56 protein-coding genes and 1 riboswitch (2 of these 57 only partly in view) are annotated in these 54,883 nt (G+C 72.9%); of the genes, 22 read left to right on the top strand and 34 right to left on the bottom strand.

Features of this window, described 5'->3' with window-relative positions; all coding sequences use genetic code 11:
* The 8 genes from AC6EI4_RS15430 to AC6EI4_RS15395 all read left to right on the top strand — a co-directional run.
* A protein-coding gene (locus AC6EI4_RS15430) for a sirohydrochlorin chelatase family protein (protein ID WP_498423806.1) crosses the window boundary here: on the top strand, positions 1-499 show its 3' portion. 371 nt of this gene lie to the left of the window's left edge; only the last 499 of its 870 coding nucleotides appear in the window; the start codon falls outside the window, past its left edge; it ends in the stop codon at positions 497-499.
* 51 nt (positions 500-550) lie between these two features.
* Positions 551-973 carry an urease subunit beta gene (locus tag AC6EI4_RS15425; protein WP_498451996.1) on the top strand — a complete coding sequence of 141 codons (423 nt, stop codon included), beginning with the start codon at positions 551-553 and terminating at the stop codon, positions 971-973.
* Complete coding sequence (ureC, locus tag AC6EI4_RS15420) at positions 973-2,697, top strand: urease subunit alpha (RefSeq protein WP_498423804.1); 1,725 nt, start codon at positions 973-975, stop codon at positions 2,695-2,697. The genes AC6EI4_RS15425 and ureC overlap by 1 nt, the downstream gene beginning before the upstream one ends.
* A gap of 10 nt (positions 2,698-2,707) precedes the next feature.
* Complete coding sequence (locus AC6EI4_RS15415) at positions 2,708-3,403, top strand: urease accessory protein UreF (RefSeq protein ID WP_498423802.1); 696 nt, start codon at positions 2,708-2,710, stop codon at positions 3,401-3,403.
* A 46-nt stretch (positions 3,404-3,449) separates the two neighbouring features.
* Positions 3,450-4,085: an urease accessory protein UreG gene (gene ureG, locus AC6EI4_RS15410; RefSeq protein WP_498423801.1), complete on the top strand. Its 636-nt coding sequence runs from the start codon at positions 3,450-3,452 to the stop codon at positions 4,083-4,085.
* Positions 4,082-5,104 (top strand): urease accessory protein UreD, encoded by a 1,023-nt coding sequence (locus AC6EI4_RS15405; protein ID WP_498451995.1) that lies wholly within the window; start codon positions 4,082-4,084, stop codon positions 5,102-5,104. The genes ureG and AC6EI4_RS15405 overlap by 4 nt, the downstream gene beginning before the upstream one ends.
* A 9-nt stretch (positions 5,105-5,113) precedes the next feature.
* On the top strand, positions 5,114-6,040 hold the full coding sequence (locus AC6EI4_RS15400) for an urea transporter (protein ID WP_498423799.1): 927 nt from the start codon (positions 5,114-5,116) through the stop codon (positions 6,038-6,040).
* 183 nt (positions 6,041-6,223) lie between these two features.
* Positions 6,224-6,871 carry a GNAT family N-acetyltransferase gene (locus tag AC6EI4_RS15395; RefSeq protein WP_498451994.1) on the top strand — a complete coding sequence of 216 codons (648 nt, stop codon included), beginning with the start codon at positions 6,224-6,226 and terminating at the stop codon, positions 6,869-6,871.
* Between the two features lie 218 nt (positions 6,872-7,089).
* Here the strand turns inward: AC6EI4_RS15395 and AC6EI4_RS15390 are convergent, their stop codons facing one another.
* The 7 genes from AC6EI4_RS15390 to AC6EI4_RS15360 all read right to left on the bottom strand — a co-directional run bounded on the left by AC6EI4_RS15390 (position 7,090) and on the right by AC6EI4_RS15360 (position 16,594).
* The gene (locus tag AC6EI4_RS15390) at positions 7,090-9,300 is read right to left on the bottom strand and encodes a DUF5979 domain-containing protein (RefSeq protein ID WP_498451993.1); all 2,211 of its coding nucleotides are present in this window, start codon (positions 9,298-9,300) and stop codon (positions 7,090-7,092) included.
* A 181-nt stretch (positions 9,301-9,481) separates the two neighbouring features.
* A complete protein-coding gene (locus AC6EI4_RS15385; protein WP_498451992.1) occupies positions 9,482-11,668 on the bottom strand; it encodes a DUF5979 domain-containing protein in 2,187 nt (728 codons plus the stop codon).
* Between the two features lie 293 nt (positions 11,669-11,961).
* Complete coding sequence (locus AC6EI4_RS15380) at positions 11,962-12,606, bottom strand: fasciclin domain-containing protein (RefSeq protein ID WP_498424646.1); 645 nt, start codon at positions 12,604-12,606, stop codon at positions 11,962-11,964.
* 169 nt (positions 12,607-12,775) lie between these two features.
* Positions 12,776-13,090, bottom strand: coding sequence for a DMT family transporter (locus tag AC6EI4_RS15375; protein WP_498451991.1), 315 nt, complete (start codon positions 13,088-13,090; stop codon positions 12,776-12,778).
* Between the two features lie 10 nt (positions 13,091-13,100).
* Positions 13,101-13,165: riboswitch (guanidine-III (ykkC-III) riboswitch) on the bottom strand.
* 36 nt (positions 13,166-13,201) lie between these two features.
* Positions 13,202-13,804, bottom strand: a complete 603-nt coding sequence (locus AC6EI4_RS15370; RefSeq protein WP_498424643.1) for a sugar O-acetyltransferase — start codon at positions 13,802-13,804, stop codon at positions 13,202-13,204.
* A gap of 33 nt (positions 13,805-13,837) precedes the next feature.
* Complete coding sequence (locus AC6EI4_RS15365; protein ID WP_498424641.1) at positions 13,838-14,857, bottom strand: zinc-dependent alcohol dehydrogenase family protein; 1,020 nt, start codon at positions 14,855-14,857, stop codon at positions 13,838-13,840.
* 96 nt (positions 14,858-14,953) lie between these two features.
* Positions 14,954-16,594: a bifunctional 3'-5' exonuclease/DNA polymerase gene (locus tag AC6EI4_RS15360; RefSeq protein ID WP_498451990.1), complete on the bottom strand. Its 1,641-nt coding sequence runs from the start codon at positions 16,592-16,594 to the stop codon at positions 14,954-14,956.
* A 199-nt stretch (positions 16,595-16,793) separates the two neighbouring features.
* Between AC6EI4_RS15360 and AC6EI4_RS15355 the strand changes: the two genes are divergently transcribed.
* Positions 16,794-17,810 (top strand): magnesium and cobalt transport protein CorA, encoded by a 1,017-nt coding sequence (locus AC6EI4_RS15355; protein WP_498424639.1) that lies wholly within the window; start codon positions 16,794-16,796, stop codon positions 17,808-17,810.
* Positions 17,811-17,841: 31 nt separating this feature from the next.
* On the opposite strand, the gene AC6EI4_RS15350 is transcribed toward AC6EI4_RS15355, so the two are convergent.
* Positions 17,842-18,543 carry an NUDIX hydrolase gene (locus AC6EI4_RS15350; RefSeq protein WP_498424638.1) on the bottom strand — a complete coding sequence of 234 codons (702 nt, stop codon included), beginning with the start codon at positions 18,541-18,543 and terminating at the stop codon, positions 17,842-17,844.
* A gap of 97 nt (positions 18,544-18,640) precedes the next feature.
* Between AC6EI4_RS15350 and AC6EI4_RS15345 the strand changes: the two genes are divergently transcribed.
* On the top strand, positions 18,641-19,648 hold the full coding sequence (locus tag AC6EI4_RS15345) for an SPFH domain-containing protein (RefSeq protein ID WP_498424637.1): 1,008 nt from the start codon (positions 18,641-18,643) through the stop codon (positions 19,646-19,648).
* Positions 19,648-20,538 carry an NAD(+)/NADH kinase gene (locus AC6EI4_RS15340; protein WP_498451989.1) on the top strand — a complete coding sequence of 297 codons (891 nt, stop codon included), beginning with the start codon at positions 19,648-19,650 and terminating at the stop codon, positions 20,536-20,538. The genes AC6EI4_RS15345 and AC6EI4_RS15340 overlap by 1 nt, the downstream gene beginning before the upstream one ends.
* Here the strand turns inward: AC6EI4_RS15340 and AC6EI4_RS15335 are convergent.
* Complete coding sequence (locus AC6EI4_RS15335) at positions 20,522-21,391, bottom strand: LysR family transcriptional regulator ArgP (protein ID WP_498451988.1); 870 nt, start codon at positions 21,389-21,391, stop codon at positions 20,522-20,524. The two genes, AC6EI4_RS15340 and AC6EI4_RS15335, sit on opposite strands and share 17 nt — an antisense overlap.
* A gap of 79 nt (positions 21,392-21,470) precedes the next feature.
* Here AC6EI4_RS15335 and AC6EI4_RS15330 point away from each other — a divergent pair, with 79 nt between their 5' ends.
* From AC6EI4_RS15330 to AC6EI4_RS15320, 3 genes are all read left to right on the top strand, one after another.
* Positions 21,471-22,100 (top strand): LysE/ArgO family amino acid transporter, encoded by a 630-nt coding sequence (locus AC6EI4_RS15330; RefSeq protein WP_498451987.1) that lies wholly within the window; start codon positions 21,471-21,473, stop codon positions 22,098-22,100.
* Between the two features lie 206 nt (positions 22,101-22,306).
* Positions 22,307-22,600: a hypothetical protein gene (locus AC6EI4_RS15325; RefSeq protein ID WP_498424631.1), complete on the top strand. Its 294-nt coding sequence runs from the start codon at positions 22,307-22,309 to the stop codon at positions 22,598-22,600.
* A 150-nt stretch (positions 22,601-22,750) separates the two neighbouring features.
* Positions 22,751-23,218, top strand: a complete 468-nt coding sequence (locus AC6EI4_RS15320) for a VOC family protein (protein WP_498424629.1) — start codon at positions 22,751-22,753, stop codon at positions 23,216-23,218.
* 9 nt (positions 23,219-23,227) lie between these two features.
* Here the strand turns inward: AC6EI4_RS15320 and AC6EI4_RS15315 are convergent, their stop codons facing one another.
* Positions 23,228-23,761 carry a class E sortase gene (locus AC6EI4_RS15315; RefSeq protein ID WP_498451986.1) on the bottom strand — a complete coding sequence of 178 codons (534 nt, stop codon included), beginning with the start codon at positions 23,759-23,761 and terminating at the stop codon, positions 23,228-23,230.
* Positions 23,762-23,907: 146 nt separating this feature from the next.
* Positions 23,908-24,984, bottom strand: coding sequence for an alpha/beta hydrolase family protein (locus AC6EI4_RS15310; RefSeq protein ID WP_498451985.1), 1,077 nt, complete (start codon positions 24,982-24,984; stop codon positions 23,908-23,910).
* Positions 24,985-25,136: 152 nt separating this feature from the next.
* Here AC6EI4_RS15310 and AC6EI4_RS15305 point away from each other — a divergent pair, with 152 nt between their 5' ends.
* Positions 25,137-26,051: an alpha/beta fold hydrolase gene (locus tag AC6EI4_RS15305; protein WP_498451984.1), complete on the top strand. Its 915-nt coding sequence runs from the start codon at positions 25,137-25,139 to the stop codon at positions 26,049-26,051.
* A 28-nt stretch (positions 26,052-26,079) separates the two neighbouring features.
* Here AC6EI4_RS15305 and AC6EI4_RS15300 read toward each other — a convergent pair whose 3' ends face one another.
* The 6 genes from AC6EI4_RS15300 to AC6EI4_RS15275 all read right to left on the bottom strand — a co-directional run bounded on the left by AC6EI4_RS15300 (position 26,080) and on the right by AC6EI4_RS15275 (position 31,838).
* Positions 26,080-26,337, bottom strand: a complete 258-nt coding sequence (locus AC6EI4_RS15300) for a VOC family protein (RefSeq protein ID WP_498451983.1) — start codon at positions 26,335-26,337, stop codon at positions 26,080-26,082.
* 67 nt (positions 26,338-26,404) lie between these two features.
* A complete protein-coding gene (locus AC6EI4_RS15295; protein ID WP_498451982.1) occupies positions 26,405-28,264 on the bottom strand; it encodes an FUSC family protein in 1,860 nt (619 codons plus the stop codon).
* A gap of 70 nt (positions 28,265-28,334) precedes the next feature.
* The gene (locus tag AC6EI4_RS15290) at positions 28,335-28,985 is read right to left on the bottom strand and encodes a PepSY domain-containing protein (protein WP_498451981.1); all 651 of its coding nucleotides are present in this window, start codon (positions 28,983-28,985) and stop codon (positions 28,335-28,337) included.
* Positions 28,986-29,082: 97 nt separating this feature from the next.
* Positions 29,083-30,504: a sensor histidine kinase gene (locus AC6EI4_RS15285; protein ID WP_498451980.1), complete on the bottom strand. Its 1,422-nt coding sequence runs from the start codon at positions 30,502-30,504 to the stop codon at positions 29,083-29,085.
* Complete coding sequence (locus AC6EI4_RS15280) at positions 30,497-31,174, bottom strand: response regulator transcription factor (RefSeq protein WP_498424614.1); 678 nt, start codon at positions 31,172-31,174, stop codon at positions 30,497-30,499. The genes AC6EI4_RS15285 and AC6EI4_RS15280 overlap by 8 nt, the downstream gene beginning before the upstream one ends.
* 70 nt (positions 31,175-31,244) lie before the next feature.
* Complete coding sequence (locus tag AC6EI4_RS15275) at positions 31,245-31,838, bottom strand: dihydrofolate reductase family protein (RefSeq protein WP_498451979.1); 594 nt, start codon at positions 31,836-31,838, stop codon at positions 31,245-31,247.
* 82 nt (positions 31,839-31,920) lie between these two features.
* Here AC6EI4_RS15275 and AC6EI4_RS15270 point away from each other — a divergent pair, with 82 nt between their 5' ends.
* On the top strand, positions 31,921-32,106 hold the full coding sequence (locus AC6EI4_RS15270; protein WP_498424612.1) for a hypothetical protein: 186 nt from the start codon (positions 31,921-31,923) through the stop codon (positions 32,104-32,106).
* On the opposite strand, the gene AC6EI4_RS15265 is transcribed toward AC6EI4_RS15270, so the two are convergent.
* The 6 genes from AC6EI4_RS15265 to AC6EI4_RS15240 all read right to left on the bottom strand — a co-directional run bounded on the left by AC6EI4_RS15265 (position 32,091) and on the right by AC6EI4_RS15240 (position 38,320).
* On the bottom strand, positions 32,091-32,741 hold the full coding sequence (locus AC6EI4_RS15265; RefSeq protein ID WP_498451978.1) for an ABC transporter ATP-binding protein: 651 nt from the start codon (positions 32,739-32,741) through the stop codon (positions 32,091-32,093). The two genes, AC6EI4_RS15270 and AC6EI4_RS15265, sit on opposite strands and share 16 nt — an antisense overlap.
* Positions 32,728-33,546 carry an ATP-binding cassette domain-containing protein gene (locus tag AC6EI4_RS15260; protein ID WP_498451977.1) on the bottom strand — a complete coding sequence of 273 codons (819 nt, stop codon included), beginning with the start codon at positions 33,544-33,546 and terminating at the stop codon, positions 32,728-32,730. The genes AC6EI4_RS15265 and AC6EI4_RS15260 overlap by 14 nt, the downstream gene beginning before the upstream one ends.
* Before the next feature lie 13 nt (positions 33,547-33,559).
* Positions 33,560-34,405 carry an ABC transporter permease gene (locus AC6EI4_RS15255; RefSeq protein WP_498451976.1) on the bottom strand — a complete coding sequence of 282 codons (846 nt, stop codon included), beginning with the start codon at positions 34,403-34,405 and terminating at the stop codon, positions 33,560-33,562.
* A complete protein-coding gene (locus AC6EI4_RS15250; protein WP_498451975.1) occupies positions 34,402-35,427 on the bottom strand; it encodes an ABC transporter permease in 1,026 nt (341 codons plus the stop codon). Before AC6EI4_RS15250 ends, AC6EI4_RS15255 begins: the two co-directional genes overlap by 4 nt.
* Complete coding sequence (locus AC6EI4_RS15245) at positions 35,409-37,049, bottom strand: ABC transporter substrate-binding protein (protein WP_498451974.1); 1,641 nt, start codon at positions 37,047-37,049, stop codon at positions 35,409-35,411. The genes AC6EI4_RS15250 and AC6EI4_RS15245 overlap by 19 nt, the downstream gene beginning before the upstream one ends.
* Before the next feature lie 77 nt (positions 37,050-37,126).
* Positions 37,127-38,320, bottom strand: a complete 1,194-nt coding sequence (locus AC6EI4_RS15240; protein ID WP_498451973.1) for a lipase family protein — start codon at positions 38,318-38,320, stop codon at positions 37,127-37,129.
* 142 nt (positions 38,321-38,462) lie between these two features.
* Between AC6EI4_RS15240 and AC6EI4_RS15235 the strand changes: the two genes are divergently transcribed.
* On the top strand, positions 38,463-38,777 hold the full coding sequence (locus AC6EI4_RS15235; protein WP_498452101.1) for a hypothetical protein: 315 nt from the start codon (positions 38,463-38,465) through the stop codon (positions 38,775-38,777).
* Positions 38,756-39,763, top strand: coding sequence for a 5'-3' exonuclease (locus AC6EI4_RS15230; RefSeq protein ID WP_498424653.1), 1,008 nt, complete (start codon positions 38,756-38,758; stop codon positions 39,761-39,763). Before AC6EI4_RS15235 ends, AC6EI4_RS15230 begins: the two co-directional genes overlap by 22 nt.
* 3 nt (positions 39,764-39,766) lie before the next feature.
* On the opposite strand, the gene AC6EI4_RS15225 is transcribed toward AC6EI4_RS15230, so the two are convergent.
* Genes AC6EI4_RS15225 through AC6EI4_RS15215 form a run of 3 tightly spaced genes read right to left on the bottom strand, consistent with a single transcriptional unit; the run spans position 39,767 to position 42,521 of the window.
* A complete protein-coding gene (locus tag AC6EI4_RS15225) occupies positions 39,767-40,066 on the bottom strand; it encodes a chorismate mutase (RefSeq protein WP_498424601.1) in 300 nt (99 codons plus the stop codon).
* A gap of 33 nt (positions 40,067-40,099) precedes the next feature.
* Entirely contained in the window at positions 40,100-41,602 is a 1,503-nt protein-coding gene (locus tag AC6EI4_RS15220; protein ID WP_498451972.1) for an FAD-dependent oxidoreductase, read from the bottom strand.
* Positions 41,603-41,606: 4 nt separating this feature from the next.
* Positions 41,607-42,521, bottom strand: a complete 915-nt coding sequence (locus AC6EI4_RS15215) for an AurF N-oxygenase family protein (RefSeq protein WP_498451971.1) — start codon at positions 42,519-42,521, stop codon at positions 41,607-41,609.
* A gap of 106 nt (positions 42,522-42,627) precedes the next feature.
* Between AC6EI4_RS15215 and AC6EI4_RS15210 the strand changes: the two genes are divergently transcribed.
* Complete coding sequence (locus tag AC6EI4_RS15210) at positions 42,628-43,311, top strand: TetR/AcrR family transcriptional regulator (protein WP_498424597.1); 684 nt, start codon at positions 42,628-42,630, stop codon at positions 43,309-43,311.
* Positions 43,312-43,591: 280 nt separating this feature from the next.
* Here the strand turns inward: AC6EI4_RS15210 and AC6EI4_RS15205 are convergent, their stop codons facing one another.
* The 3 genes from AC6EI4_RS15205 to AC6EI4_RS15195 all read right to left on the bottom strand — a co-directional run bounded on the left by AC6EI4_RS15205 (position 43,592) and on the right by AC6EI4_RS15195 (position 46,435).
* The gene (locus tag AC6EI4_RS15205) at positions 43,592-44,872 is read right to left on the bottom strand and encodes an HNH endonuclease (RefSeq protein WP_498451970.1); all 1,281 of its coding nucleotides are present in this window, start codon (positions 44,870-44,872) and stop codon (positions 43,592-43,594) included.
* 167 nt (positions 44,873-45,039) lie between these two features.
* Complete coding sequence (locus tag AC6EI4_RS15200; protein ID WP_498451969.1) at positions 45,040-45,624, bottom strand: class I SAM-dependent methyltransferase; 585 nt, start codon at positions 45,622-45,624, stop codon at positions 45,040-45,042.
* A gap of 25 nt (positions 45,625-45,649) precedes the next feature.
* Positions 45,650-46,435, bottom strand: coding sequence for an isocitrate lyase/PEP mutase family protein (locus tag AC6EI4_RS15195; protein WP_498451968.1), 786 nt, complete (start codon positions 46,433-46,435; stop codon positions 45,650-45,652).
* A 200-nt stretch (positions 46,436-46,635) separates the two neighbouring features.
* Here AC6EI4_RS15195 and AC6EI4_RS15190 point away from each other — a divergent pair, with 200 nt between their 5' ends.
* Genes AC6EI4_RS15190 through AC6EI4_RS15180 form a run of 3 tightly spaced genes read left to right on the top strand, consistent with a single transcriptional unit; the run spans position 46,636 to position 48,006 of the window.
* Positions 46,636-47,133: a hypothetical protein gene (locus tag AC6EI4_RS15190; RefSeq protein ID WP_498451967.1), complete on the top strand. Its 498-nt coding sequence runs from the start codon at positions 46,636-46,638 to the stop codon at positions 47,131-47,133.
* Positions 47,134-47,142: 9 nt separating this feature from the next.
* Positions 47,143-47,595, top strand: a complete 453-nt coding sequence (locus tag AC6EI4_RS15185; RefSeq protein ID WP_498451966.1) for a hypothetical protein — start codon at positions 47,143-47,145, stop codon at positions 47,593-47,595.
* A gap of 27 nt (positions 47,596-47,622) precedes the next feature.
* Positions 47,623-48,006: a hypothetical protein gene (locus AC6EI4_RS15180; protein ID WP_498451965.1), complete on the top strand. Its 384-nt coding sequence runs from the start codon at positions 47,623-47,625 to the stop codon at positions 48,004-48,006.
* A 7-nt stretch (positions 48,007-48,013) separates the two neighbouring features.
* On the opposite strand, the gene AC6EI4_RS15175 is transcribed toward AC6EI4_RS15180, so the two are convergent.
* The 5 genes in view from AC6EI4_RS15175 to AC6EI4_RS15155 are tightly spaced (at most 27 nt apart) and all read right to left on the bottom strand, a layout consistent with a single transcriptional unit that may run on beyond the window.
* The gene (locus tag AC6EI4_RS15175; protein WP_498424587.1) at positions 48,014-48,340 is read right to left on the bottom strand and encodes a hypothetical protein; all 327 of its coding nucleotides are present in this window, start codon (positions 48,338-48,340) and stop codon (positions 48,014-48,016) included.
* 27 nt (positions 48,341-48,367) lie between these two features.
* The gene (locus AC6EI4_RS15170) at positions 48,368-51,115 is read right to left on the bottom strand and encodes a DEAD/DEAH box helicase (RefSeq protein ID WP_498451964.1); all 2,748 of its coding nucleotides are present in this window, start codon (positions 51,113-51,115) and stop codon (positions 48,368-48,370) included.
* Between the two features lie 4 nt (positions 51,116-51,119).
* Positions 51,120-54,095 (bottom strand): bifunctional [glutamine synthetase] adenylyltransferase/[glutamine synthetase]-adenylyl-L-tyrosine phosphorylase, encoded by a 2,976-nt coding sequence (locus tag AC6EI4_RS15165; RefSeq protein ID WP_498451963.1) that lies wholly within the window; start codon positions 54,093-54,095, stop codon positions 51,120-51,122.
* Positions 54,092-54,835: a type 1 glutamine amidotransferase gene (locus AC6EI4_RS15160; protein ID WP_498451962.1), complete on the bottom strand. Its 744-nt coding sequence runs from the start codon at positions 54,833-54,835 to the stop codon at positions 54,092-54,094. Before AC6EI4_RS15160 ends, AC6EI4_RS15165 begins: the two co-directional genes overlap by 4 nt.
* 9 nt (positions 54,836-54,844) lie before the next feature.
* Positions 54,845-54,883 carry the end of a glutamine synthetase family protein gene (locus AC6EI4_RS15155; protein WP_498424580.1) on the bottom strand. The gene runs 1,302 nt beyond the window's last position, so 39 of the gene's 1,341 nt are visible here — the last part of the coding sequence; its start codon lies beyond the right edge, outside the window; its stop codon occupies positions 54,845-54,847.

Below are 54,883 nucleotides of genomic sequence, written 5' to 3'. Positions count from 1 at the left end.
GTTGATCGCTGCGCCAGCGGCCGACCCGTTCGACGACGCCGACCTGCACCGGGTGGCGCACCTGGTACGCACCCACGGGGCCGGCGTCGAGGTCGGGGTGGCCTGCCTGGCCGACCACGCCGACCTGGCGCACGCCGTACGACGCGTTCGGCAGCTGGGTGCCCCCGAGGTGGTCGTGGTGCCGGCCGGGTTCGCCCGGACCGCCCCGCGAGACCTGCCCGCCGACACGTACTTCTTCGGCCCACTGCTCTCCGAGCAGGCCATGCTCGACGTGGTGCGCCGACGCGTCGCCGACGCCGAGCACGAGCTGAGCCACGGCCGCGACGGCATCGCCGCCGGTCTCCTGGCCGACCATGGCCACGGCTACGCCCACTCGCACGCCTTCGAGGGTGGCGACGGAGCCCAGCACCACCATCACCACGCTGATCATCACGCACATCACGAGACGCCGCCGACGAGCGGTCCGTCCCCCGACGAGGCCCTGGCCTCGCCCCACTGAACGCCCGCGGGAGCGCGGTCTTCAGCGCGCCCGAAGACGGAGGGATCCCCCATGCTGGGCAGCCCCAAGTACAACCACCGAGACGACGACATCGAGATCAACGCCGGTCGCCCGAGCGTCACGATCACCGTGAGCAACACCGGCGATCGGGCCGTGCAGATCGGGTCCCACTTCCACTTCTTCGAGGTCAACAGCGCGCTGCTCTTCGATCGCGAGCAGGCCTACGGGATGCACCTGGACGTCCCCGCCGGAACCGGCGTGCGGATCGAGCCCGGCGACACCCGGGAGGTCGCCCTCACCGCCTACGCCGGATCCCGGCGGGTCTGGGGCTTCAACAGCCTGGTCAACGGCGGCCTCGACCTCCCGGCGACCAAGACCGCGGCGCTGAAGCTGATGCGCGAGCGCGGATTCCAGGACGGCGAGCCGAAGAGCTCGACCTCCGCCAAGGGTTCGACCAAGAAGGGCAAGAACTGATGGCCATCATCGCGCGCAAGCAGTACACCGACCTGTTCGGACCCACCGTCGGCGACCGCGTCCAGCTCGCCGACACCAACCTGGTGATCGAGATCGAGAAGGACTTCAACGAGGGTCACTACGGCGACGAGATCGTCTACGGCGGCGGCAAGACCGCGCGTGACGGCATGGGTGCCGACCCGCAGACCACGAGCGCCGAGGGCGCCCTGGACCTGGTGATCACCAACGCGGTGATCCTCGACCCGATCTTGGGAGTCCTGAAGGGCGACATCGGCATCAAGGACGGCAAGATCGCGGGGATCGGCAAGTCCGGAAACCCGCATCTGCAGAGCGGGGTCGACCCGGCCCTCATCGTCGGCGCCGGCACCGAGCTCCTCGCCGGCGAGCACCTGATCGTCACCGCCGGCGCGATGGACCCGCACGTGCACTACATCTCCCCGCAGCAGGCCGAGGCGGCACTCTCCAACGGCATCACCACGCTCTTCGGCGGCGGCACCGGCCCGACCGACGGGACCAACGGCGTGACCACCACCCCTGGCCCCTGGAACCTGCACAAGATGATCGGGGCCGCCGAGGACGTCCACGTCAACATGGGCTTCCACGGCAAGGGCAACTGCTCCCAGCCGGGGCCGCTCATCGAGCAGCTGCTCGCCGGGGCGTCGAGCCTGAAGGTGCACGAGGACTACGGCACCACTCCCGCGGCGCTGAGCACCGCCCTGTCGGTGGCCGACGAGTACGACGTGCAGATCTCGGTGCACACCGACAGCCTCAACGAGTCCGGGTTCGTGGAGAACACCGCCGAGGCGATCGCCGGGCGGACCATCCACACCTACCACACCGAGGGCGCCGGCGGCGGTCACGCACCCGACATCCTCAAGCTCGCCGGTCACGCCAATGTGCTGCCGTCCTCGACCAACCCGACGCTGCCCTACACCGTCAACTCGGTCGACGAGCTGCTCGACATGGTGATGGTCTGCCACCACCTCTCGCACGACATCCCCGAGGACGTCGCGTTCGCGGACTCCCGCGTCCGCGCGGAGACGATCTCGGCGGAGACCGTGCTGCAGGACGAGGGCGTCATCTCGATGTTCTCCTCGGACTCCCAGGCGATGGGCCGCATCGGGGAGTCGGTCACGCGTGCCTTCCAGACCGCCCACCACAGCAAGGACAAGCGCGGCAAGCTGGCCGAGGACGCGGAAGGCAACGACAACTTCCGGGTGCTGCGCTACCTGGCCAAGGTGACCATCAACCCCGCGATCGCCCAAGGGATCGGCCAGCACATCGGCTCCCTGGAGACCGGCAAGGTGGCCGACCTCGTGCTGTGGCCGATCTCCGACTTCGCCGCGAAGCCGAAGATGGTGATCAAGGGCGGCATCGTCAGCTGGGCGCAGATGGGCGACCCCAACGCGTCCCTGCCGACCCCGCAGCCGGTCCTGTACCGGCCGATGTTCGGGGCCTACGGCAAGTCGCAGCGGACCACCCGGATCACGTTCATGTCCCAGGCCGCGATCGCTGCCGGCGTGCCCGAGCAGCTGGGGCTGGAGAGTCAGGTCCTGCCGGTGAAGGGGTGCCGCAACATCGGCAAGGCGCACATGATCCGCAACAACGCGCTGCCGCAGATCGAGGTCGACCCGGAGACCTACAAGGTCACCTTCGACGGCCAGCCCGCCCACATCGAGCCGGCTCAGTCGCTGCCGCTGAACCAGCTCTTCTTCCTGGCCTGAGGACACCTCAATGACGGCGAACCACGTCCGCGACCTGTTGGTCAGCCTGCAGCTGTCGGACTCCGCCTTCCCCAGCGGCTTCTACACGATGTCGCACGGGCTGGAGGGCTACAGCCAGGCGGGCGCGGTCACCGGCGAGCAGGTCGAGGCTCTGCTGAGCGGTATCTTGCTGCACTCCGTAGGCCCGGGCGACGCCACCGCGCTCGCCCGGGCCCACGAGGCGGTCACCGCGGCGGACTGGGCTCGGGTGCAACTGGTGGACCAGATGTTGTTCGCCGCCAAGCTCAACGCCGAGATGCGCCGCGCCTCGGTGCGCAGCGGACACCAGCTCACCGACCTCGCCGTCGAGACCTTCGGCGGCCCCGACCTCGAACGCTGGCAGCGCACGGTGCGGGCCAAGCAGACGCCGGGGTGCCAGCCGGTGGCCACCGCGGTGGCCTACGCCGCCACCGGGGTCGGCCTGCACCAGGCAGTCGCCTCCGACATGTCCGCGTTCGCGGTCAGCTTCCTCGGGGCGGCGCTGCGGCTGCGGCTGCTCGATCACCGCAAGGTCCAGGTAGTGCTCCACGCCGTCGGACCGGTGATCGAGGAAGCGACCGCCGACGCGGTGCACCGCGACCTGGATGACATGGGCGGGTGCGTGCCGATGGCCGACGCGATGTCCGCCCAGCACGAACGCGCGGACGCCCGCCTCTTCGCGAGCTGAAGCGCCTCCCACGACAACCGATCGACGACAACGACTAGGTGGACCCATGAGCGAGAACGTGCTGCGGATCGGAATCGGCGGACCGGTGGGCTCGGGCAAGACGGCCCTCACCGAGGCGCTGGTGCCTCGGCTCCTGGCCGTCGGCCGGCGTCCCGCCGTGATCACCAACGACATCTACACCCAGGAGGACGCCCAGCACGTACGCCGTGAGCTCGCAGGCATCCTCGACCCCGATCGGGTGGTCGGCGTGGAGACCGGCGCCTGCCCGCACACCGCCGTACGCGACGACCCCACGATGAACCTGGCCGCGGGCGCGGAGATGCTCGAGCGCCACCCCGAGGTGGACACGCTGCTCTACGAGTCGGGCGGGGACAACCTCACGCTCACCTTCTCCCCCGCGTTGGCCGACGTGTTCGTCTTCGTCCTGGACACCTCCGAGGGCGAGAAGATGCCCCGCAAGCGCGGGCCCGGGATCACCGACTCCGACATCCTGGTGATCAACAAGATCGACATCGCCCAGTACGTCCGCACCGACCTGGACGTGATGGAGTCCGACGCCATCCGGGTGCGCGACGGCCGGCCGGTGATCCTCACCAACTCGCTGACAGGCGAGGGCGTCGACGCCCTGCAGGATCAGGTCCTGGCCATGTGGAACGCGCGGCCCACGGCGCTGACGCGATGACCTCCGTGACCGCTGCCGCCGCGGTGCCGGTGACCGCGGTGACGCCGGTGACGCCGGTCACGCCGGTGACGCCCCGGTACGGCGGGCCCCGCCTCGACCCGGCCCACTACCTGCCGGCCCGAGTGCCGCCGGAGGTGGCGCGCTTCGACGGCGTACCCGACACCCTGCCCTCGGGCAGCCCGGGCAAGGTCGGACTGCTAGAGCTCGAGTTCGCGCGCACCGAGCGCGCCACCGAGCTCGTCGGGCACTACCAGAAGTCCCCGCTGCAGATCATGCACCCGCTCTACTACGACCCCGCGCGCCCGGACATGGCCTACACCTACCTGATGTCCACCGGTCCGGGGATCGTCCAGGGCGACCGGCTGCGCACCGACCTGGTCTTCGGCCCGGGGACGTCCGCGCACGTGACCACGGCGGCGTACACCAAGGTGCTGAAGATGGAGCACGACTACGCCGTTGCCCAGACGAACATCACCGTCGGCGCGGACGCGTTCGTGGAGTACCTGCCCGACCCGGTGATCGCGTTCGCCGATGCCCGCCTCTACCAGCGCACCCAGGTGACGCTGGATCCCACAGGCACCCTCGTCCTCGGCGAGACGCTGGTGTCGGGACGGCTCGCGCGCGACGAGCGCCACCAGTACTCCGTGCTCGCCACCGACCTGGAGGTGCGCCGCCCCGACGCCACGATGGTGGCACTGGACCGAGTGCGGCTGACCCCGAGGGACGGCGTCACCGGTGGCCTCGCCGTGCTCGACGACCACGACGTGCTGTCGATGCTCTATGTGCTGACCGCACGAGCCCCGGTCAACGAGGTCGCCGACCTGCTGCACCGCACGCTGGAGCCCGCCGCCACCGCCGGGATCGTCTTCGGTGTCAGTGCGCTTCCCGGGGACGCCGGCGTCTGGGTGCGACTGCTGGGCGACGACCTCCACGGCATCAAGCGCGCCCTCACCGAGGCCTGGGCCGCGGTGCGCCTCCTCCTCACCGGCAGCCACGCGCCGGTCATCCGGAAGAACTGAGGCCTGACCATGAGCACCTCGCAATCGCAGCAGCCCACCACGAGCTGGGTCGAGGCGGTGTCCCTGGTACCGCGCGGCGTCTCGCAGATCTTCTTCCAGAACAACGTCTGGACGGGGCTCCTCATCCTCGCCGCGTTCCTGGTGGCCGACTGGCAGATGTTCGTGCTGGTGGTGATCGGGGCGGTCGCCTCGACGCTCGCCGGTTGGCTGCTGCGGGTCGACCGCGATCACTTCTCCATCGGCTTCCAGGGCTTCAACGGCGCACTCATCGGCGCCGCGGCGTTCACCGCGCTGGGCGACCAGGGCTGGGCCTACGTGGTGACCGTCCTCGGCGGCGTGGCCTGCGCCCCGGTGACCTGGTTCTTCGGATGGCTGTTCGCCACCCCGGCGCTCGCCCGCTTCGCGCTCCCCTCGACGACCGCGCCGTTCTGCACGGTCGCGGGGATCATCTACGCCTGCACCACGAGCCTGCACGTGCGCTCGACCCCGCACCATGTCAGCGACGGCACGGGCGAGTCGATGTTGCGCTCGCTGCTGACCAACGTCTCCGAGGTGGTGCTGGTCAACAGCGTCTGGTCGGGCGCGCTGATCCTGATCGGGTTGTTCATCGCGTCGTGGAAGGTCGGTCTGGCAGCGGCGATGGGCAGCGCGATCGGGACGGTGAGCGCCTGGGCGCTCGGCGAGACCTCCGAGACCATCAACGAGGGGCTCTCCGGCTATTCCGGTGTGCTGACCGCGATCGCGCTGGCCGCCGTGTTCCTCGTCGGCACGGCAGCCGCCTGGGTCTACGCCGCGGTGGGAGCCGCGATCACCGCGGTGACGACCCTGGCGATGACTGACCTCTACGGCGACCCGCACTACACCTGGCCCTACATCCTCACGACCTGGGTCCTGCTGGTGATCGCGACCTACATCCCCGCCCTGCGGAGACCATGATCAGGCCGGGAGGTGGATGGTCAAGGGCCATCCGATGACCGGGACGGACCTGGAGCCGCTGGAGGCAAGGTTGCCGGCGAGCCATGCAAAGGAATCCCTGCCGAGAGCCGGGCAACGACGCCTGCCACCTTTCGACCTGGAAACCGGGTGGTGAGCGGGAGCGAGTGCGTGCCAGGGTTCAGGGTGCTTTCTGACCTCTGGCCGACGCTGAAACTCCGCCTCGGAACCCCACGCCTGACCCTCCGCATCCCCGACAGTGACGAACTGTCCGCGCTTGCTGAGTTGGCCGCGCGCGGAGTGCACCGTGACGGCGAACGTCCGTTCCTCACGCCTTGGACTGAGGGCACACCCCAAGACCGGGCGGAGTACGTGCTTCGGAACTACTGGGGATGCCTGGCCGAGTGGGACAGCGCCAACTGGTACCTGAGCCTCGGCGTATTTCCGACCAAAGGCGGGGGGCCGATTGGCTCGGTCACCTTGCGGGCTCGCGACTTCGCCGTCACGCGTGAGGTCGGGACTTCCTCGTGGCTCGGCCTAGAACACCAGGGTCAGGGCTATGGCACCGAGGCCCGGACGGCGCTGCTGAGCCTGGCGTTTGACCATCTCGGGGCAACCGACGCCGTTACTGAGGTGTTTCAGGACAACCACGCGTCGCAGGGCGTCTCACGTCGACTTGGCTACCAGCACGATGGCGTTTCCCGCGACCCGCGCGACGGAGAGGTGCTCGTCTCCGACCGACTACGACTGACGGCCGAGCGGTGGGCAGGCATTGAGCGAGTGAGCGTGTCAGTCGAGGGCCTGGACGCGGCCCGCGCCATGTTTGGCTGCTAGCCCTAGGTCAAGACTGCGCTCCGCCCGACCACGCCGCCCAGCCCGCTATCCGCGCGGCCCTTGCTGTGGGCGTTGGCATCCTCATATCCGTCGTCCAAGCCGTCGTCGTCACTGTCGGCTTTTACCGGGGTCGCTGCTGTACTCCGCTCCAGACTGCGTGAGCACCAGCCACCCCAAGAGCTACGACGAGCACCAGCCAGAGGAGCCAGGGCGACTTATCAGCTCTGCCCGCCGACTCGCTTGGCGATGACCACCTGGTACTTGGTGTAGTGGAAGCGCCCGTTGCCGTAGACCACCCGCCCGGTGCAGCTGATCAGCACCAGCCGGTGCGCGCCGGTCGTGGCGAAGAACCGCTGCGGCAGACGCCGCGTCCGGTCGAACCGCGCGGTGCTGCTCACCTTGTACCGGTAGGTCTTGCCGCCCTTGGCCACGGTCACGACCTGCCCCTTCTTGGCGCGGCTCAGGCCCCACATCGCACCCGGCCGGTCGCTGCGGTCCGAGACGTGACCGGCCACCACCGCGGCGCCGATCCGGTCCCCGAACCCGGCCGAACGGCGCAGCCAGCTGGTGACAGCCACGTTCGTAGGCAGGCGCATCTGTCCACGCCTGATCGTGGTGGGCACGACCGTCGCGTCAAGCCCCATCCCCGGGCCCCGGACGGTCGTGGGCGCCACCCGCGCGGACCCGGAGCCCGAGCGCGGCAGAGTGCCGGAGAACCCGCCGTTGATCACCGGAGCCGCGTAGGGCGCCTTGGCCACCGTCGTCGTCTCCGCGGCGAGCCCGCACCGCGTCGTCGCGGCACCGTTCGCCGTGGTCCGCTGCGTGCTCACCTGCCAGGTGTAGACACCCGGCGCGCGCACCCGCACCGCCCGCGTCCGGCTCCACCCCGCACCCGCACGCCAGGTCACCGTGCGCGCCAGGTCCCCCGGCCGGCAGGTCGCCGCGGCCCGGGAGGGGTAGGGGCCGTAGAGGCGGGCCGTGGCCGGCACCGTCGTCCCCCGCGCGAGCCCGGTCAGGCGGACCCGGTCGTAGAACGCCTGCCCGGGCCTGACCCGCTTGGCCGAGGTCCGGCTCTGCACGTTCACGGTCGACTGGGTCTCGTAGGCGTTGGTGACCGTGACCGGCGTGACCGCGTTCTCGACGATCTCCACACTCCCCGGCGATATCGAGGTCGCGGTGAGGTTGACCCGAGAGTTGTCGCCGTTCTGCGGCTCGGTGATCGTGCAGGTGGCCCCGGCAGGCAACCCGGTCACCGGGATGGTCCGGGAGCCCGCACCCGTGCCGGCCGGGATCCTCACCCGGCGCTCGACCGGCGTACCCCCGTCGGCCGGGGTACACACGACGCGGATCACCACCGGGTCCTGCAGCCCGGCACCCGCACCACTGATCGTCTTGATCACGTCGATCCCGCCGGCGGCGTACGGCGTGATCCGCACCCCGGCGACGACCTCGATGCTCTCCGACCGTGCGAGGATCAGACTCTGGGCGGTCGCCCGACCAGGAATGCTGCCGTCATAGACGTAGACGGTGCCCTCCTGGACGGTCAGCTCGCGCTCCAGGGCGAAACCCTGTGGCGTTTCGGTGCTGGTGACCGCACGGACCCAGAGCCGCGCACCGGCGGGAACCGTGGCTCCCGACGCCAGCGGCTGGGTGCCCGCGGCGTCGCTGAAGACCTCCACCCCTTCGAGGCTCAGCGTCGAGGGACCGTCAGCGGTGACCGTGAACGGACCGACCAGCTCACCGGTCAACGGAGCCGACGCGGACGCCGGCGTGACGGTCAGCGCCGGCGCTGCGGGCTCGGCCACCGGACCGTTCGCGAGGGCGTCGTTGACGATGGCCGAGGTGAGCGCGTACAACTGCGGCTCCTGGGTGGGGTCGAGCACCAGGTTGTCACTGAAGTACCAGATCGCGGCCTGCACCGCGGCAGACTTGACGTTGTCGGGGACGCCCGCGGGCAGCGGCTGGGACGGGTAGTAGTTCGCCAGGAGGTAGGCCATGTAGCCGAGGTTGGGCACGTTGGCCTCGGTCCACTCGCCACGCTCGTAGGTGACGCCGGCCTGGGTGGAGGTGAACGCGTCGATGCAGTAGGTCAGGGCCGTGACCCCCTGGGCGTCGCGCGTGGGGATGAGCCCGAGGTAGGAGCCCTGCGTCCTGGGCGTCGATCCGGGCGGCAGCGTCTCCGGGTACCCGCCGAGCGGGTCGAAGCTGGCCGGGGCAAAGTAGCTCCTGGTGCCGATCACGCCCTGCGCCCCGGTGATGGGCAGAATCTGCAGTTCGGTGAAGGCCGAGCGCGCCGGCGGGGGCTCGCTCCCCCCGATGATCGGGTCGGCCTGCGCCGAGCGTCCCACCACCAGGAGCACGCTGGTCAGGGTCAGCACGACGGCAACGCGGAGCGCCTTCGCCGGCCAGTTCGTCAGGATCGAGTTCACGGACGTGCACCTCCCGAAAGCAGTCGGAGCAAGACCCGGTCCCGAGCCGCTCTGCAACCTCCCGCTCAAGAAGCGTCGCACCAGTCTCCGGCCCCGGCAAGGTTCACGGCCGGCCCGGGGACCCGGCGGCCGATCATCCGGTGGGCGACCACCGGATGTCGCGCCGCCAGGTGCTCCGGCTCTACCGGCCGACCCGCTTGGCGACGACCACCTGGTACTTGGTGTAGTGGAAGCGCCCGTTGCCGTACACCACCCGGCCTGTGCAGCTGACCAGCACCAGCCGATGCGCGCCGGTCGTGGCGAAGAACCGCTGCGGCAGACGCCGCGTCCGGTCGAACCGCACGGTGCTGCTCACCTTGTACCGGTAGGTCGTGCCACCCTGGGCCACGGTCACGACCTGCCCCTTCTTGGCGCGGCTCAGGCCCCACATCGCACCCGGCCGGTCGCCGCGGTCCGAGACGTGACCGGCCACCACCGCGGCGCCGATCCGGTCCCCGAACCCGGCCGAACGGCGCAGCCAGCTGGTGACCGCCACGTTCGTAGGCAGGCGCATCTGTCCACGCCTGATCGTGGTGGGCACGACCGTCGCGTCAAGCCCCATCCCCGGGCCCCGGACGGTCGTGGGCGCCACCCGCGCGGACCCGGAGCCCGAGCGCGGCAGAGTGCCGGAGAACCCGCCGTTGATCACCGGAGCCGCGTAGGGCGCCTTGGCCACCGTCGTGGTCTCCGCGGCGAGCCCGCACCGCGTCGTCGCGGCACCGTTCGCCGTGGTCCGCTGCGTGCTCACCTGCCAGGTGTAGACACCCGGCGCGCGCACCCGCACCGCCCGCGTCCGGCTCCACCCCGCACCCGCACGCCAGGTCACCGTGCGCGCCAGGCTCGCCGCCCGGCAGGTCGCCGCCGCGCGGGACGCGTAGGGACCGTAGAGGCGGGCCGTGGCCGGCACCGTCGTCCCCCGCGCGAGCCCGGTGAGGCGGACCCGGTCGTAGAACGGCTGCCCGGGCCGGACCCGCTTGGCGGAGGTGCGGCTCTGGGCGCTCGGCTGCGCCTCGTAGGCGTTGGTGACCGTCACCGGGGTGACCGCGTTCTCGGCGATCGTCACACTCCCCGGCGCGATGGAGGTCGCGGTGAGGTTGACCCGAGGGTTGTCACCGTTCTGCGGCTCGGTGATCGTGCAGGTGGCCCCGGCAGGCAACCCGGTGACCGCGACGGTCTGGGAACCTGCCCCCGTGCCGGCCGGGATCCGGACCCGGCGCTCGACCGGCGTGCCCCCGTCGGCCGGGGTGCACACGACGCGGATGACCACCGGGTCCTGCAGCCCGGCGCCCGCACCGCTGATCGTCTTGATGACGTCGATGCCTCCGGCGGCGTACGGCGTGATCCGCACCCCAGCGACGACCTCGAGCGTGGTCGTCCGCGCGAGGATCAGCTTCTGGGCGCTCTCCCGATCGGGATCGCTGCCGTCGTAGAGGTAGACGGTGCTCTCCGGGACCGACAGCTCGCGTTCCAGGGCGAAGCCCTGTGGAGTCGCCGAGCTGACCGTGCGGACCCAGAGCCGGGCGCCGGCCGGGACCGTGTCCCCCGCCACCAGCTGCTGGGTGCCCGCGGCGTCGCTGAAGACCTCCACCCCTTCGAGGCGCAACGTCGAGGGCCCATCGGCGGTGACCGTGAACGGGCCCACCAGCTCACCGGTCGCGGGCGCCGACGCGGACTCCGGCGTGATGCTCAGCGCCGGCGGCGTCGGCTCCGTCGCCGGCCCGTTCGCAAGGGCGTCGGCCACGATCGCCGAGGTGAGCCCGAACAGCTGCGACTCCTCGGCGGGGTCGAGCACCAGGTTGTCGCTGAAGAACCAGATCGCGGCCTGCACCGCCGCGGACTTGACGTTGTCGGGGACCCCCGCGGGCAGCGGCTGGGTCGGGTGGTAGTTCTCCAGGATGTAGCTGACGTAGCCGAGGTTGGGCACGTTGGCCTCGGTCCAGTCGCCGCGCTCGTAGTTGACGCCGCTCTGAGTGGAGGTGAACAGGTCGATGCAGTAGGTCTGGGCGATGCCCCCCGCGTCGTCCTGCGCCTCGATGAGCCCCATGTAGGAGATCTCGTTGGGCGTCGATCCGGCGGGCACCGTCTCGGGGTATCCGTTGAGCGGGTTGAAGCCGGCCGGGGCATCGAAGGCGCTGACGCCGCTCTGGCCCAGCGCCCCGGTGATGGGGAGGACCTGCAGCTCGGTGAAGGCGGAGCGGGCCTCGGTCCCCCCACCGAGGATGGGCTCGGCCTGCGCCGGCAGGCCCACGGCGAGAAGCACGCTGGTCAGGGTCAACACGACGGCCACGCGAAGCGCCCTGGCCGGCCAGATCTTCAGGATCGAGTTCACGGACGTGCACCTCCCGAAAGCAGTGGTGTGGGACCTGCTCCCACACCGCTCTGCACCTCCCGCTCAAGAAGCGTCGCACCAGTTTCCATCCCCGGCAAGGGTCGCGCGCTCGGCCGGTGCGCGGTCCACGCGGGAGCGACCCGCTCTCAGGCGGACCTGTCTTCGGGGTGCGCGAACGGCGGCGGTGCTCGAGTCGTCCCTGGACACGAGGCGCCCCGGGCGCCTGGGACTCGAGACCTGCGGCGACGGCCGGCCCGGTGATCCGGGCCGGCCGTCGTCTGGTGCAGACGAGCTCAGAGGTTGATCGGACGCAGCACGCGGTTGATGCCGTGGGCGATCTGCTTGTTGCCCTTGTTGATGTCGAGGGCGAAGACCCGCGGGTTGCGGTCGTCGCGGTCCCGGTCGGCCAGGAACACCTGCGATCCGTAGACCCTCACCTCGACCTTCGAGCCGAGCGCGGTGGTCACCGACTTGTCGTCCAGGGCCACGACCCGGCGCGAGTCCAGGGTCTTGCCCGGCACCACGTGGTAGAGCAGCACGGCCTCGAGGGTGTCGACGTCCGCGGCCTGGGCGATCGCCCGGAAGGTGGCCCGCTCGGTGTTCGGCGCCTCTCCGGTCAGGTCGTGGGCCAGGCGCCGGAAGGCACGGTCGCTCGGGATGAACGCCGTCACCCGGGTCCGGCCCTGGGTGAGCACCTTGACCGCGCTGTCGGGCTTGGCCTCGAGGACGGTGAGCACCGCCTTCTCGACGATGTCGAAGTCCTGCCAGTTGCGGTCGAACCCACTGTCGGCCGCGAGCACCGTGGCCAGGCTGCGGTTGCCGGCCTTGCGTGCCGGCTCGTCCGCGGCCTGCGCGGGGGCGGTGGCCATCGTGGTTCCGGCCAGGGCGGCGGTGACGATGCCGACGAGGCCGAGCTTGACGCTGTGACGCTGGTTCATGGTGCTTTCCCTCCGGTGATGTACCCGACGCGGGCGGGCCGGTGCGCGGCTGCCTGCGTTTCCCTTGTCGAGGAGAGTTCGACACCGGGCCGAGATCGGATGGGGGAATCGGCGAAGTCGTCGTGGACGCGTTCGCGACCACGACTGCCTCACCGGCTCACACCGGCTCTCAGTGAACGGCCTTGAGCCCGATCACGCAGCCGACCAGCCCGAGCATGAGGAGGATCTTCACGCCGCTGACCGCTTCCTCGCCGACCGCCATGCCGTAGGCCACGGTGAGGCTCGCGCCCACGCCCACCCAGACGGCGTACGACGTGCCCACCGGCAGCGTGCGCATCGCGAACGCCAACCCGCCCATGCTCAGCGTCAGGGCGACGGCGAACACCACCGAGGGCACCAGCCGCGAGAAGCCTTCGGACCTGCCCAGGGCGACCGCCCAGACCGCTTCCAGGACACCCGAGAGAACCAGGACGAGCCAGGCCATGACGAACTCCTCGAGGCCGTCTTGTCGCGTTCCGGGTACGGCTCCCTCGTCCGGTGAGCCGCTTCGGGGCTCGATTCCCAGCCTCTCACACCGCCCGCGCGGCCGCCCCGCTCACGCCTCGGTCGCCGCAGCCTCCTCCAGGGTGCGCACCACCCGTGCCGGGTTGCCCACGGCCACCACGTTGGCCGGCAGGTCCCGGGTCACGACCGCCCCGGCGCCGACCACGGTGTTCTCCCCGATGCTCACGCCGGGCAGCACGATCGCGCCCCCACCCAGCCAGACGTTGTCGCCGATCACGATCGGCTTCGCGGCCTCCCACTTGTCCCGGCGAGGCCCGGCCTCGACCGGATGGGTCGGCGTCAGCAGCTGGACGTTGGGGCCGATCTGGACGTCCTCGCCGATGGTGATGGGGGCGACGTCGAGGGCCACCAGCCCGAAGTTCGCGAACGTGCGGGCCCCGATGCTGATCCGCGATCCGTAGTCGACGTAGAACGGCGGGCGCACCTCGACGTCCTCTCCCACCGAGCCCAGCAGCTCGGTGAGCAGCGCGCGGCGCAGCGGCGCCTGGCGGGCGGTGGTCGCGTTGTACGCCGCGATCAGGTCGAGTGCCGTGGCGCTCTCCTCGGCGATCTCCGGGTCGTCGGCGAGGTACAGGTCGCCGGCGAGCATCCGCTCGCGCATGGTGCGGGCGTCGGGTTGCGTCGATGCGCTCATGGGCACGAACGTACACACCGTGGCGGGCCTGCGTCAGACGGTGAGCAGCACCTTGGTGGCGGTGCGCTGATCCATCGCCCGGTAGCCCTCGGCCGCCCGGTCGAGGGGAAGCGTGAGGTCGAAGACCCGGCCGGGGTCGATCTCGCGGTCCCAGATCAGCTCGACCAGCTCGGGCAGGAACCGGCGCACCGGCGCCGGCCCACCGTGCAGGTGCACGCCGGCCATGAAGAGCGTGTCGCCGGGCAGCGCCACGCCGTGGGACACGCCGACGAAGCCGACGTGCCCGCCGGGACGCGTGGAGGCGATGGCCTGCATCATCGACTCCTGGGTGCCGACCGCCTCGACGACCGAGTGCGCGCCCAGCCCGCCGGTGAGCTCCTTGATCATCGCGGCGCCGTCGTCGCCGCGCTCCTCGACGATGTCGGTGGCCCCGAACTCGCGCGCCAGCGCCTGACGCTGCGGATGCCGGCTGAACGCGATGACCCGCTCGGCCCCGAGCCGGCTGGCGGCCAGCACGGCGAGCAGTCCGACCGCGCCGTCGCCGACCACCGCCACCGTCTTGCCGGGGCCGGCCTCGGCGGCCGTGGCGGCGAACCAGCCGGTGCCGAGCACGTCGGAGGCCGCCATCAGCGAGGGGATGAGGTCCGGGTCGGGCCGCCCCGGGGTGGCCACCAGGGTCCCGTCCGCAAGCGGGATCCGGGCCAGCTCGGACTGGGTGCCGATCGTGCCCATCAGCACCCGGTTCACGCAGTAGGCCTGGTAGCCGGCGCGGCAGATCTCGCAGGTGTTGTCGCTGGCCCAGAAGGAGCCGACGACGAAGTCGCCGACCTTCACCTCGTCCACCAGGGAGCCGACCTCCTCGACCACGCCGACGTACTCGTGGCCCATCGGCTGGTGGTCCACGGGCTCGGCGCCGCGATAGGGCCACAGGTCGCTGCCGCAGATGCAGCTCGCGGCCAGCCGGATGATCGCGTCGGTCGGCTCGACGATCCGGGGGTCCTCGCGCTGCTCGACCCGCACGTCGCCGGGTCCGTGCATGACGACTTGGCGCATGGCGTGCTCCTCTTCGCTGGCTCTCGGACGCTGAGCGGCCGGCCAGGCGCCGGCCTCGGAGCATCGAGTCAACCCCACAATCGGCCTGCGCGGCAGTCAGGCGTCGACCGTGACCCCCGGCTTGCCCGCCTCGGCGTAGGAGCGCACGGTCGAGATGTTGAGCGGGAAGTCGATGGGCAGGTCGCGGAACAGCAGCTCCGCCGCGGTCGCAGCCGCCTCGCGCGCCTGCGCCGCGACCTGCTCGGCCAGCGCCTGCGGGGTGTGCACGACGACCTCGTCGTGAAGGAAGAGGACCAGGTGCGGGCGGGTCACCAGCGGGCCGGCCCCGCCGAGGCGCCACAGCCGGTTGCGCAGGTCGGCGATCCAGCACAGCGCCCACTCCGCACCGGTGCCCTGCACGACGAAGTTGCGGGTGAACCGGCCGTGCGCGCGCCGGATCCGAGCCTCGCGGTCCGGGTCGCGGCCGGAGCCCTGGTCCCACGCGTCGCCCAGGCGCGGCGACCCGCGGCCCAGCAGCGTGCGCACCTCCTGGCCGCGCTCCCCGGCCCGGGCCGCCTCCTCGACCAGGCCGAAGGCGTCGGGGCAGCGCCGGGTGAGCCCGGCGACCATCCGGCCGCTCTCGCCGCTGGTGGCGCCGTACATCGCGCCGAGCAGCCCGAGCTTGGCGTGCTTGCGGCTGGCGACCGCGCCGTCGTCGACCATCGCCTGGTAGAGGTCGGCGCCGCGGGCGGCGCCCGCGAGCGCGCGGTCGCCGCTCATCCCCGCGAGCACCCGCGGCTCGAGCTGGGCGACGTCGGCGACCACGAACGTCCAGCCGTCGTCGGCCACCGCGGCCGGGCGGACCTGCACCGGGAACGACAGCGCCCCTCCCCCGTTGGAGGACCACCGGCCGGTGGCGGAGCCGGCCGGCTGGTACGACGGCCGGAACCGGCCGCCGCTGACCCACTGGTCGATCCAGGCCCAGCCGTTGGTCCAGAACAGGTGCGCCAGCTGCTTGTAGCGCAGCAGCGGCGCGATGGCCGGGTGCTCGAGCGCACGCAGCGAGGAGGCGCGGGTGTCGGTGACCTCCAGGCCGGCCCGGCGCAGCGCCGCCAGCAGCTCGGGCCGCGAGTCCGGGTTGAGCCCCGGCGCCTCGAGCGCGCGTCGTACCTGCTCGGCCAGCGCCTCCAACCCGGCCGGCCGGGCACCGCGCGGTGGGCGCGGCCCGAGCAGGTCGGCGAGCAGGCGCTCGTGCACGTCGACGCGCCAGGGCACGCCGGCGTACGACATCTCGGCGGCGACCAGGGCGCCCGCCGACTCCGCGGCGAGCAGCAGAGCGAGCCGGCCGGGCTCGCGCGACGCCGCCACGGCCGCCCGCTGGCGGGCGTCCTCGAGGTCGGCGCGCAGGTGCTCGGCGGTGTCGTCGATCGAGAACAGCGCCGGGTCGGACGGCGCGCTCGGGCCGAGCCGGTCCCAGCGCTCGGACTGCTCCCCGTCCAGCAGCCGCGCGTCCACCGCCGGGGCCTGGCGCAGCAGGTGGTGGGCCAGCCGCAGGTCGTGGCAGCGCTGGACCCGCACCCCGGCGGCCAACAGCGGCGGGTACCACCGGGCGGTGTCGTCCCACACCCAGCGCGGCGCGTCGGCCTCGCGCTCGCGCACGTACGCCGCCAGGTCGGCCACGGCGACCCGGTGCTGCTGGTCGCCGTCGACCACCAGCACCTGCTCCCCCGACAGGCGCGAGAGACAGACCCGGGTCATGGGAGCAGCCTGACACGCGACGCCGACACCGACGCGCGGGCGGGTGTCGCCACGCCCGGGTCTCAGCCTGGCGCAAGATCGAGTAGGTGCTCGCGGCACGCTGCCCCGGTGAGGCGGACGCCGCGCGTAGGCTCCACGCGGCTGCGCTGACGACGTGCAGGCTGACGACGTGCAGGTGATCCGGCGAGGTGATCGATCGATGGCGGTAGTGGACAACGCGGTCTACGTGGACGGCTGCCGCCGTCTGGAGCCGCCCTCGCTGGAGGAGACCTACGAGCTGCTGCGCACCCAGAAGGGCGTGGGTTGGATCGGCCTCTACCGCCCGGACGCCGACGAGATGCGATCGGTCGCGGCCGAGTTCGAGATCCACGACCTCGCGGTCGAGGACACCATCACCGCACACCAGCGGCCCAAGCTCGAGCGCTACGGCGACGTGCTGTTCACGGTGCTGCGCCCGGCCCGCTACATCGAGGCCGACGAGCGGGTCGAGTTCGGCGAGCTGCACGTCTTCACCGGCGCCGACTTCGTCGTCACCGTCCGGCACGCCGAGGCGCCCAACCTGGGACGTGTCCGTCGCCGGATGGAGGCCTCGCCCCAGCTGCTCCGGCTCGGCCCGGAGGCAGTGCTCTACGCCATCCTCGACGAGGTGGTGGACGAGTATGTGCCGGTCGTGGAGGGCCTCGAGAACGACATCGACGAGATCGAGGATCAGGTCTTCGAGGGGCACCCGGAGGTCTCGCGGCGCATCTACGAGCTGTTCCGCGAGGTCATCGAGTTCCAGCGGGCCACCAAGCCCCTGCTCACGATCCTCTCCGGCCTGAGCGCCGGCTTCGAGAAGTACCACGTCGATGACGAGCTGCAGCGCTATCTGCGCGACGTACAGGACCACACGATCCGCATCGTGGAGCGCGCGGACGGGTTCCGGGCCCTGCTGCAGAACATCCTCACGGTCAACTCCACGCTCGTGGCCCAGCGCCAGAACGAGGAGACCCAGCGGCTCACGCAGACGAGCCTGCAGCAGAACGAGGAGGTCAAGAAGATCTCCTCGTGGGCTGCCATCCTGTTCGCGCCGACCCTGGTCGGCACCGTCTACGGGATGAACTTCGCCACGATGCCGGAGCTGGGGTGGCAGTACGGCTATCCGATGGCCCTGGGCCTGATGCTGCTGATGGGGCTCGGCCTCTACCAGGTGTTCAAGCGACGCGGGTGGCTGTGAGGCCGGCGCCTGCCCGTGCGGTGGCTCGAACTCATGACCGGCTGCCCTGGCGCGTCAGCGGCGGCTGGAGCTGCTGGGCGGGACCCCGGCGATACAGCAGCGCCGGGCGTCCCCCGTCCCGGGTGGTGCTCTCCCCCGTGGGCTCCAGGAACCCGGGCGCCTTGGTCGCCTTGCGGTGGAAGTTGCGAGGGTCGAGCTCGGCTCCCCAGACGATCTCGTAGACCCGGCGCAGCTCGGCCACGGTGAACTCGGCCGGGCAGAAGGCGGTGGCGAGCGCGGAGTACTCGAGCTTGGCGCGGGCCCGCTCGATCCCGTCGCGCAGGATCTCGGCGTGGTCGAAGGCCAGGTCGTCGGAGAGCTCCTCGACGGGTCGCCAGCGGGCGGCGGCCGCATCGGAGCCTGCGCGGGGCGTGGGCAGGTCCGGCGCGAGCGCCAGATGGGCGACGCTGACCACCCGCATCCGCGGGTCGCGCCCCGGTGCGCCGTAGCTGCGCAGCTGCTCGACGTGGACCACGTCGGGCGCCAGGCCGGTCTCCTCGCTGAGCTCGCGCGCGGCCGCGGTGTCGAGGTCCTCGTCGGGCTTCACGAAACCGCCCGGCAGCGCCCAGCGCCCCCGGAACGGCTCCTCCCCGCGCCGTACGACGAGCGCGCAGAGGCGGTCCTGGCGGATGGTCAGCACCACCAGGTCGACGGTGACCGCGAGGGCCGGGTAGTCGGACGGGTCGTAGGCCATGGGCCGATCCTACCTCCTTCGCGTCAACTTGACGAGAACGAGCCGTGCTGCATATCGTCACCTTGACGATAACAACCCACGACCGAAGGTGACCCCCATGGCCGACATCGCCCGCTACCCGTTCCTTCGCCACCTGCGTGGCACGCCGACCACCTACGTCCAGCACGTGCGCAACGGCCGCACCGTGCACGCCGGAGTCGGCTCCGCGTTCTGGTTCCGCCCGCTCAGCGCGGTTCTCTCGGAGGTTCCGGTCGACGACCGCGAGCTGCCCCTGCTGTTCCACGCCCGGACCGCGGACTTCCAGGACGTCACCGTCCAGGCCACCGTGACCTTCCGGGTCGTCGACCCGACCGTCGTCGCCGGCCGGATCGACTTCTCGATCGACCCCGAGACCGGTCAGTGGCGCAGCACGCCCCTGGACCAGGTGGCGGGGCTGCTGGCGCAGACCGCCCAGCAGTACGCCCTCGACCTCATCGCCGGCGTCGACCTGACCACCGTGCTCAGTGGTGGCGTCACCCCGGTGCTCCAGGCGATCACCGGCGGGCTGCACCAGGACGGCCGGCTCGCCGAGACCGGGATCGCGGTGATCGGGGTGCGCGTGGTCGCGATCCGGCCCGAGCCCGAGGTCGAGCGAGCACTGCAGACGCCGACCCGCGAGCAGGTTCAGCAGGACGCGGACAAGGCCACCTTCGAACGCCGCGCGGTCGCGGTCGAGAGGGAGCGCGCGATCGGCGAGAACGAGCTGCAGACGCAGATCGAGCTGGCCCGCCGCGAGGAGCAGCTCGTCGCCCAGCGCGGCACCAACGCCCGCCGCAAGGCGCAGGAGGCGGCTGCCGCCGGTGCGATCGCCACCGACGCCGAGGCCGAGCGCGCCGAGCGCCTGGCCGCGGCCAACGCCGCGGCGACCCGCGTCAACGGCGTGGCCGAGGGCGAGGCGGAGGCCGCCCGGCTCGCGGCGTACCGCGACCTGCCGGAAGGGGTGCTGCTGGCGCTGGCGGTCAAGGACCTGGCGGCCAACCTGCCGCACATCGAGTCGCTGGTGCTCACCCCCGACCTGCTGGCCCCCGTCCTGGCCCGCCTGGGCGCCGGCCCGAAGGAGGCGTGATGGCCGCCCTGGCGCCCCGCGTCGTCCTGGTCCACCGGCGCACCGAGCTCGACGAGCTCACCGCCCGGCACGGGACGCGCGGCCAGGTCGCGTTCTTCCTCAAGAGTCGCGGACGCGACCTCGACGAGCTCGAGCACCGTCAGCGCGCCGACCGGGCCGCGATCGAGACGGTGACCAAGGCGATCCCGGTGGACTGGCGGCGCGGCAGCGTCGAGCGCGCCGACCTCGACCGGTTCCTCTTCGCCCCCGACGACATCGTGGTCGTCGTCGGCCAGGACGGCCTGGTCGCCAACGTGGCCAAGTACCTCGACGGGCAGCCGGTGATCGGGATCAACCCCGAGCCGGACCGCAACCCCGGCGTGCTGGTGGCGACGGCGCCCGGGGCCGTCGCTCCCCTGCTGCACGGCGAGGGCTGGACCGAGGAGCGCACGATGGTCGAGGCCCGCACCGACGACGGGCAGCGCCTGCTCGCGCTCAACGAGATCTACCTGGGCCACCCCAGCCACCAGACGGCGCGCTACCGGCTCACTGCTCCCGGCGCCCCGGCCGAGCGCCAGGCGTCCTCCGGGCTGATCGTGGCGAGCGGCACCGGGTCGACCGGCTGGTGCCGGTCGGCCTGGCTGGAGCGGCACAGCACCCTCGCGCTGCCGGGGCCCGGCTCACCGCGGCTGCTGTGGTTCGTCCGGGAGGCCTGGCCCTCGCCGAGCACCGGCACCGCCTACACCGAGGGCGAGCTGGACGCAGCCGACCCCCGCGGGCTCACCGTCGAGGTCGAGACCGACGGGCTGGTCGCGTTCGGCGACGGGATCGAGGCCGATCGGCTGACCCTCGGCTGGGGACAGAGCGTCCGGATCGGCGTGGCCGAGCGGCGGCTCACGCTAGTGTCCTGACGGCCGCCTCGCGCACCGCAGCGCTCAGCGCCTCCAGCGCCGGGCTCTCCAGGCGCCAGCGCTGCCAGTGCAGGACCACGGTCACCGGTTTCGCACCGGGCAGCCGGACCAGCTCACCTGCCTCGACGGCGGGCCCGAACTGCGGGTCCGGCACCATGCCCCAGCCCAGGCCGCAGCGCACCGCCTCCAGGAAGTCGGCGCTGCTCGGCACCCGATGCACGACCCGGGGCCGGGTCGCCCGGTGCGCCGCGAGCACCTCGTCCTGCAACTGGTCCTTCTCGTTGAACACCACCATCGGGATCGACGACCAGTCCACGCCTCGCCCCCGGCGGTGACGCTCCAGCAGCTCGCGCGTCGCGCCGGCCCAGTAGCGCAGCCCGCCCAGCCGCTCGACCCGGCAGCCCTGCACCGGATCCGGCTCGAGGGTCACCGCTGCCAGCGCCTCGCCCCGGCGCAGCAGGTCCAGCGAGAACGACTCGTCCTCGACGTGCAGCCTCAGCGCTGTTCCTTCCCGGGCGGCCACCGCGGCGAGCACCGGGCGGAACCAGGTCGCCAATGAGTCCGCGTTGACCGCCACCGCCAGCTCGACCACCTCGTCGTCGCCCAGCGCCCCGGCCGCCTCGGCCGCGAGCAGGCGCATCTGGCGGGCCAACCGCACCAGCGGGGCACCGGCGCCGGTCACGTCCGCCGGCGAGGTCCGTCGCACGACCACTCGTCCCGCCGACCGCTCCAGCGCCCGGATTCGCTGGCTGACCGCGCTCGGCGTCAGGTGCAGCCGGCGCGCGGCGCCCTCGAACGAGCCTTCCTCCGCGATCACCAACAGGGTCTCGAGCTGGAGCGGGTCGAAGCGCATGAGCCTAGTTAAGCATCGCTTCATCACGTGCAAAATGATTCGCTGGCCTTCAGTACGACGTCGCCGTAGCGTCGACGGCGTGGTCCCCTCCCTGATCGCCGGCTTCCTCACCGGCGGCTCCCTCATCATCGCCATCGGCGCCCAGAACGCCTACGTCCTGCGCCAGGGCATCCTGCGCCACCACATCGCCGCGGTGGTGGCGGTCTGCGCGCTCTCGGACGCCGTCCTGATCGTGGCCGGCGTCAGCGGCACCGGCGCGATCGTCGACCGGGCGGGCTGGATCATCGACGTCTTCCGCTGGCTCGGCGTCGCCTTCCTGCTCTGGTACGCCGCGGGCTCGATCCGTCGCGCCCTGGGCCCCGGCTCGCTGGACGCCGGCGGCACCAGCGCGGCCCGCGCCGAGCCCCGCCGGACCGTCGTCGGCCGCGCGGTCGCCCTCACCTGGCTCAACCCGCACGTCTACCTGGACACCGTGCTGCTCGTCGGGTCGATCGCCGCCACCCACAGCGGCGCCTCCGGCGGCGCGATCGACGGGCGCTGGTGGTTCGCGCTCGGGGCGGTGCTGGCCAGCCTCGCCTGGTTCACCGGGCTGGGCTTCGGCGCCCGCGGCCTCGCGCCGCTGCTCGCCCGACCGCGCGCGTGGCAGGTGCTCGAGCTGCTCATCGCCGCGACGATGCTCCTCGTCGCGGCGAACCTGGCACGAGGCTGAGGCAGGACAACGAGGCGCAGCCCGGAAGGTGATGGCCCCCAGCACATGATCCTCGACACACCGTGCTGGCGGCATGCCCCCCAGGTCACAGGGCACCAAGGGCCAGCGCGCCGATCGGTGCGCCTTTCCGTTGCCTCGTGCTCTCACCGCTTCATTCCTCGAGGCGTCCGCGCCGCGGGCACGAACCCCAGTAAGGACGCGAGAATATGACCGACCAACAGCTCCACGAGCACACCAGCGGCCCGACGACGGACGCGTACCGTCCCCAGCGGAGCCGTCGGATCAGCACCGAGACCAAGTCGTCGTACAAGACGACCGAGCTGATCGCCTACGTCCTGGCCGTGCTGGGCGTGCTCATCGCCTCGGCCGTCGTCGACGCTTCGGACTTCGGCGCCCAGGAGGCCTGGTTCTACGTCACGCTGCTGACCATCGGCTACATGGTCAGCCGTGGACTGGCCAAGTCCGGCAGCCGCGAGCCGTTCGACGACACCGTGCGCTGATCCACACACCTGGCGCGCCGGCACCCTTCGGGGCGCCGGCGCGTTCGTGCGCGGCGGGGCTCATCGCCCATGGTCCGGCAACCTCACAAGCATGAGGGAAGCCATCGATTGCGGACCGCCGCTGTCCGCCACGGGTGCCACAGTCCAACCATGACCACCAGCCGCCAAGTCCAGATCACCTTCGACGCCCACGACCCGCGCGCGCTCTCCACCTTCTGGCGCGACACGCTGGGCTACGTCCACCCCGGGCCGCCCGGGGTCGACCTCCCCGAGGGCGCCGACCCGCTGGCCGCCTGGGAGGAGCTCCTGGCCAGGCTCGGCGTGCCCGAGGACCAGCGCAACACGCGCTCGGCCATCGAGGATCCCTCCGGGCACGGCCCCCGGCTGTTCTTCCAGCAGGTGCCCGAGGACAAGGTCGCCAAGAACCGCGTCCACCTCGACGTGCGCGCCGCTCCCGGGCTCGAGGGCGAGGAGCGGATGGCCGCGCTGGAGGGCGAGTGCTCCCGGCTGGTGTCGCTGGGCGCGACCCGGGTGCGCCGCGAGGAGCCGGCACCGCCGATGGGCGCCGGCCATCTGGTGATGACCGATCCCGAGGGCAACGAGTTCTGCCTGGACTGACCGCACGCCTCAGCGGACGTCGCGCCTCGAGACCAGCACGCCGACCTTGTCGATGCGGTGTTCGGGATTGTCGAAGCGGTCCGACCAGTAGTTGCCGACCGCGTGGTCCTCGGCGGTCGCGCACGTGGACAGCGTGATCATCGCCCGGGTCGCCTCGGCGCCGGGTCGGCCCGGCACGGGCGCCGCCTGCGCGGCGAGCGAGCGCGGCGAGCGGAACGACGTGGACCGGGTCTGGGTGATCCGGTAGACGAAGAGGTGCTCTCCGGAGCGGACCCGCACCCGGTCCCCCACGCCCACGGCGGGCAGGTCGCGGAACGGCGCCGTGTGCGAGGTGCGGTGTCCGGTGACGATGAAGTTGCCGACCTCGCCGGGCCCGACGCCGCCGCGCCGGCCGCGGGGGGACGCCATCGGCCCGCCGTTCTGGATCCGGGTGCCCGGTCCGTCGTCCGGGCTGCCGACATAGCGGACCACCGGCGTCCAGCCGAGCCCGATCGCCGGGATGCTGAGCAGAGAGCGCCGCGGCTCGGGTGTCGGCTCCGGCACCGGCTCCGGGGCTGGGGCAGGCGGTGTAGGCGCCGACGACGAAGGCGCCGCCCGTGCCCCCTCCGGGGAGGGCCCGGCGCTCGAGCAGCCCGCCAGCAGCCCCGCGGCCGCGAACCCGGCGAGCCCGGCGAGAGCCGCCCCGGGCCTCACGACGCGCCCATCCGGCTCTCGAGGAACCGCACCGTCCGATCCATCGCCGCGAGGAACGCCGGGCCGAAGGCGTGTCCGTCGTCGTACCACTCCAGCTGCGAGCGCACCCCCGCGGCCGAGAGGGCCCGCTGGGTCGCGGTGGCCCAGCGCGGCGGGCAGGTGTCGTCGTAGCGCCCGTGCACCATCAGCACCGGCTCGGTGATCCGGTCGAAGTAGGGCCGCGAGGAGTTCTCCCGCCAGGCGCGTGGGTTCTGCGCCGGGGTTCCGTAGCGGCTGGTCAGCTGCGCGCGGCGCGCGGAGTCGCCGGGGTCCGGGGCGATGAACTGCTCGTAGTTCTCCCCCTCGAGCGAGGAGACCGAGGCCCACAGCGCGGCGGCCTGCACCAGCCCCGGCTCGGCGACCAGCGACTTCAGCACCACCCCGCCGCCCATCGAGCGTCCGAACAGCGCGACCCGCTCATCGTCGACCGGCACCTCGGGTGAGTCGCGCAGCGCCTTGACCGCGTTGATCACGTCGGCGCTGTAGCCCAGCCGCAGCCGTGCCAGCGAACGCCGGTCGTCGTCGGACTCGGCGTGCCCGCGGTAGTCCACGTGCAGGGCGATGTAACCGCGCGAGGCCAGGTAGCCACGCTCGCGGGTCATCCCCTGGCCGCGCTCGTAGACGGCCGGGTCGATGTAGCCGTGCGCCAACACCACCGCCGGGAACTCGCCGGGCCCGGTGGGCACGTTCAGCACCCCCGAGATCGTGTAGGACTCCTCGCCCTGCGGCGTGGTCGAGCGGCTGCGATAGCTCACGTCGTACGACGTGTAGTCGCCGGTGCGCTCACGCACCCGGCCCAGTCGCAGCCGATCTCCCTGGTGCCGCTGCTCGGCCAACCCCGGCACCGAGACGGGCCGGACCTCGGGCGTGGGAGCGGGCGCGCCGGTGCTCGCGCCGGGCTCCGCTGTCGGGTCCACCGCCGACGGGGACGTCTCGGCCTCTCGTGAGCTCGGCTCCGGCTCGTCGGCGGTGCAGCCCGCGAGCAGGACGACGACGGCGACCGCGGCGCCCCAGACCCCTGCACGTGCACGCATTCGAGCAACCTCCACAGGTGGGGCCGGGACGGATGTCCAGCGTAGAACCACGGTCCCCGGATCCGGCGGTTTGCGGCGGACTCAGCGGGGTACCTGCACAGTCCAACAACCGGCGGAGCCCACGGCCTGCTGCCTGAGACCGGGGGGTCGCCGTGGGTGCTGTCCAGGAGTCACTCTTCGTCGACGTCGACGGGCCGGTGCACATCGCCGACTTCGGCGGGCCGGCCGAGGCGCCGGTCGTGCTCTGCGTGCACGGTCTCGCCGGTTCGGCGGCCGGCTGGCGGGCCCTCGCCGACGCGCTGCCGGCGTACCGGGTCCTGGCGGTCGACCTGCCCGGGCACGGCCGCTCCCCCACCACCGGGCGACCGGTCTCGGTCCTCCACGCCGCGGCCGTGCTGGAGGAGGTGATCGCGCAGCTCGACCTGGGCCCGGTCACGCTGGTCGGCCACTCGATGGGCGCCGCGGTCTCGCTGCTCACCGCGGCAGCGGCACCCGAGTCCGTCGAGGGCCTGCTGCTGCTCGCCCCGCCGCTGCCGCGCCAGGGGGTGGGCTTCGTCAGCCCGGCGGTGCTGCCGCACGTGGCGCTGTGCCTGTGGCCCCGGCTCGGCCTGATCGCGCTGCAGCGGCGGAGGGCGCGCCAGACGCTGGAGGAGCACGTGTGGAGCCGGCTGCGGCTCACCTGTGCCTCGATCGAGGAGCTCCCGGAGGTCGCCGGAGCCCTCGCCGAGACGCTGGCCAGCGAGCTGCAGGAGGCCTACGACAACGGCGAGGAGCCGCTCGAGTCGTTCATCCACGCGGCTCGGTCGGTCGGGATCCTGGTCACCGAGGGCAGCCGCTACCGGGACGCGCTCACCCAGGTGCAGGCCCCGGTCTGCGTGGTGCACGGGCTCCTGGATCGGGTCGTCAAGCCCTCGGGGCTGCGCCAGCTGCGCTCGCTCCAGCCAGGTTGGCGGGTCCGCCTGCTGGCGGGGGTCGGTCACTCACCCCATCTCGAGGCACCCGCCGAGGTCGCCCAGGCCCTCGAGCGGCTGGTCCCCGACGCGGCGTACACCCGGGTGCCCGCCTAGCCGCGGCGCAGGACCCTGATCGGTGCGGCTACCCGACGCAGAGGCAGAACGGGTGGCCGGCCGGGTCGAGGAAGACCCGGAACGACTCCCCCGGCTGGTGCTCGTGCCTGGTCGCGCCCAGTTCCAGCACGGCGGCCTCACCGGCGTCCAGGTCGTCGACGAGGACGTCGAGGTGCATCTGCTGTGGCGCCTCCTGCTCCGGCCAGCGCGGAGGGCTGTAGTCCTCCACCTTTCTGGAACGACCGGGACAGTCGATGACGATGCTGGGAAGTCGCGCGATGGCCATGCCCTCACACGCTACGCCCAGGAGACAGCGTTGCCCCCGCCCTCCGGGCGCCGGCGGATCGCGCCCGTCAGCCGGTCGACGGCAGCGTGCGCAGCAGGCGGCGCTCGGCGGCGCCGGTCTGCTCGACGAGGCCCCAGAGTGTGGAGGAGGTGGCGCCGTTCGTGGCCGGGAGCTGCGCCGGACCGTCGGCTGCCCCGTCGGCTGCCCCGTCGGCTGCCTGGAGCATCGTGGCGGCCCCCGTCAGCGACGCGCGGTCCAGGGTGGCGGTGTTGACGAGAGTGCTGAGGTCACGCAACCCGGAGCGGAGACGATCGAGCTCGGCGAGCTGTCGATCGTCGAGGTGGTCGCGATCCGGAACCAGCTCGTCCTGCTTCTGCGCGGCGTCGCGTTGCAGCGCGACGAACTCGGGAACCGATGACGTGGCCCCGTGCGCGGCGGCGCGCAGCACGGCCTCGGTCGCCTCGGTCGCCGACACGACCCGCTCACGCAACGGCGCCGGCCGGAACGCCGGTACGACGATGAAGCCGAGGACCACCCCGACCACCACGGCGCAGGCGGTCAGGACGACGTACTGGACGAGCAGGTCCCCGGCGTCGAGGTGACGGCTGGCGGCGTTGATGCCCACACTGACGACCACCATGAAGGCGCTGCCCAGCGCGGGCCGGGTGGTGATGTACCAGAGTCCGAGGGCAAGCGACACGGCGGCGATCGCGGTGAGGTACCGCTCTGGCACGACCAGCAGGATCACGGCAACGGCAGCCGCCCCGCACACCAGGCCGATGATCTTGGATCTCGCCTTGCCGAGGGTGTCGCGCCAGCTCGCCTGGAGGATCGTGAAGGTGGTCAGGAGCACCGTGGCGACCAGGGGGTCTCCCGGGCCGAGGCTTGCCGTGAGGACCAGCATGACCAGCAGCCCGAAGGCAGTCCGGAGCGCATGCCGCACCTGGATCGAGCGCAGCCGGGCGGACGGGTGCAGGACCGCGTCGCGGAGCTCGTGCCGGCTGCCACGGTCGAGCACCACGGCAGTCGTATCCCGCTTGCGGACCGCCTGCGCCACGGTGTCGAGCGCCGCCGCGGCCTGGCCCAGCGACTCGACGGTGGTGGGGCCCGTCGAGACACCGGCCGTGACGCCGGGGGCGGCGTCGGCGTCGGGGGCGTGCTTGTCGCGCAGCCGGTCGGCGAGGTCCGCCGCCCGGTGGCGGAGGGTTGCGGCCTCCTCCGGGCGAGCAGACCCGGTGACCTCGCCGGCGCGCAGCGCCAGGCGGTATCGCGAGGCCCCCTCGAGGGCGGTGGCCAACCAGCGCTGTCGGCCGTCGCTGAGCCAGGTGTCGATGGCGGTCGCGGTCGCCGCGGCCGCATCGTCGGCGACGAGGACGTCGGCGACCTGGTCGCGGGTCGGCTTGGAGGGATCGGAGATGCCGAGGACGACCCGCAGCAGGAGCGCCACGACGACGCCGGCCACCGCGGCCGCGATCACCTGCCGGTGGTCCGTCGCCCCGTGGGTCGCGTAGGCGTAGGCGTACAGCGTGGTCATCGCGAGGCCCAGGCCGGCATGCTCGAAGCGCGGCCCCAGCCTGGGGAGCAGGGCGGCCACGAAGCAGATCACCACGACGAGCGCGATCGCGGCTGGGCGCCAGACATCGGTCAGCAGCCGCGGGACGATGGCCCCGAGCAGCAGAAGCGGCACCATCAGCGCGGCCGTACGCAGGTCGGCGCGCAGGGGGCCGCCCATGAGGGCGATCAGGGAGAACAGAGCGACCAGGCCGCCGATGATGGCTGCGGGGCCGGCATCGAAGGTGTCGGCGAGCATGATCGCCGGTACGAGCACGATCGCCATCAGCAGGATCACCACGGGGCTGCCCCCGGGCCTCCTCGGCCGGGTCGGCTCGTGCGCCGTCGACGTGGCGGCCCCCTTGACTTTGCTCACGTCTCTCCTCCCGAGACCGTGGCCGGGACGCGCCCCCTCACCACAGGCGAGGCGCGCCCCGACCTCCCGGTCAGTTGTCGCGGGTCTTGTCGAGCACCTTGAAGCTGGCGTCCAGGTCCACGTCCCACTCGGTGTTGTCGCTGTCGAGGACCTCGACCTCGTAGGCCTGAACTCCGTCGTCGCTGGCCTCCACCCGGATCACCTTCCCGCCGCCGACCGCGCTGAGCGCGGCCCTCTCGGCCGAGGCGAACTCGCTGTCGGTGAGCACCCGGTCGTCGTCACGGCGGTCGCGGTCGTCATCGCGCTCGTCGATCCGGCCTCGGTCGTCGCGGTCGTCGCGGTCTCCGCGGTCTCCACGGTCATCGCGGTCTCCGCGGTCTCCACGGTCATCGCGGTCATCGCGGTCGTCGCGGTCGTCGCGGTCGTCGACGTCCTGGCTGACGACGTCGAGGTTCTCGTCGAGGGTGACGTCGGTCGTGGTGCCGTCGTCGAGGCGGACCTCGACCTCGTAGGCCTCACCGGCGTCGTCGCTCTTCTCGACGTCGATCACGGTGCCACCACCCACGGCCTCCACAGCCGCGGCGCTGACCCGGTCGCGCTCGCTGCCCTCGACCTTCTGGTCGGCGGTCGCGGTCCAGACCGTGGCGCCGACGCCGAGGACGGCAACGGTGGCGATGGTGGGGATGACGACCCGCTTGCGGCGGAGCTTGGCGGTGTCCATGAAGGGCCTCTCTTCGCGTTCTCAGGGGTTGCTGACTTGCTGTACCAAGCGTGCAACGGGGTCGCTGAAGCCCACCTGAACGCGCCTGAACGCGCTTTCAGGTTGCCGTGCCACCGCTGGCCGGCAGCCGTACGACGAAGCGCGCCCCGCCCAGCGGGGACGTCCCGACGCCGACCGACCCGCCGTGCGCGGTGACGATCGCGCGCACGATCGCGAGACCGAGGCCGCTGCCCCCGGCGTCGCGGGCGCGCGCCTCGTCCAGACGCACAAAACGCTCGAAGACGCGCTCGCGCTGGTCGGGGGCGATGCCGGGCCCGTCGTCGTCGACGACCAGCAGCACCTCGCCGTCCTGCTCCGTGACCGAGAGCGCCAGTCTGGAGCGCGCATGCCGTACGGCGTTGTCGACGAGGTTGCGCACCACCTGCGCCAGCCCGGTGTCGTCACCGCGGACCCGGCCGGCGCCGACGCCGGAGGTGTCGACCGCCAGGTCCGCCCGGACCGCACGCCGGGCCTCGGTCAGGGCCAGGTCGTCGAGGTCGACGTCCTGGGGAGCGCGAGCGGCCGCACCCGAGCCGGTACGCGTGAGCACCAGCAGCTGCTCGATGAGGTGCTGCATGCGCTCGGACTCCTCGAGGACGGCTTCGGCGAGCTCTCCCTCGGGGAGGGCTCCGGGGTGGGCGTGGGCGACCTCGGCGGTCTGGCGGATGCTCGCCAGCGGGGAGCGCAGCTCGTGGGAGGCGTCGGCGACGAACTGCTGCTGGCGGTCATGGGAGTCCTCGAGGCGCCCGAGCATCTGGTTCATGGTCGCCGCCAGCCGGTGGATCTCGTCGCTGGAACGCGGCACGGGCACCCGCAGGTCCAGGCGGTCCCCGGTGATCTGCTCCACCTCGCGGCGGATCCGCTCGACCGGTGCCAGCGCCCGGGTGGCCACCACCCACGTCGTACCGCCCACCAGCAGCAGGACCAGCGGCAGCCCGACGAGCAGCGGCGTGATCAGCGCGTCGGTGGAGTCCTCGACGTCCTCCAGCGACACCGCGACCGCCACGTCGTAGTCGCGCTCGCCGTTCGAGGCGTCGTCGGCGACCACGACGTAGCGGTGGTCGGCCCCCGGCAGCCGGACCCCGTCGGCGTCGTCGACCGGCAGCGGCTGCTCCAGGGGCTCGGAGCCGCGCACCACGCGCCCGGACTCGTCGATCACCTGCCAGACGAGCTCGTCCGGCTCATCCTGTTCATCGCGGTCGTCGCGGTCCTCGCGGTCCCGGCGGTCGTCGCGGTCCTCGCGGTCGTTCGGCGCACCGTCGTCGCCGACCGGCGCGTCCGGCAGCCCGGCCCGCTCGATCTCCTCGACCAGCGCGGAGGCGCGTTGCTCGGCGCTCGACTCCAGCCCGTCGCGCAGCGACTCCCGAACCAGCACCACCAGGGTGAGGGCCGCGATGCCCAGGGCGATCGCCACCACCAGCACGGCCGCCGCGGTCGTGCGCAGCCGCACCGAGGCCCGGCTGCCGCGGCGCTCAGCCACCGTCGGTGCCCAGCCGGTAGCCCGCCCCGCGCAGCGTCTGGATCGCCGCCCGGCCGAACGGACGGTCGATCTTGTTGCGCAGGTGGCGGATGTAGACCTCGACGATGTTGGGGTCGCCCTCGAAGTCGAGGTCCCAGACGGCCTCGAGGATCTGTCGCTTCGAGACCACGTCGCCCTTGTGTCGGGCCAGGAACGCGAGCATCGAGAACTCCCGTGCGGTCAGCTCCACCTCGACGTCGCCGCGCCAGACCCGCCGGGCCGCCGGGTCGATCCGGATGTCGCCGACCTCGAGCAGGGTGGGCCGCTCGCGCGCGCCACGGCGGGCCACCGCGCGCAGCCGCGCGACGAGCACCGGGAACGAGAACGGCTTGGTGAGGTAGTCGTCGGCCCCGGTGTCGAGGCCCTCCACCTGGTCCCACTCGCCGTCCTTCGCGGTGAGCATCAGGATCGGGGTCCAGTCCTTCTCCGCGCGCAGCGTCTCGCAGACCTTGTAGCCGTTGATCCCCGGCAGCATCAGGTCGAGCACGATCGCGTCGTAGGTGTTCTCCCGCGCCAGCCACAGACCGTCGGTGCCGTCGTGAGCGACGTCGACCGAGAAGCCCTCGGCCTCCAGGCCCACCTTGAGGGATCGGGCGAGCCGCTTCTCGTCGTCGACGACGAGTACGCGCATGTCTGCCTCCGGGGTCGGGAGCAGCCATTCTTGCGCAGACCGGCTGAACGGCGGCTGAACGCGGCGTACCTCAGCGAGTGTCCGCGGCCCCGCCCGCCGGCGCGGGGGCGGAGGGGGCGTAGGCCAGGTGCACCACCCCGGTCTGGAAGGGCTGGGCCGAGATCAGCCGCAGGTGGCGCTCCGGGCCGCCGTCCTCGAAGAGCCGCAGCCCGGAGCCGGCCGTCGCGGGGTGCAGGAACAGGTGCAGCTCGTCGAGGAGGCCGGCGTCGATCAGCTGGCGCACCACCGACACCGAGCCGCTCAGCACGATCCGGCCGATCTCCGGGTCGCTCTTCAGCGCCGCCACCGTCTCGAGCAGGTCGCCCTGCAGCTGCTCGGAGTTGCGCCAGCTGAACTCCAGCGGGCTGCGCGACGCGACGATCTTGCGCACGTCGCCGAGCTGCTTGGCGAACGGCGCGTCCTCCTCCCCCGCCTGCTCGCGGACCGGCCAGGCGCCGGCGAAGCTGTCGTAGGTCACCCGCCCGAACAGCATCACGTCGGCTTCGTGGGTGCCGCCCACCGCCTCGCCCATCTCGTCGTTGAAGTAGGGGAAGTGCCAGTTGCCGATCCCCGGGTCCACGCCTCCGTCCAGGGCGGTGAACATGCTGGCCGTGACGCTCGTCATCGCCGCTCTCCTTCGCTCGTGGTCCTCCCTGTCGGCTAACGACCCGAGCGACGCGGCGAACTCATCGGGCTACGGTGGGGCGATGACCACCGAGACTCCCAACGCACTGCTCCACGGCGGCCCCGGCGACGGTGAGCCGGCGTACGTCGCGAGGCCCGACGCCACGCTGTCCTACGAGGACGTCGGCGGCGGCTCGGTCACCTACGTCGCCACCGACCGCACCGAGGAGCGCGACGGCGTCACGCTGCGGGTCTACGAGCCCAAGTAGGCATCGGCCGGCGCGGCACCGCCCTGGACGGCGTCGAAGGCCAGCACCCGGTCACACACCTCCGCGAGCAGGGGGCCGTCGTGGGAGATCACCAGCACTCCGACTCCCCGGGTCCGCACCGTGTCGGCGACGCACCGCCACAGGTCCGCCTGGGCCAGCGGGTCCAGGCTGCTCGAGATCTCGTCCAGGACCAGGTAGCGCGGATCCGTGCGCAGCGCCCGGGCCAGGTTGACGCGCTGCAGCTCGCCACCGCTGAGCTCGTGCGGATGCCGTTCGAGCCAGTCCTCCTCCACGAGCCCCTCGACCACCCCGGGCCCTCCCCCGGCCTCGGCGAGCACCTGCCCGATCCGCCAGCGCGGGTTCATCGCCCGCTCCGGGTGCTGCTGCACCAGCTGCACCGGCTGCAGCCCGCGGGCCGGCAGCGGCTCCCCGTCCACGCTCACCGCGCCGCGGCCGGGCCGCGCAAGACCCGCCAGGACGCGGGCCAGCGTGGTCTTCCCGCAGCCGCTGGGGCCCTGGATGCCGACCACCTCGCCGGCCCCGACCGAGACCTGCGCGTCGCGCAGGACCCACGGGCCGCGCAGGCGGTGCCGCAGCCACAGCCCCTCACCGTGCAGTCCCTCACCGTGCAGCACTGAGCGCTCCCTCGACCAGGAACCCGTTGCCGGGAAGGGCCCGCCACATCGCCCGGGTCCACGGGTGCTCCAGCTGCTCTCCGCCGCCGGCGAAGCGCTCCGGGTCGACCACGTCCACGGTGCGCCCGGCCACGCAGACCACCACCCGGTCGGCCACCGCGAGGCCGTTGCGCAGGTCGTGGGTGATCAGCACGACTCCCGCCCCGTCGTCGGCCACCGCACGCAGCTCGGCGAGGGTCTCGCGCACCTGCGTCTGGGGCAGCCCGGGGGTCGGCTCGTCGGCCACCAGCAGCGCGGGGCGTCCCAGCAGCGCGATCGCGGTGAGCACCCGTCGGGCCATCCCGCCCGACAGCTCGTGCGGTCGGCGCCGCTCCACCTCCGCGCCCAGCCCGCGCGCGGCCAGGGCCGTCCGGGCGTCGCGGCGCGGGTCCGAGGACCCGGCCAGGCGCGCCGCACGCCGTACCTGCGCGCCCACGCTCGCGGTCGGGTCGAGGTGCGACAGGGACTGCGGCAGCAGACCCACCCCGCGTCCGGCCAGCCGGCGGCGGGCCTCGGGGTCGACGGCCTCGCCGCGGATGCGCACCACGCCCTGCTCGACCGCGTTGGCCGGCAGCAGGCCGAGCACGGCATGGGCGAGCAGGCTCTTGCCGGCGCCGCTGGCCCCGACCACGGCGACCAGCTCCCCGGCGCCCACGCGCAGGTCCATCCCGGTGAGCACCTCGACGGTACGGCGCCGCAGCCCGCGCTCGTACTGGACGAACCCGACGCGCAGGTCCTCCACCTCGAGCATCGGCGAGTCACTCATCACGGACTTCCCCTCACTCATGGCGGCTGTACGGGTCGATGAGGGCGCGGACGGCGTCGCCGACGACGTCGATCCCGCGCACGAGCAGCAGCAGGCAGGCCCCCGGCAGCACCGCCAGCCACCAGTGCCCCGCGGACAGCGAGCGCATCGACTCCGCCAGCAGCACGCCGACCGCGGGCTCGCCGGGGTCGACGCCGAGGCCGAGGAACGACAGCGCCGCCTCGTGCAGGATCGCGTGCGGGAACATCAGCACCACCCCGACCAGCAGGTGCGGCAGCAGGTGCGGCAGGACGTGGCGGCGCGCCACGTGCAACCGGCCGTGCCCCAGCGCGCGGGAGACCCCGACGTAGTCGGCGCGCACGATCTCGTGGCCCACCGACGCCAGCACCCGGGTCAGCCGCGGCCAGTGCGTCAGGCCGATCGCCAGCACGACCCCGGTGGTGCCCCCGCCGAGGGTGAAGGAGACCAGGATCAGCAGGACCAGGTGCGGCAGCGCCAGGAACAGGTCGACCAGCCAGTCCACGACCGCCCGGCCCCACGCGCCGCCCGCGGTGGCCACGCAGGCCAGCAGCAGCGCGATGGCCCCGGACATCAGGGCCGCCACCGTGCCGACGACCAGGCTCAGCCGCAGCCCGGACAGGACCCGGGCGAACAGGTCGCGGCCCAGTCGGTCGGTGCCGAACCAGTACTCCAGCGAGGGCCCCTGGTTGCGTGAGGCCAGGTGGGTGAGACCGGCCTGGTCGGCGGTGAGCGCGGCCCCGACCAACACCACCGCCACCACCACGGCGCCGAAGGCGGCGCCGGCCACCAGACGGGTACGGCGAGCGCCGGGCACCGCCTGCAGCGTCGCCGTGCTCATCGGACCGCCTCGGCGCGCAGGCGCGGGTCCGCGGCCCGGTGGGCGAGGTCGCCCAGCGCGTTGCCGGCGAAGACGAACAGCGCGGTGAACAGCGCGATCCCCAGCAGCAGCGGCACGTCCTGGCGCAGCGCGGCCGCCGTGGTCGCCTCACCGAGCCCGGGATAGGTGAAGACCTGCTCGGCCAGTAGGGAGCCACCGAACAGCTCGCCCACCGAGCTGAACTGCAGCATCAGCGCCGGGCCGGCGGCGTTGCGCAGCACCCGGTGGATGGTCAGCCCCCAGCCGCGCTCGCCCTGGGCGCGCGCGAACCGCACGTAGTCGCTGCGCAGCACCTCCAGGGTCGCCTCACGGGTGTGCAGCAGCACAGGCGAGATGCCGACCACGCTCAGCGTCAGCGCCGGGAGCAGCAGGTGGTGCAGCCGGTCCAGCAGCCCGGCCTCACCGGGCAGCATGCCGACCGGGGCCGCGCAGCACACCGGAGTCCACTGCAGCGACACCGAGAACACGTAGAGCAGCACCAGCGCCACCCAGAACGTCGGCGCCGACGCCAGCAGGTAGGCCACCCAGGTCAGGGCCCGGTCCAGCCGGCTCCCCGACCTCATCCCGGCCAGCAGCCCGAGCGAGAACCCGATCACCCCCGAGAACAGCCAGGCCAGCGCCATCAGGCTCAGGCTGGCCGCGAAGCGGTCGGCGATCACCGCGGTGACCGGCGCGTCGTAGATCTGGGAGTGGCCCAGGTCGCCCTGCAGCAGCCGGCCTCCCCAGTCCGCGAGCCGCTCGATCGGCGGCCGGTCCAGGCCCCACCGCTCCTCGATCTGGGCGCGCTGCTCGGGTCCCACGGCGGCCACGTCGGCACCTACGTAGGCGTCGACCGGGTCGACCGGGGAGCCGAGCAGCAGCAGGAAGGAGCCGACCGCCACCGCCGCCAGCAGCGAGAGCAGGCGGACGGCGCGCAGCAGCGCCCGACGGCGGCCTCGTCGTCGCGACGGCGCGCCGTCCTCGCTCAGCAGGTGCGGCGCCACTGCGCGATGCCTGCCGTGATCGGCCAGCCGTGTCCGTGCGGCTCGACCTGGAGCTCGCCCAGGTCCAGGCACTCGTCGACGTAGTAGGTGTGCTCGAGGTTGACCAGCCAGGCCCACGCGGCGTCGCCGGCCGCGGTGAAGCCGTCGCCGGCCTCGTCGAGCTGCGCGGCCCGCCAGTGCTCGGTGGCCGCCTCCTGGTCGGTGGCGCGCATCGCCGCGTCGAGGTGGCCGTCGACCGTCTCGCTGGCGTAGTAGCCGGGGTTGTAGAGCTCCACCCCGGCCCGGCTGGAGTGGTAGAGGTTGTACATCTCGGTCGGGTCGTGGCTGCCCCAGCCGAACATCACCGCGTCGGAGTGCAGCCGCTGGTAGATCTCCTCCCAGCTGGCGCCCTCGGCGCGCACCTCGATCCCCGCCTCGGCCACCATGTCGACGACGCTGAGCGCCAGGCCTTGGCGCAGCGAGTCCCCGGCCGGGTAGAGCAGCGTGAAGCTCGCCGGCACGCCCGCCTTCTCGCGCACCCCGTCGCCGTCGGCGTCGACCCAGCCCGCCTCCTGCAGGATCGCGGCGGCGCCCGCGGCGTCGGCGTCCTCGATGACGGCGTCGGGGTTGGCCCACGGCAGGTGGTCGGCCGGTCCGGCGGCCGGGGCGCCGTACCCCTCCAGGACGCCGTCGACCAGCGCCTCCCGGTCGACCGCGACGTTGACCGCGCGGCGTACGGCGACGTCGGCGGTGACGTCGTTGCCGATCGGCGCGCCGGCCGGAGAATGGCGTCCGGTGTCAGCGACGGTGGGGAACGCGATCCCGCGGTTGTCCACCGACGGCACCGCCGCGACCCGCATCCCCGGCACCGGGCTCGTCGCCAGCGACGAGGCCACCGAGGCCAGCTCCAGCTCGCCGGAGCGCGCCATCGCCAGGGTCGCGTCCTCGTCGGTGAACACGAAGGTGATCCGTTCGAACTGCGGCAGGTCGCCGTAGTAGTCGTCATTGCGCTCGACGACGAGCTGCTGACCGCGCTGCCAGGAGACCAGCCGGAACGGTCCGGAGCCCACCGGGTCGGCGGCGTAGCCCTTGCCGTGGGCGTGCTCGGGCACGATCCCCAGCGACGCCAGCCGGTTCACGAACGCGCTGCGCGGCTCGTCGAGGTGTAGGGCGACCGTGTCGGCGTCGACGACCTCGGCGGTGCGCAGCGCCGTCACGTCGGTGAGGCCGCCCTGCTCGGCGGCGGTGTTGAACGTGTAGGCCACGTCGGCGGCGCTCACCGGCTCCCCGTCGGTGAACACGGCGTCGTCGCGCAGGTCCACGGTCCAGGTCAGCCCGTCCTCGCTGACCCGGTAGTCGGTGGCGAGCTCGGGCACGAGCCCGAGGTCCGCGTCGCGGCGCAGCAGCGTCGACTGGAACAGCGGGGAGCCGTAGCGCCCCCAGCCCAGGGTGGGGTCGAAGCCGTCATCGGGCTCGCCGCCCAGGGCCACCCGGAGCTCGGTGCCGGAGCCCCCCGAGTCGCCCGCCGAGCCCTGCTCGCTGAGCCCACCGCCGCAGGCCGCCAGCGCCGGCGCCGTCGCCACCACCGCGAGCAGGCCGGCCCAGCGTCGACGCTGGGGGCGCGGGTGGTGACGACGGCGCATGCGTGGCTCCTGGATCAGAACGGGGTCGTAATGACCACATCCAACCAGTGAGCCCTACACGGCGTGACGGCGGCCCGTCACAGCCGCCAGCAGGACGACGTGGCCGGGAGGCCGGCCAGGCGTGCCTCCAGGAACCCGTAGACCTCCGCGGCGTTGTTCAGCATCCCGCCCACGTGGCCCGGGCTGGCGTTGGTGCTGAGCCGGACGTTGGCGCCACCGGCGCACCAGTCCTTGGCCAGCTGCTTGCCGACCCGGTAGGGCACCACGTCGTCGAGAAGGCTGTGGGTGAGGAGCACCGGCGCCTTCGGTGCCCGGCGACCGATGCGTTGGTCGTCGATCATCGTGCGGAACGGCTCGCGCGTGATCAGCTCGGCCAGGCTGGAGCCGTCGGAGGTGTAGTCCTCGGAGCTCTTGAACGCCGAGCCGAACAGGTCGAAGACGCAGTCGTCGGCGATCTCGGCGAACATCTCCTTGCCGGCGGCGTTGAGGTAGGGGCCCATGTCGACGTCGTAGCTGGCGGTCTGGCCGGCGATCGCGAACCAGGTGAACAGCGAGAACAGGGTCCCGTCGATCGCCCCGGGCAGTGCGGCCAGGTCCGCGGGCACCGCGCCGGCGACCGCGCCCTTCACCTTCAGCTCCGGGGCGTACGTCGCAGCGAGCTCCGCGGCCGAGGCGCTGCCGGCGCCACCCTGGGAGTAGCCGTAGAACGCGACCGGGCTGTCGGCTGCCAGTCCGCTGCCGGGCAGGCGCTGCGCCGCGCGGACCGCGTCGAGGACCGCGTGGCCCTGCGACTCCCGATCCATGTAGGTGTGCATGCCCTCGGTGCCGAGACCCTCGTAGTCGGTCATCGCGATCGCGTAGCCGCGCGCGAGCAGGCCGGCCATGAAGACGCCCTCGTACTCGAGGCCCTCGCTGAACATCCGGGACGGCGCACAGCTGTCCCCGATGCCCTGGGTGCCGACGGCGTACCCGATGACCGGGCGCTTGCCGGGCCCGACCCACCGCTTCTTCGGGACGAGCACCGAGCCGGACACCGCGATCGGGTCGCCGGTGCGGTCGGTGGAGCGATAGAGCACCCGGGTGGAGGAGAACGCGACGTCGCTCGCTCCGGCCGGATCGAGCAGGAAGCGCATCGGCTCGCTGCGGACCAGGTCGCCGTTGGCTGCGGGCAGCGTGGCGGGCGCCTGGTAGAAGGCCGGGAGCGGGTCCTCGGCGTGGACGGGTCCTGCTGACATCGGGATGACGACTGCGACCGCGATCGCGGCCACCATCCCCCTGAGATTGATGGTCGGCACTAGGCTCCCTCTCGTTACCTGCGGGTAGGTCGGGGGCAGCAGACCATGTGACGCCCGTCATAGGCAATGGTTGTTCTCAGCACCGATCTCCCACCCGACGCAGCGAGAGGCACCACCCGTGAGCCGTTCGAGGACCATCGCTGCCACCGTGCGCCCGCTCGCGGGCGGGGCCCTGCTGGTCAACGGCGTGCCGCACGGGGTGAAGGGGGTGAGCGGCCAGCGGTTCCCGACGCCGTTCGCGCAGCCGCCGGGGGTGGGGCTGTCCTCGCCGCTGGCGAACGTCGCCTGGAGCACGATGAACCTGGCCGCCGGGAGCCTGCTGCTGCGGGGGCGGACCACGACCACCCGCGACCGGCTGACGGCCGCGGCGGCCGCGGGCGCGATGGCGTTCTACCTGGCCCACTACTTCGGATCGCTCGAGGCCGGGCGCTGACCGGTCACGAGCGCCGCCTCCTCCTCGCCGTCGACGCGCCCTCCCTGCTGCACCGCAACCACCACGCGCGCCGGGAGAGCGACCTGCGCGACCGCACCGGCCGCCCGGCCTGGGCGCTGCACGGGATGCTGCGCCAGATCCTCGAGGCGATCGACCAGTTCGCGCCCGACGCCGTCCTCTTCGGCCTCGACGACCGGCGCTCCTCGGTGCGCGAGACGGCCTACCCGGCGTACAAGGCCGGTCGCGCGGCCAAGGACCCCGAGCTGGTCGACCAGCTCGAGCGTGCCGGCGCGCTGCTCGACGCACTGGGCTTCCACACCCTGACGCCGCCCGGGTTGGAGGCCGACGACGTCAACGCCTCGGCCGCCACCTGGGCCGAGCGCGAGGGGTGGAACTGCGTGATCATCACCTCCGACCGCGACTCCTTCGCCCACATCAGCGCGCACACCCAGGTGCTGCGGCTGATCAACGGCGGCATCAACGCCTCGCCCCTGCTCAACCCGGCCCGCATCCAGGCGCTGTACGGCGTGGCGGCCGAGCGCTACCTGGAGTTCGCGGCCCTGCGCGGCGACGCCAGCGACAACCTCCCCGGCGTACCGGGGATCGGCGAGAAGACCGCGCCGCTGCTGCTCTCCCAGCTGGGCTCGATGCAGGCGGTGTGGGCCGACATCGACCACTGCGCGGGCGAGAACCTGGTGGCGGCGCTCGACTCCTATTGCGAGGAGATGGGGCTGCGCCGGATCGGCGCCGGGCTGCTCAAGCGGCTCACCGCCCCGGGCGCCCGGGAGCGCTACGAGTTCAACCTCTCGATGATGTCCGGGCGCACCGACCTGGACCTGGGGCTCACCCCGGACGTGCCCGGCTCCCCCGGCCTGCTCCCGCTCCCGCCCGACCGGGTCTCACGGGTCGTCGGCCACCTCGGCGTCGGTGCGACCACGCAGCTGGCGCTGCGGGTGCTCACCGAGCCGCCGGCGTCGACGCAGTAGCGCTCAGCCCTCCGCGCCCTGGATCGTGCGGTGGTTGCGGATCACCTCGTCGATGATCAGGCTCAGGAACTTCTCCGCGAACCGCGGGTCGAGGCCGGAGCTCTCGGCCAGCGCGCGCAGCCGCTCGATCTGGAACGCCTCGCGCTCCGGGTCGGCCGGCGGCATCTGGGCGCGGGCCTTGAGCTCGCCCACCTGCTGGGTGCACTTGAACCGCTCGGCGAGCAGGTGCACCAGGGCCGCATCGAGGTTGTCGATGCTCCCGCGCAGTCGTCCCAGCTCTTCGGCGGCGTCTTCGTTCGTCACGGCGCCCATGCAACCAGATCCCGCCGCGGCGCCTTACGCCCCCACCACGTCGCGGACGATACGGCGTACCAGCGGGAGCCGGCGACGCACCGGCAGCCGCCCGGCGGCCGCGTCCTCGAAGAGGGAGCCGACGGTCTCGGCGGCGCAGCCGCGGTTGGTGCCGATGCCCCCGACCGGGCCGCGCTTGATCCACCCGGTGACGTAGGTGCCGGGCAGCGGCTGGCCGGTGGCCGGGTCGACGACCCGCCCGGCCTGGTGCGGGATCGTGCCGGTGGCCTCGTCGAAGGGCAGCCCGGGCACGGCGACGCCGCGGTAGCCGATCGAGCGGAGCACCAGTCCGGTCGGGATCTCCACCGCTCCCCCGGCGCCGGTCGTCTCCTGAAGCCGTACGGCGCTCACGGCAGTGTCGCCGAGCACCTCGACCGGCGTGGCATGGAAGCGCAGCACCAGCCGGCGTTCGGCCGGCGGCGGGGCCGACCAGTCGACCGGCTCGACCGGCAGCCCCTGCAACCACGAGCCCTTGTCACGCTGGCCCGCCGCACCGATCGCGGCGGCCAGGTCGGCGTCGCCGTCCACCACCACGTCGAGTCCGGGGGTCTCGCGCAGCGCGTGCAGCTCCGAGCGGCTGTACGACGCGTGCTCGGGGCCGCGGCGGCCCACCAGCACGACCTCGCGCACCCGGCTGCGGCGCAGCGCGGCCAGCGCGTCGGGCGCGATCGCGCTGCCCACCAGGGTGTCCGGCTCGGCAAGCAGGATCCGGGCGACGTCGAGGGCGACGTTGCCGTTGCCGATCACCACCGCACGCTCGGCGGAGAGGTCGATCGCGGCGTCGGGGACGTCGGGGTGGCCGTTGTACCAGGCCACGAACGTGCGCGCGGCCATCGACCCGGCGAGCTCCTCACCGGGGATGTCCAGCGCGCGGTCGGAGGCCGCGCCCACGGCGTAGATCACCGCGTCGTGCTCGGCCAGCAGGTCGGCGTGGCTGACGTCGACGCCGACCTCGGTGCCCAGCCGCATCCGGACCCGCGGGTGGGCGTGGAACGCGGCGAAGCGCTCCCCCATCCGGCGGGTGTCGAGGTGGTCGGGGGCCACGCCGTAGCGCAGCAGACCGCCGGCGTCGGCGAGCCGGTCGACCATGGTGATCTTGCAGCTGGTGCTGAGCAGGGACTGCACGGCGTACCCGGCCGAGGGACCGGTGCCGACCACCGCGACCCGCAGCGGCGCCGAGCCGTTGGGCAGCGACGGCGGGAAGACCGGGCTACCCCACTCGGGGGTGGCGTTGCCCTCGGCGAACCAGGCCGCGTTGATGTCGGCGTAGACCTCCTCAGGCCCGCGCAGCAGGTCGACGGGCTTGATCGCGTCCACTGGGCAGGCGTCCGCGCAGGCGCCGCAGTCGATGCAGACCTTCGGGTCGATGTGCAGCATCTCGGTGCTGCCGAAGGCGCGCTCCTCGGGGGTGGGGCTGATGCAGTTGACCGGGCACACCGACACGCACGAGGCGTCGGCACAGCAGGCCTGCGTGATCGCGAACGCCACCGGCTCAGACCATTCCCACGCGCTTGTAGATGGCCATCGCGGGACGGGTGAGCAGGCCGACCTCGGCGAGGAAGTGCATCAGGTGCGCGCAGCTCGCGCGCATCATCGTCTTGTGGTGCTCGTTGCTGCGGACCTGCTCCAGGGCGCGCTCGGGGTCGAGGCCGGCCGCGGCGTAGACGTCCTTGTTCACCATGTTCTTGACGATGAAGTAGGCGGCGGCCGCGATCACGGTGGCGCTGAAGTGCCGGCGCGCCGGGCTGACGCCTTCCATGTGCTCGCGGATCTCCTGGCGCGCGAACTTCATGTGCCGCGACTCCTCGACGACGTGGATCTCGCTGGTCTTGCGCACCAGCGGCAGCACGTTCTCGCCGCGCATCCAGTCGCGCTGCATGACATCGAGGACCTCCTCGGCGACCAGGATGCCGCCGTACGCGCCCTCACCGAAGGCGGTGGCCTTGAAGACCCGGCCGAGCTCGATGCTGGTGCGGGTCGGGAAGTAGGCGTCGATCCCCATCTTCTCGCAGGCGCGGGCGAACATGATCGAGTGGCGGCACTCGTCGGCGACCTCGGTGAGGGCGAAGCGGAACTCGGGGTTGGCGTAGTTCGTGACGTACTGGTCGCGCAGCACCATCTGCTGCAGGATCATCTCGAACCAGATGCCGGTGCTCATGATCGAGGCGACCTCGTGGCGGGTCAGCGTGACCCGCTGCTGCTCGGTCATCTCGTCCCACAGCTGCGTGCCGTAGAGCGTGCTCCACTCCGGGTTCAGGCCGTAGTGCGACGGGTCGAGGTCGGCGTCCCAGTCCACCTCGGTGGCCGGGTCGTAGGAGAGCTCCTCGGAGGACTCCAGGAGACGCCGGGAGATGTCGTTGACGGATCCGGTCGAGCTGGGGGCCGTGGGCTGCGCGAACGTGGTCATTGAGCCTCCATCGATCGATGCGTAGCGGGTACACGTCGTACCCACAAGTTGCACGGTACGCGACGTACCCCCTAATGACCAGACCCTGTCCACGTAGGATCGCCACATGTCCCGAGACCCTGGTCACTCCTCCGACGCGGTCGTCGACGGTCGCGCACGGCGGTGGTCGGGGCAGCACGAGCGGCGGCGCGCGGAGTTCGTCGAGGCGGCGCTGCTCGCGATCGCCGAGCACGGGCCGGACGTCTCCACTGAGCAGATTGCCCAGCGCGCCGGAGTGGCCCGGACCCGGCTGTACAAGCACTTCGCCGGCGCCCAGGAGCTGAACCAGGCGATCGCGGCCCGCGCCGTCGAGCTGGTCACCGCCGAGCTCGAGCCGGTATGGAACCCCCAGGGCACGCCCGCGGACATGATCGCCACCGCGGTGGCCACCCACCTGCGCTGGCTCACTGAGCACAGCAACCTCTACCGCTACCTGACCCGGCGCTCGGTGACCGGCGCGGACGGCTCCGACGTGGTCACCGACATCAAGGGCAGCATCGCCCAGCACCTGTCCGACCTCTTCGCCGGCTACCTCACTCTGTTCGAGGTCGACACCAGCCTCGCCGAGCCGCTCGCCTGGGGCCTGGTCGGGTACGTCGACTCCGCGGCGACGCGCTGGGTCGACAATCCGGGCACCACGTCGTTCCAGCAGATGGCCGACTTCCTGGCACGCGGGATCTGGGCGATCCTCGACGACGCGCTGCGCCGCTACGGCCTGACCTTGGACCCGCACGAGCCGCTGACGCTCTGAGCGAACATGGTCTTGCTATTTCCTCGCGGGCCCGACCGCGGTAATCGGGGCGCTCGCGTGGATTCTCGCGTGGGCGAAGACGCCTGCCCAACCCCCTCCGTCTACACGCGGGCGCCTTGCTCGGGTTCTCCTGTCACTGCCCCTGCTGATCGTGCTCGTGCCCAAGCACGCTCTCTGGCAGACGGCACCGAGTTGTCCTCAGGCTGACTGATCGCCGACCGGGTGGCGCAGGTGGCCGCGCCGGCTGAGCCGACTGGCAGCTCATCTCAGGCGCGCCGGTCTAGCTCGCGACCAGCTCCGCGAAGGCGACTTCGAGGCGGCTGCGCACCTGGACAGCGCGACCGGGCAGCGGTGGAGCCGTCGACCGGTAGGAGTGCCCGGTCGGGGTGATCGTGACGACGCTGTGCCGTGGGCCGGGTCGGGGTCGGGCCTGCCAGCCGGGGGCCTGCTTGGCGTGGTTGCACTGCACGCAGAGCCCTTGACCATTGCCCGCGGAGGTGGGGCCGCCGGACTCGACGGCGACGACGTGGTCGCGGTGCCGGATCGGCGCGTCGCACCAGGGGGTGCGGCAGACGCCGTCGTCGCGCACGTCGATGAACCTGCCGAGGCCCTCGGGGAAGTGCAGGGCCCGCGAGTCCAGGGCGACGAGCTCTCCGCTGGTCGGGTCCGCGTAGAGCCGCCGCAACCAGCCCTGCAGGGCCCCGCTGGTGTCGTCGGCGGATTCAGCCACGACCCGGCGCGCCAGCCAGGCCGGCAGCGAGCCCTGGCCGGGGACGTGGGCGGGAGCGTCGTCGACGCCGAGCAGCGCACGGTCCGTCATCACCAGCTCGACGCCCACCGAGACGGCGGACGCACGGGCCTGGCCGGTGAGCCGCTCGACGAACAGGTCGGCCATCATCTGGCTGCGGCTGCGCGGGTCCCCGGCCGCGACGAGCGCGTCGGCGGCCTTGCTGAGCGCGGCGTGGCAGGCGACTCCCTGGACCATCGGGACCAGGCCGGTCACCTGGACCATCGTGTCGGGGGCGGGGCGGATGCTCACCCGCCGATCGGCCTCGGCCCGAGCCCGGCGTCGTACGACGGAGGCGGGGTCGAGGCGGTAGGCCAGCTTCATCGCCTCGGCCTTGATCTGCCGGGTGCCGAGACCCTCCAGACGGGCCGGGTCCGCGCACAGGATCCGGTCCACGGCCTCGCGGTCCTCCACCGACAGGCAGGCGGTCTCCTGCACGAGGATGGTGGCGCGCCACTCCGAGAGCACGCCGCTGGCGAGCAGAGCGTGCGTGTGCGGCATCTCGTGGACGAGGGCCTTGGCGAAGCCCAGCGCACGCGACCCGCGGTGCGGCGACTCCCGCCGCGCGGCGGCGATCTGCGAGGCCACTCCCCTGCCCTGGTGCGCGGCGCGCACTCCGGCCGCGGCCTGCTCGCGGCGCTGGGAGGCGTCGAAGGCGACCTCGATCCGGGCCTGCGCCGCGGCGGCCGCCGCCTTGAGCTCCTCCAAGAGGCGGATCAGATCGATCCGCTCGGCGTCATCCACGCCCTCCAGAGCCCCCAGAGCGTGGAGCACGGCCCGCAGCCCCTCAGGCCCCGTGGCGGGCCGCAGAGCGGCGCCGGGAGCGTCTGAGGAGGGGTTCGTGCGAGCCATGCTCCATTCTATCGAACGTGTGTTCGATCACACAAGAGCTATTCCACAGGACTTTTGCGGATCTGCGTCGGCTCCCGGCGTCGGCTTCCTCAGGGCCGGCGCAGCAGCGTGACCGAGAAGTTGGAGTCGGCGTCGAAGGGCACCAGGTCCCAGGTCGAGAAGCGGCTCTCCACGACCAGCCCGGCGGCCCGCAGGTCCTCGTCGAAGCGCTCGAAGGTGTAGCTGTCCTGACGGCGGAAGCCGATCACCAGCCGCCCGCCCGGTACGACGTGCGCGGCGAGCCGCTCGAGCACGCGGCGCTCGGTGTCGGGGGCGACGAAGAGCAGCACGTTGCCCGCCATCACGACCAGGTCGAAAGGCTCCTCGTCGAGGTCGAGCTCGCTGAGGTCGGCGGTGATCCAGGTCGGCCCGGGGTGGTCCTCCTGCGCGGCGGCGATCAGCTCAGGGTCGACGTCGACGCCGACGACCTGGTGCCCACGCGCATGCAGGGCAGCACCCACCCGACCGGGCCCGCAGCCGGCGTCGAGGATGCGCGAGCCCCGCGGGACGAGCGCGTCGACGAGCCGGGCCTCTCCCTCGAGGTCGGCCCCCTCGGCTGCCATCGTGCGGAAGCGCTCGATGTACCACTGGGCGTGGCCTTCCTTGGTGTCGGTGAACCAGCGAGGTGACGTCATGCCCCCATGGTCCCCTATCGCTGTCTCAGTTCAGGACCCGCATCGTGCCGGGCACCTCGCCGCCGCGCTGGACGTCCTCGACCAGCTCCTGCAGGGCGGTGAGCGCGACGTTCTGGGCCAGCGGCCCGTAGGAGACGCGGGCCACCCCGAGCTCCTGCTGGCGGGCCAGCGGCGGGGTGCCGGGGATGCCGATGGTGGTGAGCCGCTGCGGCCCGAAGGCCTCGACCAGCGTGGCGATCTGGTCCTCGTCGAGGACGGCCGGCACGAACACCAGGGGCGCGCCCGCGTCGAGGAAGGCCCGGCCGCGCTCGACCGCATCGGCGAGGTTGTCGGCGGCGGCGCGCTCGCGCTGCAGGTGGAAGGCGTCGGTGCGCGCGTTGAGCGCGAACTCGACGCCCTCGGCCTCGGCCGCCCGCATGATCGCCTCGACCTGGCCGGCCGCCTCCGCGAGGGGCTTCATCTGGTCCTCGATGTTGGCCCCGACCACCCCGAGACCGATCGCTCGGCGCACCGCCTCGGGCGCGTCGCCGTACCCGCCCTCGAGGTCGGCGGTCACCGGCAGCGTGGTCGCCTCGACGATGCGCCCGATCGCCTCGAGCATCAGGTCGAGCGGGATGTGCTCCCCGTCCTCGTAGCCGTAGGAGGCCGCGATCGAGTGGCTCGCGGTGGCCAGCGCCTTGGTGCCCGGCACGTCGCCGACGACCTTGGCGGTGATCGCGTCCCAGACGTTGACCACCGTCAACAGCTCGGGATCGCGGTGCAGCCGCATCATCTCGCGGGCACGGTCCTGGGTGATCTGGTCAGCAGTCACGGGCGCTCCTCGGTCGAGACGACGTGCTCGCGACCTTAGAGCAGGTTACTGATCTGATCCAGGTCGCCTTGGCGGCCTCGTCGCCGACCAATAACAACCGTTCTCGCCGAACATGGCGGCGGCGCACAGCGGTGGGGGTTCGTCGCGCACAATAGCGACCATGCTGCAGGCACCAAGCGCGTGATGGGCGGGAATTCGTGGTGATCGACCTCGCGACCGCCCGCAACCGGGGTTCGGTCCCGGCGTGGGCAGGGTGGGTGCTGTGGGTGCTCGCGACGCTCCTGTGCCTGCGCGGCTGCGTGGTGATGGTGCAGGAGATCGACACCGTCCTCCGCACCGATGCCAGCGTGGTCGGCACCTTCGACGACCCGGGAGAGTCGTGCCCGAACCGGGTCGCGTACGTCGTCGCCGGGCGCAGCTACGCCGTCGCCACGGACGCTCGAGGTCGGTGCAGCCGAGAACACGGCGATTCGACGAGCCCGCAGCGCGTCTACTACGACTCTGAGGACCCGGCCGTCGCGATCCTCGCGGACCCGGTGGGCACGACGCCGACCCTGGTCATCAACGGCGCGGGGGGCGTGGCGCTCGGGGCCCTGGCGATCTGGCTGCAGTGGCTCGGGTGGCGCCGGCTAGGACCCCGGCTGTCGCGCAGGCTCCGGGGGCGTCGGCACCGCGTGCCAGACCACGCCCGCCGTTAGGTTCGGCGCATGGGAGACCGCGCCGCCTGGACGAACACGACGCACGACTGGGCGAAGCTCGTCGACCACGACCACCTGCGCCAGATCCGCGCCCAGGCCGGCACCGGTGAACGCATCGGCGTCGAGCACCTGGTCCTCGAGGTCCTGGCGTACGCCGACGACGAAGCGGAGTCCCTCGGCCGTCGCGGGTGCTGCGCGCTCACCTTCCACAGGGACGGCTCGATCTCGGTCGTCGCCGCCCTCAGCACCTGGCTCGAGCACACCAACCACCGCCTCGAAGGCTCGTGGACCCAGCCCTACGAGCGCGGAGTGCCGGTCTCCGAGCTCATCGAGCTGCCGGCCACCGGGCACACCGGCACGACCGTGCGGTTCCTGCCGGACCGGGACCTGGTCACCGACGAGGAGGTGAGTGCGGACCTGTTGGGTGATTTCACCTGGCTTCAGGTGGACGTCACCCGCTGAGCCGAAGGGGAACGCCGCCCCATCACCATGAAGACCCTGCCGCTGTCCCTCGCGGTGCTGATCGCCACCGCTCCGATCTCCCTGGGCTGCGCGGCCGTCGACGAGCCGATCGAGGCCACTTCTGCCGGCCCGACCGCAGCCCCAGCCACGCCAGACTCCGCCGCATGGGCCTGTGCCTCCCGCCCCCAGACCGGCTTCACCACCGACCCGGTGGTGCACGACGTGGACGTCCCCCTGACCGAGATCGCGGCGCAGTCGGACGCGGGCACCTTCAGCATCGTGCGCACCGGTCGTCGCGCCACCGTCACCTTCCGCGACGACCACGGCCTGATCCGTCAGCGCCTGCAGTACTCGCGGCGAGCGACCACCGGCTGGCAGCTCGAGCGGGGGCGCACCTGTTCCCGCGGGTAGCCCACGCTCACCGGTCCAGCAGATCCCATCCCGGATGGAGCGCCGAGTAGGCCACGAACAGCGCGACGCTCAGGGTCAGCTCCACTCCGGCGGCGAGCATCGTGGCGCCGACCACCCGGAGACCCACCACCCTCCAGCGCGACACCACGAGCAGCGTCAGACCGGCCAGGAACGTCGCGGTCAGGGTGAGCAGCGGGAGGTAGATCGAGCCGTCCACCGCCGAGGTCCAGGCCACCAGCGCCGGCGGCACGAAGACCAGCAGCTGGCCCACCAGGATCAGCCGCCCCCAGGGCAGCGCCACCCACCGGGGTACGTCGGCCACGACATCGCTCACGCAGCGCAGTGTGACAGCCGGCCGCCCTCATGCCCAGTGTCGTCGCATCACCGTGCTCACCGCGAACGGGTCGCTCCCCTGTTGCGCGGCCAGGATCCCGGCCCCCTCGGGCGAGCCCGTGTAGAGCGCCCCTCCCCCACCGACCCAGTGGTCCCAGGCGGCGGCGTACCCCTGGGCCCGGGTCGCGTTCACCCCCAGCGACGTCGGCACCGCGTGCCAGACCACGCCGTCCGCCCCCACCCGGCCGTACGACGCGCGCAGGGCGCTGCCGAACCCCGACGACCCGGCCGCCACCACCCACCTCGGCAGCACGTAGCGCGGCGTCAGCATCGGCGAGACGGCCTCGTCCAGGGCGGTCGCGAAGACGCCCGACTCCGCCTCGCTGACCCCGCGCAGCCGACAGCGGTACTCGCCCTCGTGGTCGATCTCCACCTCCACCGCGTCGGCGCCGCGTGCGGTGAGCCCGGCGGCCCGCAGACCGTCGGCCACCGCGCACGCCACCTGTGCGAGCGCCGGGGGCTCGGCCGCCTGAGCGAGCACCTCGCGCCCGTACCCGGCCAGGGCACGGACGTGGGACAGCGCTCCGGCGAGCAGCAGCCCGGCCGCCAGGATCGCGAGGATCAGCGAGGCGGTGCCGCCGGCCAGCGGCGCGGCCACCAGTGCGGCGGCCCCGGCGCCGAGGCACCACGGTGTCGCGCCGTCGGTGGGCGCGGGGCGCCGGCCGGTGCGGATCTGCAGCCCGCGCTCGTGCACAACGACGGCGGGCACGCCTGCCCGGGCGCCACCGATCCTGGCCCGGTTGCTGGGCAGGATCCGGACCGTCTGGGCGGTCTCGTCGGCGTACGGCTCGCCGACCCGCCAGCGCGCGCGGATGCCGCGCCGGTCCTCGGAGTGGACCACCATCCGGGCGTTGAGCTCGTCGAAGCGCTCGACCGGCGGCGGCGCGAACGGCGAGAGCTCCGGATCGAGGTGGGCCACGCCGTCGACGACGTCGCCGTCCTGGTCGACGGCGAAGAAGCCCTCGTGCTTGCGGACCAGCCGGTCCCAGTCGTTGGCGCCCTTGGGGTGCTCGGGCGAGACGGTGACCACCGACCAGTTCAGCGCCACCTTGTCGGGGCGCGCGGGGTCGGTGCGCAGCGCGCGACCGCGGGTCTGCACGACCGCCGTGGTGGTAGTCACCGCGGTCAGGTCGACCAGGCCGCTGACCCGGCGGGCGTCCCAGCCCTCGCCGAGCAGCCCGCGCGTCCCGACCAGCACCCGGGCGCCGCCGTCCTCGAAGAACCGGGTCACGTCACCCACCCAGGTGCGGCTGGTCCACGGCCCCTCCAGGCGCGCCACGGCCCCGTCCGGCACCACCTCGAGCCGCTCGGCCAACTCCGGGTCGCGGTGCGCGACGTGGGCGATCAGCGCCGCCAGGGTGTCGGGGGCCCCCGCCACCGTCCGGCCGGTCACCAGCAGCGCCCCGTGCGCCCGGGTGGCCGGGTCCGCCAGCAGCGCCTCCAACACCGCGTGCGCCGAACCGGACTGCTGGTCGAGCACGCCGCGCAGGCCGGCGGGCAGCGTGGCACCGGCCCGCTCGTGGTCGCAGAGCACCAGCATCCGCATGTCCTCGCCCAGCTGCGCGTGCTCGTGGCCGACGATCTCCACCGCGGCGCGCATCTTCGACTCCGAGCGGGCCAGCACCCGGTCGACCGGGGAGCGCCCGCGGCGGATGCCCCGGCGCGTCCACTGGTAGCCGACGCCCGGCAGCGCGCGCCGTACCGCCTCCACGACGGCGTCGTCGCGTGGGTCGCCGGTGCGCGAGAGGTGCCGGGTCAGCCAGTCGTCGACCAGCGCCACCCAGTCGTCGGCGGACGGCGGGTGCCGGTGCTCCTCGGTGAGCCTGGCCCCGGTCGGGAGCGCCAGCAGTCCGGCGTGGTGCATCCGCAGGGCGGCGGCGCACAGCACGGGCTCGCGGCGCGCCAGCGCGCTCCAGGACAACGTCGGGCCCACCGCCGTCACGAAGCGGGCGTCGAGCCAGGCCAGGAACGAGATGCTGCCGAAGTCCGGGTCGGTGAGCTCGGTGACCAGCTCGTCGAAGCGGGCGGCCTGCGAGGCCAGCCAGTCCGACTCGGCCGGCGTCGGGGTGGTCAGCCAGACCAGCTCCGCGAACGGCGCCAGGTCCCCCTCGCGGACCACCGCCGGGATGGAGGCCTCGAAGACCGTCTCGCCGAACAGCCGCGTCACCAGGTCGGCCTGCTCGGCGGTGAGCGCCTGGGGCGGTGTGGCGGTGAGCCCGAGCACCTGGGCGTGCGGGAGCTCCTCGAGCAGCTCCCCGAGCAGCCGGCCCCACACCTCGAGCAGGTGGTGGCACTCGTCGAGCACCAGCAGGATCGGGCCGGCCGCGCGCAGCGCCTCGACCAGCGCCCGGCCGTTGTCGTGCAGCCGGGACAGCAGCGGGGTCTCGTCGCCGTCGTCGTCGACCTCCGCGTCGGCGTCGAAGACCGCCAGCGACTGATACGTCAGCACCGAGACCTCGGCGGCCAGGTCACGCTCGGCGCCGGCGTCCAGCCCGTGCGCCCGCGCCTGGGTCAGCCACTGCCCCTGGATCGCGGTGTTGGGGGCCAGCACGACCGCGCGGCCCACCGCGCCCGCGGCGCGGCGCGCGCAGATCGTCTCCAGGCCGACGCGCGTCTTGCCCGCCCCGGGCGGCAGCACCACCCAGGCGCGGGTCCGGCCTTCCTCCCAGGCGAGCTCGAGCGCGTCGAGTGCGAGTCGCTGGTGGCGCCGCAGCACCGCCTCAGCCCCAGAAGACCCGGTCGACCACCGCGTGCGCGCGCCGGGTCGTGCGCAGATAGTCGTTGACCATCTCGTCGTTGCTGCCGGGCGGGTAACCGAGCAGGTGGGCCAGGGCGGTCCGCTCCCGGTGGTCGCGGGGCAGCTGGTCGGCGGGCTTGCCGCGCGCCAGCGTCAGGGAGTTGCGCACGTCGCTGACCAGCCGCCAGGCGGCGGTCAGCTCCTGGGCGTCCTGGTCGGTGACGAGTCCGGCCTCGCGCGCCGCCTCCAGCGCCTCGAGGGTCCGCGGCGTGCGCAGGCCCTCGACCCGCCCGGCGTGCTGGAGCTGCAACAGCTGCACGGTCCACTCCACGTCGGCCAGGCCGCCGCGCCCGAGCTTGAGGTGGGTGTGCGGGTCCGCGCCGCGCGGCAGCCGCTCGTGGTCGACGCGCGCCTTGATCCGGCGGATCTCGATCACGTCGTCCTCGGCCAGCCCGTCCGCGGGATAGCGCAGCGGGTCGATCAGCGCGGTGAACCGCTCGCGCAGGCCGGGGTCGCCGACCACCGCGTCGGCGCGCAGCAGGGCCTGGAACTCCCACACCTGCGACCACTTCGCGTAGTAGGCGGCGTAGGACGCCAGCGTGCGGACCAGCGGCCCCTGCTTGCCCTCGGGACGCAGGTCGGCATCAACCTCCAGCGGCGGGTCGGTGGCCGGTACGGCGAGCAGCCGGCGCAGCTCGTTGGCGACCGCCTGGGCGAACGACGCCGCGACCTGGGCATCGGCGCCGGGGACCGGCTCCTGGACGAACATCACGTCGGCGTCGCTGCCGTAGGACAGCTCGAAGCCGCCGTAGCGCCCCATCGCCACGATCGCGATCCGGGCCGGCGCCTCGCTCAGCCCGCGCTGGGCCAGCACGGAGCGGGTGGCCACCTCGAGCGTGGCCTCCAAGGTGGCGTCGGTGAGCCGGGACAGCCCGATGCCGACGGCGGGCACGTCGGTGAGGTCGAGCAGGTCGCCGACCGCGATCCGGAACAGCTCGCGGCGCCGGATCGCGCGGATCATCCGCACGGCCGTCTCGGGGTCCTCCTGGCGCCGCGCCGAGGAGAGCATCTCCGTGGTCAGCGCCTCGGCGCTGAGCGGGGTCAGGTCCTCGCCGAGCATCCGCACGCCCTGCGGCTCGCGCTCGAGGAGGTCGGTGGCGTAGCGCGAGCTGGCCAGCACCTTGGCCAGCCGCTCGGCGACCGCGCCCTCGTCGCGCAGCAGCCGCAGGTACCAGTGGCTGCTGCCCAGCGTCTCGCTGATCCGGCGGAAGCCGAACAGCCCGGCGTCGGGATCCGGGGCGTCGGCGAACCACTCGAGCATCACCGGCAGCAGCGTGCGCTGGATGGACGCGGTCCGCGAGAGGCCGCTGGTCATCGCCTCGAGGTGGCGCAGCGCGCCGGGCGGGTCGAGGTAGCCCAGCGCGGAGAGCCGCTTGCCGGCCTCCTCCAGCGACAGCCGCGCCCCCGCGCCGGGGATCCGCGCGACCGCGGTCAGCAGCGGACGGTAGAAGAGCTTCTCGTGCAGCCGGCGCACCTCGCGGCGGTGGTGGCGCCACTTCTCGTCGAGCTCGGCGACGGGGTCCTTGTAGAACCCCAGCGACCGGCCGAGACGTCGGCGCGCGCCCTCGTCCTCGGGCAGCACGTGGGTACGGCGCAGCTGGTGCAGCTGGATGCGGTGCTCGAGGGTGCGCAGGAACGCGTACGCCTGGTGCAGGGAGTCCCCGTCCTCACGCCCGACGTAGCCGCCGCGGGTCAGCTGGGCCAGCGCGCTCAGCGTGGCCCCGGAGCGGATCCGGTCGTCGGCGCGGCCGTGCACGAGCTGCAGCAGCTGGACGGCGAACTCGACGTCGCGCAGTCCCCCCGAGCCGAGCTTGAGCTGGCGCTCGACCTCGTGGGAGGGGATGTGCGCGAGCACCCGTCGGCGCATCGCCTGGACGTCCTCGACGAAGCCCTCGCGCTCGGCGGCCGCCCAGACCATCGGCTCGATCATCTCGACGTACTCGCGTCCCAGGGCGAGGTCGCCGGCGACCGGACGCGCCTTGAGCAGCGCCTGGAACTCCCACGTCTTGGCCCAGCGCTCGTAGTAGCCGCGGTGGCTGGCCATCGTGCGCACCAGCGGCCCGTGCTTGCCCTCGGGGCGCAGGTCGGCGTCGACGGGCCAGATCGTCCCCTCGGCGGTGTGGTCGGAGCAGATCTGCATCAGCTGGGCGGCCAGCTGGGTGGCGGCCTTGAGCGCGGCGTTGTCGTCGGCGCCCTCGACCGGCTCGGCGACGAAGACGACGTCGACGTCGGAGACGTAGTTGAGCTCGTGGCCGCCGCACTTGCCCATCGCGACCACCGCGAGCCGGGTCAGCGACGCGGCCTCGCCGACGCGGGCGCGGGCCACGGCCAGGGCGGCCTCCAGGGTGCCGGCCGCGAGGTCGGAGAGCTCCGCGGCGACGTCGTCGACGCCCACGTGGTGGGCCAGGTCGCGGGCCACCAGGCGCAGCAGGATCCGGCGGTACTCCACCCGCAGGGCGTCCGCGGCGTGCGGGTCGCCCAGCGTCGCCACCGGGGTCGAGGAGGACGGATCGGCGCCGACGGCCTCGAGCAGGGCGGCGCGCACCGCCCAGGCGGCGGGGCGGCACGAGCCCAGCAGCGGGTCGGTCAGCTCGCGCCAGTGCTCGGTGTGGCGCAGCAGGTGCTCGCCGAGCGCCTCGCTGGCGCCGAGCACCGCGAGCAGCCGCATCGCGGTGCCCTCGTCGTCGACGAGCTCCTCGAGCAGCTCGTCCGGGTCGTCGACCTGCTCGCCGAGGTCCAGCAGCCGGCCCAGCGCGAGGTCGGGGTCGGCGCACCAGCCCAGGATGGTGCTGAGCGGGCCGGCGGCCTCGCCGAGCCGGTCGAGTCCGTCGCGGGCACGGTCCACGTCGCGGAACCCCAGCCGCAGCAGGTCGCGGCGGCTCCCCTTCCAGGGGCTCATCGGGTGGCCACGTCCCCGGCCCGGGACCTGGCCAGGTCCCCCAGGCGGGCGGCCAGCGGCTGCCAGGCGCTCTCCAGCTCGTCGTGGGCCCGGTCGATGGCGCCCAGCAGGGCGTCGGTGTCGACCCCGCGCTCGAGGTGGTCGGCGCGGTCGCCGTCGGCCCACGCCGAGACGACCGCGGCGTCCGCCTCCGGGTGCAGTTGGACGCCCCAGGCGGCGGGCCCGAAGCGGGCCGCCTGGATCTCCCCGTGGGCCGTGGCGGCCAGCAGGCTCGCGCCCGGGGGCAGCGCGCTGACCAGGTCGTTGTTCCACTGCACGCCGCGGCGCTCGCTGGCGACCGCGCCGAGCAGCGGGTCCGCGGCGGCCCGGTCCGTCCAGCCGACGTCGAGCAGGCCGGTCTGCTGCCCGCGCGGGTTGCGGGCGACGTCGCCGCCGAGCGCCACCGCGATCAGCTGGTGGCCCAGGCAGATGCCGAGCGTCGGCACGCCGGCGGCCACCGCGTCGCGGATCAGCTGCTTGAGCGGCGCGAGCCACCCGAACCGGTCGTCGTCGTGGGCCGACATCGAGCCGCCCAGCACCAGCACCGCGTCGTACGACGTGACCCGTGACGGCAGCGCGTCGCCGGCGTACGGGCGGCACACCTCGAGGGTGCAGCCGGCCGCCTGGAGCCAGGCGCCGAACCGGGCGGGTGGGCAGGCGGCCTCGTGCTCGACGACCAGGACGAGAGGGGACGGGCTCACCGGGTCAACCTAGATGACCGGCAGCATCCGGTCGCGCTCGAAGACGCT

Source organism: Nocardioides sp. Z43_10 (assembly GCF_059766615.1).
This window is presented reverse-complemented; position numbering and strand designations above follow the sequence as displayed.

Excerpts from the sequence above, each read along its gene's own strand:
- AC6EI4_RS15425 (WP_498451996.1), top strand. The coding sequence starts at position 551 with ATGCTGGGCAGCCCCAAGTACAACCACCGAGACGACGACATCGAGATC.
- ureC (WP_498423804.1), top strand. The coding sequence starts at position 973 with ATGGCCATCATCGCGCGCAAGCAGTACACCGACCTGTTCGGACCCACC.
- AC6EI4_RS15415 (WP_498423802.1), top strand. The coding sequence starts at position 2,708 with ATGACGGCGAACCACGTCCGCGACCTGTTGGTCAGCCTGCAGCTGTCG.
- ureG (WP_498423801.1), top strand. The coding sequence starts at position 3,450 with ATGAGCGAGAACGTGCTGCGGATCGGAATCGGCGGACCGGTGGGCTCG.
- AC6EI4_RS15405 (WP_498451995.1), top strand. The coding sequence starts at position 4,082 with ATGACCTCCGTGACCGCTGCCGCCGCGGTGCCGGTGACCGCGGTGACG.
- AC6EI4_RS15400 (WP_498423799.1), top strand. The coding sequence starts at position 5,114 with ATGAGCACCTCGCAATCGCAGCAGCCCACCACGAGCTGGGTCGAGGCG.
- AC6EI4_RS15380 (WP_498424646.1), bottom strand. The coding sequence starts at position 12,606 with ATGAACCAGCGTCACAGCGTCAAGCTCGGCCTCGTCGGCATCGTCACC.
- AC6EI4_RS15375 (WP_498451991.1), bottom strand. The coding sequence starts at position 13,090 with ATGGCCTGGCTCGTCCTGGTTCTCTCGGGTGTCCTGGAAGCGGTCTGG.
- AC6EI4_RS15370 (WP_498424643.1), bottom strand. The coding sequence starts at position 13,804 with ATGAGCGCATCGACGCAACCCGACGCCCGCACCATGCGCGAGCGGATG.
- AC6EI4_RS15365 (WP_498424641.1), bottom strand. The coding sequence starts at position 14,857 with ATGCGCCAAGTCGTCATGCACGGACCCGGCGACGTGCGGGTCGAGCAG.
- AC6EI4_RS15360 (WP_498451990.1), bottom strand. The coding sequence starts at position 16,594 with ATGACCCGGGTCTGTCTCTCGCGCCTGTCGGGGGAGCAGGTGCTGGTG.
- AC6EI4_RS15355 (WP_498424639.1), top strand. The coding sequence starts at position 16,794 with ATGGCGGTAGTGGACAACGCGGTCTACGTGGACGGCTGCCGCCGTCTG.
- AC6EI4_RS15350 (WP_498424638.1), bottom strand. The coding sequence starts at position 18,543 with ATGGCCTACGACCCGTCCGACTACCCGGCCCTCGCGGTCACCGTCGAC.
- AC6EI4_RS15345 (WP_498424637.1), top strand. The coding sequence starts at position 18,641 with ATGGCCGACATCGCCCGCTACCCGTTCCTTCGCCACCTGCGTGGCACG.
- AC6EI4_RS15340 (WP_498451989.1), top strand. The coding sequence starts at position 19,648 with ATGGCCGCCCTGGCGCCCCGCGTCGTCCTGGTCCACCGGCGCACCGAG.
- AC6EI4_RS15335 (WP_498451988.1), bottom strand. The coding sequence starts at position 21,391 with ATGCGCTTCGACCCGCTCCAGCTCGAGACCCTGTTGGTGATCGCGGAG.
- AC6EI4_RS15325 (WP_498424631.1), top strand. The coding sequence starts at position 22,307 with ATGACCGACCAACAGCTCCACGAGCACACCAGCGGCCCGACGACGGAC.
- AC6EI4_RS15320 (WP_498424629.1), top strand. The coding sequence starts at position 22,751 with ATGACCACCAGCCGCCAAGTCCAGATCACCTTCGACGCCCACGACCCG.
- AC6EI4_RS15310 (WP_498451985.1), bottom strand. The coding sequence starts at position 24,984 with ATGCGTGCACGTGCAGGGGTCTGGGGCGCCGCGGTCGCCGTCGTCGTC.
- AC6EI4_RS15300 (WP_498451983.1), bottom strand. The coding sequence starts at position 26,337 with ATGGCCATCGCGCGACTTCCCAGCATCGTCATCGACTGTCCCGGTCGT.
- AC6EI4_RS15290 (WP_498451981.1), bottom strand. The coding sequence starts at position 28,985 with ATGGACACCGCCAAGCTCCGCCGCAAGCGGGTCGTCATCCCCACCATC.
- AC6EI4_RS15280 (WP_498424614.1), bottom strand. The coding sequence starts at position 31,174 with ATGCGCGTACTCGTCGTCGACGACGAGAAGCGGCTCGCCCGATCCCTC.
- AC6EI4_RS15275 (WP_498451979.1), bottom strand. The coding sequence starts at position 31,838 with ATGACGAGCGTCACGGCCAGCATGTTCACCGCCCTGGACGGAGGCGTG.
- AC6EI4_RS15270 (WP_498424612.1), top strand. The coding sequence starts at position 31,921 with ATGACCACCGAGACTCCCAACGCACTGCTCCACGGCGGCCCCGGCGAC.
- AC6EI4_RS15260 (WP_498451977.1), bottom strand. The coding sequence starts at position 33,546 with ATGAGTGACTCGCCGATGCTCGAGGTGGAGGACCTGCGCGTCGGGTTC.
- AC6EI4_RS15255 (WP_498451976.1), bottom strand. The coding sequence starts at position 34,405 with ATGAGCACGGCGACGCTGCAGGCGGTGCCCGGCGCTCGCCGTACCCGT.
- AC6EI4_RS15245 (WP_498451974.1), bottom strand. The coding sequence starts at position 37,049 with ATGCGCCGTCGTCACCACCCGCGCCCCCAGCGTCGACGCTGGGCCGGC.
- AC6EI4_RS15240 (WP_498451973.1), bottom strand. The coding sequence starts at position 38,320 with ATGGTGGCCGCGATCGCGGTCGCAGTCGTCATCCCGATGTCAGCAGGA.
- AC6EI4_RS15215 (WP_498451971.1), bottom strand. The coding sequence starts at position 42,521 with ATGACCACGTTCGCGCAGCCCACGGCCCCCAGCTCGACCGGATCCGTC.
- AC6EI4_RS15210 (WP_498424597.1), top strand. The coding sequence starts at position 42,628 with ATGTCCCGAGACCCTGGTCACTCCTCCGACGCGGTCGTCGACGGTCGC.
- AC6EI4_RS15200 (WP_498451969.1), bottom strand. The coding sequence starts at position 45,624 with ATGACGTCACCTCGCTGGTTCACCGACACCAAGGAAGGCCACGCCCAG.
- AC6EI4_RS15185 (WP_498451966.1), top strand. The coding sequence starts at position 47,143 with ATGGGAGACCGCGCCGCCTGGACGAACACGACGCACGACTGGGCGAAG.
- AC6EI4_RS15180 (WP_498451965.1), top strand. The coding sequence starts at position 47,623 with ATGAAGACCCTGCCGCTGTCCCTCGCGGTGCTGATCGCCACCGCTCCG.
- AC6EI4_RS15165 (WP_498451963.1), bottom strand. The coding sequence starts at position 54,095 with ATGAGCCCCTGGAAGGGGAGCCGCCGCGACCTGCTGCGGCTGGGGTTC.